Raw genomic sequence first — 57,671 nt, forward strand, 5'->3', positions numbered from 1 at the left:
CCATCAACGTCCCCCCGAAGGGTTCAGATGATTTCCTGCGCTCGACTTGCATGTATTAGGCACGCCGCCAGCGTTCGTCCTGAGCCAGGATCAAACTCTCCAAAGAATTTGATATAGCTCTTTAAAAATGACGAAGCTTGCGCTTCATTCAAAAATTGTAAAACTTTTTTGCCTCATCGTTCAGTTTTCAAAGTTCGTCTGCCGCTCTTAGCGACTCATTAATAATAGCACCTGCTTTATTATTCGTCAACTATAAAAATAAAATATTTTAAAAGAATAAAAAGGTGGTGTGTTCTTCATCGCCACTATATAGAAGAAACACACCACAACTCATTGAAATGCAATGATTCGAACTTCGTCTAGACGCGTCAAATCGTACATTTCTTTCGTCGGTTCGGATACGACAATCGGTTGTTCGACGCTCGTTGTATAGTTACGGATGGTCCCACGGATCCCACTGCTCAACAAAACGCTGCGACCGACTTCATAGAACCCAAGCAATGTGGCCAAGAGGGTAAGTGCTTCCTCATCGTAGGCTTCGTTTTGCCACATATAGAAATAAGCCTCTTCCGGTGTCAACGCGTCTCGAAACGTTCGTGGTGCCGTTAACTGACAAAAGCGATCTGCCACAATGAACAGTGGTGAGGCCGGATGGAGTGATCGCTCTTCTAAACGATGTGGGAATCCAGAGCCATCGAGCCGCTCATGATGTTCCGCAACCAATTTACTGACGCGCTGACGCAACGTTTGGTTTTGAGGCAACATCGCCATTGATACAAGAGGATGTTGATACAATAATTCTCGTTCCATTTTTGTGAAATAACGCATATGTGACCATTTTCGAATTTTTGCATAGCTAGCATCCGCAAAATATGAGGCGATACCATAGTCAAATTGAAGCCGATGTTCATCACCTCGATATTTCGACAACGTCTTCGCCACGAGTGCGCGATAAATCGCATGATGAATCACATGATTTTTACGAAGGGGTTGTTTCGTGAAAAATGCAACGATGGCTGATAACGGATAATCATGACGAAACAGTTGATGAACAAACTCTAGAGCCTCGTATGGGTTCGGAGCAATCCGTTCCTCCCATTGGTTATAGTGACGTTCATACTGAAGGATTTTCTCGCATAAATCACGTTCTTCTTCTTGTGTGAATCGACGGCGTTCCACCGGATCAACTTCAATCGCATCGACTTTTAAAAACCGAAGTAAGCGTAAGTGTTCATTCGTCAGTCTAATGCCGGCTTCTAAGGAAGAGACCGATGTTTTTAAGATCATCCCTACGTGAACGTTAGAAATAGCGAGTCGCATGATCATCCCTCCTGATTATATAAAAACAGGTCGAACGGAAGCTCCGCTCGACCTGTTTCGCCTTATTCGGTCACTTCAGACGACAGGTCGGTCTCTGGTGCTTCACCATCAAACCCATTCTCCATCTCATCTGCTGATTCCTCTTCTAGCTCATCTTTTTTCAATTTAGCGATTGTTGCCAAACGATCGCCGTCCTCGATATTCATCACTTTCACACCGCGTGTGCTACGTCCCATTTGCGAAATCGTCTGGGAATCGATTCGAATGGCGACACCGAGCTCGGTCATGAGCATGATATCATCGTCCTCATCCACGACTCGCATGCCGACGACGGTACCACGGTCGGTCTTGATCCCGATAATTCCAGAACCGCCTCGACCTTGCGTACGGAATTGTTCCATGGCGGTACGTTTTCCGTAACCTTTTTCCGTAATGATCAATACGTCTTGCGTCGGTCGTACGATTTCCATCGAGACGACTTGATCGTCATCCTTCTTCAAACGGATGGCTCGGACTCCTCGGGCGGTACGGCCCATCGAACGTACTTCACCTTCGAGCGGGAAGCGAATCGACATCCCTTCGCGCGTCACAATCAACATCTCATCGTCACTCTTCGCGAGGCGGACCGTGACGAGTTCATCGGTGTCATTCAAGCTGATAGCTCGAAGTCCGTTTTTATTGATGCGGGCATACGCTGAGAGCGGTGAACGTTTGACGAGTCCTTGTTTCGTAATAAATACGAGTGACAATTGCTCATCCGCTACTTCCGCTTCCGAATCTTCACTTCCATCCTCAACGATGGCTTTGTCTGCCAAGTAGCTATTGAAGTCGACCGGGATCATCGTTTCGACTTTCTCGCCTTTATCGACTTGCAATAAGTTGATAATCGGCATCCCTTTCGCTGTCCGGCTCATCTCTGGGATTTCATAGCCTTTCAAGCGGAAGACGCGACCGAAGTTCGTAAAGAACAAGATCGTATCATGCGTCGAAGCTGACAAGAGACGTAACACGAAATCTTCATCGTTCGTGCCCATTCCTTGCTTCCCTCGTCCACCACGACGTTGTGTACGATATGAATCGCTCGGGATCGACTTGATGTACCCTTCGCTTGTAAGTGTGATCATCATGTCGCGAACCGGAATCAAGTCTTCATCTTCGAGCTCGATGATGTCCGTACGGATTACTGTCCGACGTGCATCGCCATAACGCTCTTTGATTTCTGTCAACTCGTTGCGAATGATTTGAAGCAAGAGTTCTTCATCCCCTAAAATGGCACGAAGTTCTTCGATCAAGGCACGAATCTCGCGATACTCGCCTTCAATTTTCTCACGTTCAAGTCCAGTCAATCGTTGAAGACGCATATCGAGAATCGCCTGCGTCTGCTCGGTCGACAATCCGAAGCGAGCAATCAATTTCTCACGAGCCTCGTCACCGGTCCGCGTGCTGCGGATGATGGCGATGACTTCGTCCAAGTGATCGAGTGCGACACGTAATCCTTCGAGGATATGCGCGCGCGCCTCGGCCTTGTCGAGGTCGAACTGTGTCCGACGACGGACGACTTCTTTTTGGTGCTCGATGTAGTAATAGATCGCCTGTTTCAAGTTGAGCGTCTTCGGTCGACCTCCGACGAGGGCAAGCATGTTGACCCCAAACGTCGTTTGCATCGGCGTTTGTTTATACAAGTTGTTCAAAATAACGCTAGCATTCGCATCGCGGCGTACTTCGATGACGACACGCATCCCGTTACGATCTGACTCATCACGAAGGTCAGTAATCCCTTCGATTTTCTTATCACGTACTAAGTCGGCAATCTTTTCGACAAGACGTGCTTTGTTCACTTGATATGGGATTTCATGAACGAGAATCCGTTCACGACCATTTTTCAACACTTCGATTTCAGCTTTGGCACGCATCGTGATCGATCCACGACCCGTCTCATAGGCGCGGCGAATTCCGCTACGTCCTAAAATTTCACCAGCTGTCGGGAAGTCAGGACCCGGGATGTGCTGCATCAACTCAGAAATCGTGATATCCGGGTTATGCGTCAACGCAAGCACCCCGTCAATGACTTCGTTCAAGTTGTGCGGCGGCACGTTCGTGGCCATCCCGACCGCAATCCCGCTCGTCCCGTTGACCAAGAAGTTCGGGAACCGGGCTGGCATGACGACCGGCTCTTTTTCTTCTCCGTCAAAGTTAGCTTGATAATCGATCGTGTTTTTGCCGATATCACGGACGAGTTCCATCGCGATTTTCGACATACGTGCTTCCGTATAACGCATCGCTGCCGCCGAGTCACCGTCGACCGAACCAAAGTTTCCGTGTCCGTCGACAAGCTCGTAACGATAACTGAAATCTTGCGCCATCCGAACCATCGTCTCGTAAACGGCAGAGTCACCGTGCGGGTGATACTTACCGATAACGTCGCCGACTACACGTGCCGACTTCTTATGGGGCTTGTCGGCACGAATCCCAAGTTCGTTCATCGCATACAGGATCCGGCGGTGAACTGGCTTCAGACCGTCTCGTACGTCGGGGAGGGCACGTGACACGATTACGCTCATCGCATAGTCCATGAACGAGGTGCGCATCTCTTGGCTAATATTTATATCCTTGATATTTTCTTGTTCTGCCATTCGTTATTGCCTACCCTTCTTTTTAAATATCGAGGTTTTTCACGTAATGCGCATGTGATTGGATGAAATCACGTCGCGGCTCGACATTGTCACCCATGAGCGTCTCAAAGATCTCATCCGCCTCAATGGCGTCTTGAAGGTCGACACGAAGCATCGAGCGTGTCTCTGGATTCATCGTCGTACTCCACAACTGTTCAGGGTCCATCTCACCGAGACCTTTGTAACGCTGTACACTATACCGTGCATTTTCTGGAAGCTGTTTAATCGCTTCTTGAAGTTCACGGTCATTCTGGACATAAGTGACGTCTTTCCCGTGCTTCACCCCGTAAAGCGGCGGTTGCGCGATATACACATAGCCACTTTCGACGAGCGGACGCATGTAACGGTAGAAGAACGTCAAGAGCAACGTACGAATGTGGGCGCCATCGACGTCGGCATCGGTCATGATAATCAATTTATGGTAGCGTGCCTTCGCGAGATCAAACTCTTCCGCGATCCCAGTCCCGAGCGCCGTAATGATTGTGCGCACTTCTTGGTTGGCTAAAATTTTATCAAGTCTCGCTTTTTCGACGTTGATGATTTTACCTCGGATTGGCAAGATCGCTTGGAAATGACGATCACGACCTGATTTCGCTGATCCACCGGCCGAGTCACCCTCGACGATGTACAGTTCAGATTTCGAGGCATCTTTCGATGAACAGTCAGCCAGTTTCCCAGGTAATGAACTGACCTCAAGAATCCCTTTACGGCGTGTCATCTCACGAGCACGTTTTGCCGCTAGGCGGGCCCGGGCCGCCATCAAGCCTTTATCGACGATGAGTCGACCGACAGATGGGTTCTCGAGCAAGAATTGTTCGAACGTATCCGTGAAGAGCGAGTCTGTCGCTGTACGCGCATCGGCGTTACCGAGTTTCGTCTTCGTCTGTCCCTCGAACTGTGGCGACGGGTGTTTGACCGAGACAATCGCCGTCAATCCTTCGCGGACATCATCCCCTGAGAGGCTACCGTCGGCTTCTTTCATGAGACCGAAGCGTTTTGCATAGTCGTTGATTGAACGTGTGAGCGCCGTTTTAAACCCGGTCTCGTGCGTCCCACCTTCATGCGTCGGGATGTTGTTCGTGAACGAATAGATGTTGCTCGCGAATCCTTCGTTGTACTGAAGCGCAATCTCGACTTCAATCCCATCCTTCGTGCCATGTACATACACAGGCTCATCGTGGATTGAGGCTTTCGAACGGTTCAAGTGTTCAACGTATGACTTGATTCCGCCCTCGTAATGATAGTTACGTTCAATCGTCTCATCACTACGCTCGTCTTTGGCGACGATACGAAGTCCTTTATTCAAGAACGCAAGTTCGCGCAGACGTGTAGCGAGCAAATCGAAGTCGTATTCGAGCGTCTCTTCAAAGATATCTCCGTCTGGGAAGAAACGGACAGTCGTACCCGTCGTATCGGTCGTTCCGACGATTTCAAGCTCACCTTGCGGTACACCGCGTTTGAATGACTGGTAGTAGACGTTGCCGTTACGACGGACGAATACTTCAAGTTTCGTCGACAAAGCGTTGACGACCGAAGCACCGACGCCGTGCAGACCACCTGAAACTTTATATCCGCCACCGCCGAACTTACCTCCGGCGTGAAGGACGGTGAAGATGACTTCGACGGCAGGACGTCCAGTTTTCTTTTGAACGTCGACCGGAATGCCTCGTCCGTTGTCTTCAACGACGACTGAATTGCCTGGTTCGACCGTGACCGTGATCGTGTCACAGTGTCCGGCGAGTGCTTCGTCAATTGAGTTGTCGACGATTTCCCATACCAAGTGGTGGAGTCCTCGCGAGCTCGTTGAACCGATATACATCCCCGGGCGTTTACGAACAGCTTCTAACCCTTCAAGCACTTGAATCTGATCGGCACCATAATCTTGCATTTGTTTTTCGTTTTCGTTACTCATCGGTTTTGTTCACCTACTATACATGAATTGGTGTTCATATGGATTGGTCTTACGTTATACAGATTCCGTTTCAACTTCGCCTTGTTTCACGTGAAACACCTTTGCTTGTTGAATCGTTTCGTGAGCGATTCCATCGATATTTGTCGTCGTGATGATGGTTTGGACTTTCTGGCCCATCGTATCGAGCAGATGGGTTTGGCGATGGTCGTCTAATTCAGATAACACGTCATCTAACAACAGCAGCGGATATTCCCCGACCTCTTCATGGATCAGTTCAATCTCCGCTAGCTTTAAAGACAAAGCAGCTGTGCGTTGCTGACCTTGCGAACCGAACGTTTGGACGTTGCGATTGTTCACATACAACTCAAAATCATCCCGATGCGGACCAAATAACGTCACGCCTCGTCTTCGTTCGTTCTCTCTTATTTTATCAAACTTTTGACGATACGTTTCAAACATCGCATCTTTTGGGTAACGTTCTTTTTGGAACGTATCCGATACGTATTGAATCGTCAGTGTCTCCAAGTCACGTGTGATGCCGGCGTGGATTGGGCCCGCCCATTTTTCAAGCTGATCGATAAAATGATGCCGGCGTGAAACGATTTTCACGGCAAGTTCAATCATTTGATCGGTAAGCACCTCGAGTAATGTCTCGTCCCCGCCTTTGATGGACAGCTGTTTCAACAAGGCGTTCCGTTGCTTCAGTATCTTCAAGTACTGATTCAATTCATGTAAATAGACAGGACTTACTTGTCCGATTTCCATATCTAAAAACCGTCGTCTTCCTTGCGGGCTGCCTTTGACGATGGCGAGGTCTTCCGGTGCGAACAACACGACGTTAAAGGCGCCGACATAGTCGCTGAGGCGACGTTGTTCGAGGTGGTTCAATTTCGCTTTCTTCCCTTTCGGTGAAAACGTCAGCGACTGGACCGTTTCACCGGTCCGCTTATGAATCCGTCCCTCGACCATCGCCGCATCTGCCTCCCAGCCAATCAGTTCACGGTCTTGCGTCGTCCGATGTGACTTTGCGAGCGCAAGTACGTAAATCGATTCGAGCAGATTCGTTTTCCCTTGGGCATTTTCACCGATGAGAACGTTCGTCTGTTCTGAAAAATCTAGCTCGAGGGTTTCGTAGTTGCGGTAATTTTGCAATCGGATCGACTTTAAATGCACGTTAGTTACCCTCGATTTGGAAGTCTCCGAAACCTTCGACCTCAATCGTGTCCCCATCGCGTAGTTTGCGTCCACGACGTTGATCAACCTCACCGTTCACTTTCACTTGAACGTCCTCTAAGAAGAACTTCGCCTGGCCTCCACTTGAAATAATATCAGCCAACTTCAAAAATTGTCCGAGTGTTACATACTCGGTTGTAATCGACACTTTTCCCATGTCGTCACTTCCTTTCCTTCATACTTAGTACAAAAAATCGCCATACTTATTAGTTTATCGAAAAACGTCGAATAAGGCAAAAATGGGGATGACAAGGTGAAACACCTCATCATCCCCGAATCCGCTCAGTCTGACTTAAGACGTGCGGACTGGCAAGATCAACTGTAGGACGCTATCCTGTTCGACCGGACGCAAGATGAACGGACGCATCGAACCTGTGAACTGGATTTCGATCTCTGAAGCGTCAAGCGCCCGAAGCGCATCCATGACAAATTTCGAGTTGAATGAAATTTTTAACTCTTCTCCTTCAAGTGACAGGATGCTGACGCGCTCTGACACTTTCCCGACTTCTGGAGAATGAGATGAGACTTCTACCGTCGTCGCTTCTTCCGCGACAAACTTGATCACGTTGTTCCGATCAGCACGTGCAAGCAGTGACGCACGATCGATCGCTTGAAGGAAGTCCTTCGCGTTCATGCGGACCGCCGTACGGTATTCTTCCGGAATCAAGCGCGATGTGTCTGGGTATGCCCCGTCGAGTAAACGCGAGAAGAACGAGATGTTTTTCAAACGGAACAAAATTTGTTGGTCCGTCAACACGATTTCGACTGGTAATTCTTCACGATCCAACAATTTTGCAAGTTCGTTCAATGAGCGGCCCGGGACGACAACATTTTGGAACGTCAAATCGTTGTCTGTCTCAAATCGTGCCCGGCGAAGTGCCAGACGGTGGCTATCCGTAGCGACACACGTCAAGAATCCTTTTTCAGCAGAGAAGTTGACCCCTGTCAACACAGGACGTGTCTCTTGCGCTGAAACAGCAAAGCTAGTTTGACGAATGATTGTCTTTAACAGATCGGCTGGCAAGTAGAAACGACGCTCGCTCGAAAGTTCAGGTAGACGTGGATATTCATCCGGGTCGAGTCCGTTCAAATGGAATTCGGCTTGTCCCGACTCAATCCGCGTCATGAAGTTTGGCGATACTTCGAGTGTCACTTCATTCGTCGGCAACTTTTTAACGATTTCACCAAGGAAGCGTGCATTGAGCACGACACTGCCTGCCCGTTGAATTTGAATGAGTTCGATCCCGCCTTCTTCAATCGGGATTAAGCGTTCGATTGAAATCTCGGTGTCACTTCCTGTGAGCGTCAAGCCATCGGCATGAGCCTCAAGCTTTAATCCTGTGAGAATTGGAATCGTCGTTCTAGAAGCAACGGCTTTCGATACATCTTGTACGGCTTGCATGAATACATCTCGCTGAATCGTTAAATGCATGTGGATAATTCCTCCTAAGTGAACTGAGTCATATAGTTAATAATAATAGTATTATTTAAGTCATAATAGTAATAAGGGCTGTGGATACTGGGGATAAGTCACTTAAACCACTCGTATTGAGCCATTCTGCCTGTGAATAACTTGTGGATAACTAGGTGGGTTTATCCACAGGATATCCACAACGAAATCGATGCTGTTATGACAAAGCTTTCTTTAACGTTTGAATCGTCTCTTGCATCTCTGCATCGTGCTTGAGTAACGTACTAATTTTCTCATGGGCGTGGATGACCGTCGTGTGATCGCGTCCTCCAAACTCCTCCCCGATTTTAGGAAGTGAGCTCTCCGTCATCTCACGGGACAAGTACATTGCGATTTGACGAGGGAATGCGAGCGTCTTCGTCCGCTTTTTCGCCTTCAGCTCGTCGACTTCAATATTAAAGTGTCGGCCAACGATTTCTTGAATGTCACGGATGACGATCTTCTTCGCTTCTTGAACAGGCATGATGTTGTGTAACGCTTCGGCAGCGACATCCGGGTCAATCGGACGACCGACGAGCTTGGCGTACGCCACGACGCGCGTCAACGCCCCTTCGAGTTCACGAATGTTCGTGTCGATTTGATTGGCAATGTATAGCATGACGTCGTTTGCGATATCAAGCCCTTCCGCCGTCGCCTTCTTACGCAAGATGGCAATTCGTGTTTCAAGGTCAGGTGGTGTGATGTCTGTGATCAGTCCCCATTCGAATCGTGAACGAAGACGGTCTTCTAGCGTCGGGATCTCTTTTGGAGGTCGATCACTCGAGATGACGATTTGCTTTTGGTCGTTATGGAGCGCATTGAACGTATGGAAAAATTCTTCCTGTGTCTGTTCTTTACCCGCCAAAAACTGAATATCATCAATCAAGAGGACATCGATGTTCCGATAACGGTTGCGGAATTCTTCGGTCTTATTGTCACGAATGGAGTTGATGAACTCATTTGTGAACTTTTCTGAAGATACGTAAGCGATTCGCGCACCAGGCTTTTGCCCTTTCACGTAATGCCCAATCGCATGCATCAAATGCGTCTTGCCGAGTCCGACTCCTCCATAAATGAAGAGCGGGTTATAGGCGCGTGCCGGCGCTTCCGCCACGGCGAGTGAGGCAGCGTGAGCAAATCGGTTCCCCGAGCCGATGACAAACGTCTCAAAAATGTACTTGTCATTCAACTGCCCGAGGTTCCCTTCCTCTTTCGGCAGTACTGGAAGCGGTTGTTCTTTCATTTCTGTGGCAGCAATCGTTTCTTTCGATCCCTCCACAGGTGCATACTTGTGTGCTTGTGATTCCTCGATAAAATGAATCTCAAGCTTGTTGTTCGTCACTTCTTCGATCGTATCTTGTAACAATGACAAGTACTGACGTTCGAGCCAAGTCACAATGAAACTGGCTGGTGCGGACACGACGAGCGTCGTCCCCATCAACGAAATTCCTTCTGTTGATTTCAACCACATATCAAAGCTGGCTTTTGGTGTTCGTTCCTCTTCTTCAATCAGAGATAAAACATTTCTCCAAATCTCGCGAGCATTCTTCAATGAAAGACCTCCTTTACTCACATGTTGGCGAAACTTATTCACACGATATACACATACACTATTTTATAGTAGATACTAGGGTTATCCCCAGAGAACAAAAACTGTGGATAAAGTTATCCACATGGTGTTAATGTTGGGGATAACAGTTATCCACAGCCTGTGTATATCTTGGAATTGCTAAAAGTTCATCCACAAGTTTGTGCACATTCAGTTTATCAAAATAAAATAGACGTGGCAACGGTTTTCGATATTTATCCACAGACCACAAAAAGAATCCACAGGCAGTTATCCACATGCTGTGTATAGTGTGGATAAACTGTGGATATGTTGTGGATAATTAAAAGTAAGGAAACATAGAGTGGGAAAGTTATACACAAAAGAGGAAGAAGGAATTGGGGAGAATATTTTTTTAAGAGAAGAAAATGAAAAATTAAAAATCGGAATCGTAAAATTGTTGAAAGAAGAGGAGTTATTCACATATAAGTGTGGATAACTATCAGAATATGTGGATAAAATGGCTTTAGACAGCTGTTTGTAAAAAAGTCACTGTAAGAGTGTTAATTTTCAATGTTACTGATCGTTTCCGTTTCTTCTAGATCATGCCATCATGAGGCGTTGTCCCCTTCCCGCCTGATGGATTTCCCCCTAACGGAAAACCTGGCGAAAACTCATTGACATTCTAGACAACAGTTTATATAATCTTAAAGACTGCCTTAAATGAAACTATAACTTGCTAATAGAGCGTTAACCTTGAGGAGGTGCTTTAACAATGAAACCAACTTTCAACCCTAACAACCGTAAGCGTAAGAAAGTCCACGGATTCCGTGCACGCATGGCGACTAAAAACGGCCGCAACATTCTTGCAGCTCGCCGTCGTAAAGGCCGCAAAGCCTTGACTGTCTAATACAGATCATGAGATTGCCCGAGGAATTCTCCTTGGGCAATTTTTTTATATCGTCACAGAAGTCACACAAACGAACGGAAAAAACTGATTCGCTCTCGTTGAAATCTATGGGATATGGTATGATGTTAGTTGACGATTTTTGAAGCGAAGGATGGAGTGAGAATTTTGAAAAAAGAATACCGCCTGCAAAAGAATGAAGAGTTCCAAGCGGTGTTTCGTGAAGGACGCTCCGTGGCCAATCGTCAGTTTGTCGTCTACACACAGAAAGCGGATCAAGCGCACTTCCGGGTCGGACTTTCGGTCAGCAAAAAGCTTGGGAATGCCGTGGAACGAAACCGGATGAAACGATTGATGCGTGAATCACTCCGCTTGCTCGAACCAAACGTGGCGCCGCACAATTACGTCATCATTGCGCGCAAGCCTGCGACGTCACTGACGCAAGATGAAGTGACGGAAAGCTTGAAACACGTCTTTAAACGGGCTAAAGTTTGGAAGCAGAGACAAGTCGATCGATCGTAACAATCCGAGCTCGTTCTTTCATATATAACGCGAACTAATTAGGATTGACCGATAGACGTGTGATGAAACAAAAGAATCAATAAAGAAAGCGTAGGAGGAACTATGAGCAAAAAGCTAAAATTAGGATTGTTGGCCGTCATGACCGGCGTCATCATGTTGATGGCCGGCTGTGTCGACCCATCGACGATCCAAGGAGAGCCGATCACGGCTGAGACGGAAGGCTTCTGGTCACAATACTTTGTTTGGCCACTAGCATGGTTGTTGAAAGAAGCGGCTTACTTAATCGGTGGGACGTGGCAGTACGGTTACTCGATCATCGTTGCGACGATTATCGTCCGCCTCTTGATTTTACCGCTTATGATCAAGCAAACGAAGAGCATGGGTGCGATGCAAGTGTTGCAGCCAGAGATGCTCAAGTTGCGTGAGAAATACAGCTCGAAAGACCAAGAGACACAACGTAAACTGCAAGAAGAAATGATGAAAATGTATCAAGAGTATCAAATCAACCCGCTCGCGGGCTGCTTGCCAATCTTGATTCAAATGCCGATCCTCTTCGCGTTCTACGATGCGATTCGTCGGACACCTGAAATCTTTGAAGCGCAGTTCCTCTGGTTCGACCTCGGGGCGCCAGATCCAACGTTTATCTTACCGATTCTCGCGGCGATCTTGACGTATGCACAACAAAAAATCTCAATGGCGGGCCAAGAACAGAACCCGCAATTGAAAATGATGCTCTACATCTTCCCTGTGATGATCTTCGTCATGTCGATCACGCTTCCGGCAGCCCTCTCTATGTACTGGGTCGTCGGTTACATCATCTCAATCATCGTGACGATGGCAATCATGCTCCCGATGCGTGAGAAGATGAAAGTTCAAGCTGAAGCGAAAATCGCGGCGAAAGAAGCAGAACGTGCCGTACTCGCAGAAGAAGATAAGAAGACGAAAAAGAAAAAACGTAAATAACTGTTAAGGCTGTGGATAACCAATCCACAGCCTTTTTTTGTCGTTTCGGATGGATCAAGGCAGAATACGGGAATAAAGGAAGAAGTGGTCTATTTCGTTACATGGGAAAGGGGTCTTTCATATGGAGACACTCGTCAAACGGTTAGAACGGTCGACATTCATTCAGGCGGCGCTTTATGTCATCATCGGCTTACTCATCATCTTGTATCCACGCTTCTTTTTTGACGCGATCGTCTATTTGGTCGCTGCTTATTTTGCCATCATCGGTTTAGTTGCCATCGTTCAAGGGTTACGTCATAAACGAGACGGTCTCCCCCCTGGCTTCTTTATGGGAATCATCTATTTATTGATCGCTTTGATCGTCTTTTTCTTCGCTGAAACATTAGCGAGCCTGCTTCCGATTTTTATCGGTGTGCTGTTCTTGTTCGGCGGTATCATCCGATTGATTCAAGCCGTTGGGTTTCGCCGGACCATCGCCAATCGGTGGATGTACTTCATGCTGAGCAGTCTACTATGGATCGGAATCGGGCTCCTCATGTTGGCGAACCCGTTCGACAGCCTGCTCGTCTTGTTCCAACTGTTCGGTGGTTTTCTCATCGTCGTCGGAGTGATCGAATGGGTACTATACTTCACGCTGCGCTCCTCGAGACGTCAGCAAGGATAACGAAAAGCCGCTCACATCAGGAGCGGCTTTTTTCGCGTGCCATGAGACTGTCGAAAAAGGGGCCGATTTGTTCGAACGCATCGGTCGTCTCAAAAAAAGGACGTTCGGCTTCGAGGCGAGCGACATACCAACGCGCGGCCGTGGCATGATGGTCGGGTGTCAACGCTTCATAAAAACTCCGGAGTTCAATCCGCTGTCTGGCGGCGACGTCCTTCAATCCGAGTGCGGCCCGTTCAGCTTCATGATGAGCGGCGAGCGCGTAAGCGAAATGACTCATCCCTTGCCGGAGCATCTCGACGGCCCAAATGTCATTGCCGCGGTCACGGGCTTTCGTATATTGGAAAAAGAACCAAATCGCATCGAATACGTGTCCACTTAAGTCCTCATCCGACAAAGCGAGCGAACTCGGATGCTGCCTTAGTCGGTGTTCCGGATCATACAGCACCGTGATTGTGTCTTGATGGTTCAACGTATCCGCCGTCACCGTGAAGAAGTCGAGATGCAAGAAATCATCGTAGACGACGATCAGTTGGGGAGCCACGATATCGATTTCGTCCTCGAGCAGCAACGGGCGATATGTGGCCAGATGGTCGCGGCGGCGCGACAAGAACTCATTCAGGCTGTCAGGGGCGACCATAACGTACAAGTCGACATCGGAATGTTCGTCCGCTTCACCACGTCCGAACGATCCTTTCAAGAAAATGGCCTGCACGTCCGCATCGAAGATGAGGCTGTCGGTCAATGTGGCGATGGCATCTTGCTGTCGCATTTCATCACGTCCTCCATGGAAATATATTCCTTTATTGTACTAAAGTAATTCCCTGAAATGCAAGCATCGCTCGAGAGGTCGGACTCTTTCGTTCGAGACAAATATCGTGTATAGTAGGTGCGTTATGCATAAGATAAAGGAAGTAGTAAGAAGTATGGGAGGGAAAGATGATGCTAGAGTTTGACACGATTACGGCGATTTCGACGCCGATGGGTGAAGGGGCAATCGGAATCGTCCGCTTGTCCGGTGACCGCGCCGTCGAGACGGTGGCCCGTGTGTTTTCTGGAAAAGATTTGACTGAAGTGGAGTCACATACGATCCATTACGGAAAATTGAAACGTCCTGGCACGGACGAGGTCGTCGATGAAGTCATGGTGAGCATCATGCGCGCACCGAAGACGTTCACGCGAGAAGACGTCGTCGAAATCAATTGCCACGGAGGAATCGTCGCGGTCAATCGTGTCCTCGAACTGATTCTTGAACAACCGGACATCCGCTTGGCAGAACCTGGCGAGTTCACGAAACGCGCCTTTTTGAATGGACGCATCGATTTATCGCAAGCAGAGGCCGTCATGGATTTGATTCGTGCCAAAACGGATCGGGCCATGAACGTCGCCATGTCACAGATGGAAGGACGTTTGTCACGGCTCGTCCGCGACTTGCGCCAACTGTTGCTTGAGACGATTGCGGCGGTCGAGGTCAACATCGACTATCCGGAATACGACGCTGAAGAAATGACCCAAGCTATTGTCGAAGACAAGGCGGGCGAAGTGAAACGTGTCCTTGAGCAACTGCTCGAGACGGCGCGACAAGGGAAGATTTTACGCGAAGGGCTCGCGACAGCGATTATCGGTCGCCCGAACGTCGGGAAGTCATCGCTCATGAACACACTCGTTCAAGAGACGAAAGCGATTGTCACGGAAATTGCCGGTACGACACGTGATACGATTGAAGAGTATGTGAACGTCAAAGGCGTTCCGCTCAAATTGATCGATACGGCCGGGATTCGGGAGACAGAAGATATCGTCGAGCGGATCGGTGTCGAGAAGTCGCGCAAGGCGCTCGAGGGCGCAGATTTGATTTTGCTCGTCTTGAACGGGCACGAAGGACTGACCGTCGAAGATGAGGCGCTGTTTGAGGCGATTGCTGGGATGAATGCCATCATCATTATCAATAAGACGGACTTGCCACAAAATATGGATGCTTCTAAGCTGGAGAAACTAGCGGCGGGTCGCCCGATCGTGGCGACGTCCCTCTTATTAGAAGAGGGCATCGACGCATTGGAGAAGGCGATCTCGAACTTGTTCTTCGCCAAAGGCGTCGAATCACAGGATATGACATATATCTCGAATGCACGACACATTCAACTCATCAAACGGACGATCGACCAAATCGATGAGGCACTCGGAAGTGCCGTCATGAACATGCCGATCGATATGGTCCAAATCGATTTACGACGGGCGTGGGATACGCTTGGCGAAATCAATGGGGATACCGTTCAAGAAAGTTTGATTGATCAACTTTTTTCACAGTTTTGTCTTGGGAAATAATAAGGAGGAACAACTATGGCTTACACGGCAGGAGAGTTTGATGTCATCGTCATCGGAGCCGGTCATGCAGGGATCGAGGCGGCGCTCGCGTCGGCGCGCATGGGCGCGAAAACGGCGATGCTCACGATGAATCCGGACATGGTCGGATTCATGTACTGCAACCCGTCAATCGGTGGTCCCGCAAAAGGGATCGTCGTTCGCGAAATCGATGCCCTTGGCGGCGAGATGGCGAAGGCGATTGATGCGACGTACATCCAGATGAAGATGCTCAACACATCGAAAGGTCCAGCGGTTCGCGCATTGCGGGCGCAAGCGGACAAATTCCAATATCAAAATCATATGAAGAAAGTGCTTGAAGACGAACCAAACTTGTTGCTTCGTCAAGCACTCGTCGAACGACTCCTCATTGAAGATGGGAAAGTCGCCGGCGTCGTCACGAATACCGGGTCGGAGTACCGCTCGAAGGCGGTCATCGTCACGACGGGGACGTTTATGCGCGGTCAAATCATCATCGGTGAATTGTCGTATGAGAGCGGTCCGAACAACCAGATGCCTTCGGTCGAATTATCGAAGCATTTAGAAGAGCTCGGACTCGAACTCGTTCGTTTCAAAACAGGGACACCGCCACGTATCGACGGCAAGACGATCGATTACTCGAAGACAGAGATTCAACCAGGGGACGACAATCCGTCGCTCTTCTCGTACACATCGACAGATCTCGATCCAATCGAACAGATTCCATGCTGGCTCACGTATACGAGCGAGCGGACACATCAATTGATCGATGAGAACTTGCATCGTTCGCCGATGTACTCAGGTGCGATCAAAGGGACGGGCCCACGTTATTGTCCATCGATTGAAGACAAAGTTGTCCGGTTCAACGACAAACCGCGTCACCAAATCTTCCTCGAGCCGGAAGGCCGCGACACGGAAGAAATTTACGTTCAAGGCTTCTCGACGAGCATGCCGGAAGACGTCCAACATCAAATGCTCCGGACGATCCCGGGACTTGAGAACTCAGAGATGATGCGCCCTGGATACGCGATTGAATATGATGCGGTCGTGCCGACACAACTTTGGCCGACGCTTGAGACAAAGACGGTCGGTGGACTGTTCACAGCGGGTCAAATCAACGGGACGAGCGGCTACGAAGAAGCGGCTGGACAAGGCATCATGGCCGGAATCAACGCCGCATGCCAAGTGCTCGGCAAAGAGCCGGTCATCTTGGACCGCTCGCAAGCGTATATTGGCGTCTTGATTGACGACCTCGTGACGAAAGGCACGAACGAGCCGTACCGCTTGCTCACATCACGTGCCGAGTATCGCTTGCTCCTTCGCCACGACAATGCCGATCTTCGCTTGAGCGATATCGGCCATGAGGTCGGTCTATTGTCTCCAGCGCGTCATGCCCACCTTGAAGACAAACGAGCTGCCATCGCGGCAGAAGTGAAGCGTCTCAATGGACTCGTCATCAAACCGTCGGCAGAAGTGAACGCGGTGCTCGAAGAAGTCGGCGCGAACCCGCTCAAGGAAGCGACCCATGCCAGCATCTTGTTGAAGCGGCCTGAAGTGACGTACGCGACACTCACGCGCTTTGCACCGGCTCCGATCGAAGTACCGTTCGAAGTGGCGGAACAAGTCGAGATTCAAGTGAAATACGAAGGATACATCTCGAAGCAACTCGAACAAGTCGAGAAGATGCGTCGGATGGAAGAAAAACGGATTCCGGAGAAGCTCGACTACGATGCAATCGGTGGGCTTGCGACGGAAGCGAAACAAAAACTAAAACAAGTTCGTCCGCTCTCGATTGGACAAGCGTCACGTATTTCCGGGGTAAACCCGGCAGACGTCTCGATCCTTCTTGTCTATATCGAGCAAGGACAATACGCGACAGTGGAGTGAAACGATGAACCAATCCCAATTTATTGAGGCGTTGCAGGCAGAAGGATTCGAATTGAGTGAGAAACAACTCGCTCAATTCGAGCGTTATTTCGAGATGCTCGTCGAATGGAACGAGAAGATGAATTTGACGGCGATTACAGACAAAGAAGAAGTATACTTGAAGCATTTCTATGATTCGCTCAGTGCAGCGTTCCATTTTGACTTCTCGAACGTCGAGACCGTATGTGATGTCGGCGCAGGGGCCGGTTTCCCGAGCTTGCCGCTGAAAATTTTATACCCCCACCTTCATGTGACGATTATCGACTCATTGAACAAGCGCATCACGTTCTTAAACGAACTCGCGCTTGCACTCGGAGTAGACGGTGTCGCGTTCCATCATGGTCGGGCTGAAGAGTTCGGGAAAAATAAAAAATTTCGGGAGCAGTTTGATGTTGTGACCGCCCGTGCGGTTGCCCGGATGACGGTGCTCGCCGAGTACTGTTTACCGCTCACAAAAGTTGGAGGAACGTTCGTAGCGCTCAAGGCGGCGAAAGTTTCGGATGAACTCGTCGATGCGAAAAATGCTTTGGCCGTGCTCGGTGGGAAAGTAAAAACGACACACCAGTTCCTATTGCCAGGAGAGATGAGTGAGCGTAATATCGTAATTGTAGATAAATTACGAAAAACGCCTGGGAAATATCCTCGTAAAGCGGGGACCCCGGCGAAAGAGCCGCTAATCTGAGCAATAGTGTTTCACGTGAAACTAAAAGCAGATTCCGGTAGTGGAATCTGCTTATTTTTTTACATAGAGGGGTGCCGACGTTGAAGAAAACATTTGCTAAACTGTTCGGAAGTCGTCCGGAAGTAGCCGTCACGGAACTGGCAGAAGTCAAACCGAATGACGCTGTCCAAGAAATCGCCTTATCGTTGCTTCTACCGAACCGTTATCAACCGCGTAAAGTATTCGAGCCGGCTAAGATTGAAGAATTGGCCGTCACGATTGACGAGCACGGTCTGTTGCAGCCGATCGTCGTTCGCAAGGCGGACGGGGAGCGCTACGAGATTATCGCTGGAGAGCGTCGCTTCCGTGCCGTCAAGTCGCTCGGTTGGTCTGTCATTCCGGCCATCGTCCGTGATATGGATGACGATACGACAGCTGCTTTGGCATTGATTGAAAACTTGCAACGGGAACAGCTCAGTCCAATCGAGGAAGCGGAAGCGTATGACCGTCTGCTCGCGATGAACGGGCTGACACAAGCCGCACTTGCGAAGAGTCTCGGAAAGAGTCAGTCGACAATCGCCAATAAATTGCGTCTGTTGAAACTACCAGAAGACGTGAAGCAATGTTTGCGTGACCGCCAAATCAATGAACGTCATGCCCGGGCGCTTTTACCGCTCAAAGAGTCCGGCCTTCAAATCCAAGTGCTCATGGAGATTTTAGAGCAAGACTTCAACGTCAAAGAGACGGAGGAACGCGTCGAATTTTTGACGACACCGATTGAAGAAGAGAAACGGAAACCGAAAAAACAGCGCCGTCGGACGAAAAGTTTTGCTAGAGATACGCGAATCGCTATCAACACCATCCGTGACTCGGTCAGCTTGATCGGTAAAACCGGCATCGAAGTCCAAACCGAGGAAGTCGAAGAGGATGAATTTGTTGAAATTCGGATTCGAATCCCGAAAGCACGGCCACAAAAGTGAGCCCGTGCTTTTTTTGTAGCAATTAGATGGAATGGAGGAATCAGGATGGAACGGTTACCAATCAATCATATTCGCCCGAACCCGAACCAGCCCCGCAAACAGTTTGAGCCGGAAAAGTTAGACGAACTCAGACAGTCGATTGAGCGTTACGGTGTGTTGCAACCAATCGTCGTCCGTAAAGCGAGCGGATTTTATGAGATCATTGCCGGGGAACGCCGATTTCAAGCTGCGAAGTTAGCCGGCAAAGCGGACATCCCGGCGCTGATCGTGACAGCCGACTCGGACCGCGTCATGGAACTGGCCTTGATTGAGAACATTCAACGAGCCGACTTGAATGCGATTGAAGAGGCGCTTGCCTACGAGCAGTTGATGCAAACGCTCGGGTTGACGCAGCAACAACTTGCCGAACGCGTTGGGAAAAGTCGGAGCCGCGTGACGAACAGTCTCAGACTGCTCCGGTTGCCGAGTGCGGTCCAACATGCGGTCATGGTCGGCGAATTGACGATGGGACACGCACGTGCCATCACAGGCATGAAATCGGCTCAGGCCATGGAACAGATCGCTCGTCGCGTCATCGCCGAGCAGTGGACGGTTCGACGGCTCGAGCGCTACTTACAAAAAGAACGCATCGAAAAAAAGACGCTCAAGCGCTCGGACGCCGACGTGGAAGCCGTCGAGGCGGTACTAGCGGAACGTCTTCAAATGGATGTGTCGATTCGCCCGCGTCGAAAAGGGGGCGTGCTTGAACTGAAGTATTTCTCACAAGATGATTTGGAGCATCTGTTGACACTTTTATCGCCTCAAGATTTCGATTCGTCGCGGGATTGACGTAGCCGAGTAATGGCCGCTTCTTCTTGAGGGAGCCGTCCGATTCGTGAGTCGAATTCGGCGAAGCCATCGGTGATGAAACGGGCCAACTCATAGACGAGATGTAAGCGCGTGTTTTGCAAAATCATCATTTCCATGAAGCCGCTCACATTGACGACAGCTTTAATATTGTACTCACCGACCGAAGGGAGTTCTTTTTGGACACCGGCGCCGGGAGCGAGCGGTCCTTCCGAAAAGAAAATATACCCGACACTCGACAATCGGCCCAGACAGGCGTCGATCGCGATGATGAGGGGACGGTGGAAGCGTGTCTGCACCTCGTGGAGCGTCTCGACGAGGTTCAGGGCATGGACCGGTTTCGTCAGTGTGCCGTAAACATGGATATTGCGAACGGACCGTTCTTCGAGGAACGTTCCGACAAGCGGTCCGAGGGAATCACCGGTTGAACGGTCGGAGCCGATACAAACGAGGACAATCGGACGATGCGTCTCTTTTGCCAACTGGTCGTGCAGTTGATCGGCAAAGAGCTTGGATCCACTCCGTTCGGTATGTTCGATGAAGAAAGAGTATGGTTTATGAGGTTTTAGGCGAAACGGCATGAATCTCATCCTCTCTTCTAAGCTGTCTGCGTCTAGTTGCAATTGCGGAATGACATCGTATTATCCCATTCCCGGAACATCAAAACTTATAACGTCCGGATGTAGCGTTTGAGAAAAGTCGTCAATTATGGTTTGATGAGTGAGAATCTATAACTTTAGAGGTGACAACATGGCTTCACAAAATACAGATACAGACTTAAGTACGGTGGCAGACGAGACGATTGATAACGTCAATCGGTTCGTCGCCTATTTCCAAGACACGGAGATGTGGATCGGCCTTGGCATTAAATTGACGGGTGTCGCACTCATCATCTTGGCGCTTTATGTGGCGTCACGCATTTTGACATCGATGGTCCAGCGCGTGTTCGCATTACGTAAAATCAAAGAAGATAATATCGTCGCCCAACGTCAAAATGAGACGTTGTCGAAACTGGCTCAAAACACGATTCGTTACGTGCTTGGCCTGATTATGATTTTGACGGTGCTCGGTCAGTTCGGTGTCAATATCGCCGGGTTGATCGCATCGGCCGGGGTTGCTGGTCTCGCCATCTCGTTCGGGGCACAGAACTTGGTGAAAGACGTCATTACGGGCGCCTTCATCATTTTTGAGAATCAGTACAAAAACGGGGATTACGTCAATTTGAATCAACAAGTCGACGGGACCGTCATCGAAGTCGGGATTCGGACGACGAAGTTGAAAGGGTTGAACGGACAAGTGACGATCATCCCGAACGGACAGATCATGCAAGTGACGAACTACTCGCTCGAGAATAGCGTCGCGGTCGTCGACATCGGTGTCGCCTATGAAGAAGATATGGGCAAAGTCGAGAAGGCGTTGAAAGAGATTGCGAAGACGGTCGAAGAGAAGTATCACGATTTGTTCATCGAGCCGATCACGCTCGCCGGCGTCCAGTCGCTCGGACCATCAGAAGTCGTTTATCGTCTTATGGCTGAAGTTCCACCGACGCAACATTTCGCGGCCGGGAGAATTTTGCATAAAGAGTTGAAGGCCGGATTGGATGAGCGCGGAATCGAGATTCCGTATCCGCGGACCGTCATGATGCCGCCAACTACATCGACTAAAGGAGCGCCCGAAAATGCAGGCTAAATCGTATGAATTAAACGATTTTGTAGAAATGAAGAAACCGCATGCGTGTCAGACGAACCGTTGGCAGGTGACTCGGGTCGGGATGGATATTCGCATCAAGTGTCAAGGCTGCGGGGCAAGCGTACTCATGCCACGCCGAGACTTCGATAAGCGATTGAAAAAAGTGCTTCCACAAGAGAACGCCGCTGACTAAGTGGCGTTCTTCTCTATGTTACAACCGTGAGTTGCGGTTTAATCGAGGACTAACTATAATTGTGAAGGATGTGACGGTGTGGTGTACTGAACGTACCCACTCCACAGACGGATCAACATTTCCCGGGAAAGCCGGATGAGGAGGAAATACAAGTGGGATTAACAGCAGGAATCGTCGGATTACCGAACGTCGGGAAATCGACATTATTTAACGCCATCACGCAAGCCGGTGTAGAAGCAGCCAACTATCCGTTCGCCACGATCGACCCGAACGTTGGGGTCGTTGAAGTACCGGATGCGCGTCTTGACCGATTGACGGAACTCGTCAAACCGAAGAAAACCGTACCGACCGCTTTTGAATTTACAGATATCGCCGGAATCGTGAAAGGCGCGTCAAAAGGAGAAGGACTCGGAAACAAGTTCTTGGCCAACATCCGCGAAGTCGATGCAATTTGCCAAGTCGTCCGTTGCTTTGAAGATGACAACATCACGCACGTGGCAGGTAAAGTCTCACCAATCGATGACATCACGACAATTAACCTCGAGTTGATTTTGGCTGACCTCGAATTGGTCGAGAAACGCATCACGCGTGTCCAAAAAATGGTCAAATCGAAAGATAAAGGGGCGGCCCAAGAACTTGAGGCGCTCGAAATCGTTCAAGCGATTCTTGAATCGGAGCGTCCGGCCCGTGTCGCTGAATTGACAGAAGACCAACTCGCCATCGTCAAACACTTCCAGTTGCTCACGATGAAGCCGATGCTTTACGTCGCGAACGTCAGCGAAGACGAAGTGGCGGATGCCGATCAAAACCCATACGTCCAAGCGGTTCGTGAACACGCGGCGACAGAAGGGGCGAAAGTGATTGTCATCTGTGCCCGTATCGAAGAGGAAATCTCGGAGCTTGAACCAGAAGAACGCCTTGAGTTCTTGCAAGATCTCGGCATCGAGGAGTCTGGACTCGATCAATTGATCCGTGCCGCTTACTCGACGCTCGGTCTCGCGACATACTTCACGGCGGGCGAGAAAGAAGTACGTGCTTGGACGTTCAAGCAAGGCATGAAAGCTCCACAATGTGCGGGCGTCATTCACTCTGACTTCGAACGTGGATTCATCCGTGCCGAAGTCGTCGCGTATGAAGATTTGTCTGCTGCCGGCAACATGACGGCCGTCAAAGAACAAGGGAAGCTTCGCTCGGAAGGGAAAGAGTACGTCTTCCAAGATGGCGACGTGGTCACGTTCCGTTTCAACGTTTAAGCCATTTTACGGAAACGTATTGTAAAATGAACAGAAGTTTGATAGTATATTATGACGTGAGTAAAACAATTGTTTGCTCCTTGCTCCTACAACCGGTAGGAGCCGTTAGTCCAAGAGGAGGTGAAAGATAATGCGTAAATACGAACTTCTTTACATTATCCGTCCATCAGTTGATGAGGAAGCGAAGAAAGCTTTGATCGAACGCTTCAACAACGTCATCACTGAAAACGGTGGTACTGTTGACAAAACAACAGACATGGGTAAACGTCGTCTCGCTTACGAAATCAACAAGATGCGCGAAGGACACTACGTTCTTCTCAACATCACTGCTGAGCCTAAAGCGATTCAAGAAACAGAGCGTCTCATGAAGATCTCTGATGACGTTGTCCGTCAAATGACAACTAAAGACGAGCGTTAATTCTTAACGCTTCATATTGCGAAAGGGGAGCTTTGAGATGATTAACCGAGTTGTGTTAGTTGGTCGATTGACACGTGATCCAGAAATGCGTTATACGCAGAGCGGGATTGCCGTAACTCGCTTCACTCTCGCTTGCGATCGTCCATTCACTGGACAAGATGGGAAGCGCGAGGCGGACTTTATTGATTGTGTCGTTTGGCGCAAACAAGCAGAGAACGTAGCACAATATTTGAAAAAAGGCAGCATGGCCGGCGTAGACGGTCGCCTTCAAATCAGTAGTTACGAAGGTCAAGATGGCCAACGTCGTTACCGGGCAGAAGTCGTAGCCGATAGCGTACGCTTCCTTGAACCACGCGGTGCTTCAACGCAACGTGATACAGCACCGGCTGGAGATGTCTTCGGTGGTGGTGAGTCAAGTGGGTCAGGATGGGGCGCAGCCGCTTCTTCGACTTCATCTCAGTCCTCGAACTCAAACAAAGGTTTTGAAGCCGATCCGTTCTCGGGCGGCGGAAAAATCGACTTATCGGATGACGATCTGCCATTTTGATCGCATCGATTCGAAACTAAACTAAAAAGGAGGTCTTCACATGGCACGTCGTCCAGGAGGTCGTCGTCGTCGTAAAGTATGTTTCTTTACGTCGAACAACATCACTCATATCGATTATAAAGACGTAGAATTGCTCAAACGCTTCGTTTCGGAGCGTGGTAAAATTCTTCCACGTCGTGTGACTGGTACTTCAGCGAAATACCAACGTCCACTTACTGTCGCTATCAAGCGCTCACGTCAAATGGCTTTGCTTCCATACGTTGCAGAGTAATTTTTGACACACGGCTTATCCCTCGGGATAGGTCGTTTTTTGTTTTCTGAGCCGATGTTGGAGTGTAAGTGAAACGGGCGGATATGGTATGATAGAGCAGAAACCATTTAGACATCATGGGTGGAATATCACTCATTTTAGGAGGCACACATGCACAGTGGTGAAGCAATAACATCAGTGAAGAACCAGTACGCGCGTCACGCCGTCCCATATGTGATTGGACTGCTCGTCGCGTTAGGATTGGCGTTCTACAGCATTGTGGCGGCAATCACCCTGTTCGTGGGCACGCTGATTTATTTCATCTATCAGCAAGTGACGATTCGACGAGAGCGTAAGGCATGGGAACAATACGTCCATTCTTTGTCGCATCGAATCGAAGACGTCGGGAAAGAGGCGCTCACCAGCATGCCGATCGGGATTCTCGTCTTCGACGAAGCGCGTCGCATCAGCTGGTTCAATGAACAGTCTCGGCTCATCTTCGAGCTCGAGATGGAACTTGGGATCTCGATCGACTCGATTCACTCGGCGTTCACCGAGTTGATTGAGGAAGAAGAGGATGAAGCGACCATCGAAGTCGGGGACCGCGTCTATCGAGTCCTCTATAACAAGGAATATCAAACCCTTTACTTGTTCGATATGACGGATGAAGCAGAGATTGAACAAAAATACTCGGAAACACAGACGGTGATCGGGGTTTTATACTTAGATAACTACGATGAGATGTCGACCGCCGTCGATGAACAGGTGCGGAGTGAAATCAATCGACGGGTGACCGTCCTATTGAACCAATGGGCTCAAAAATACTACGTTTATATGCGCCGAACGGCAGCCGACCGTTTCTTCCTCGTCATGAACGAACGGACGCTCTCTGAACTTGAGAACAATCGCTTCTCGATTCTCGATGAGGTCCGCGAGGCGACGAAAGAACATAAAATTCCACTTACACTCTCCATCGGCATCGGTTGTGGAGAAACGACGTTGACGGAACTTGGGAATTTATCGCAATCGAGCCTCGATTTAGGGCTCGGTCGCGGCGGGGACCAAGTCGTCGTCAAACGTCATAACGGAAAAGTTCGCTTTTTCGGCGGTAAGACGAACCCGACCGAGAAACGGACTCGGGTTCGGGCCCGCGTCATCTCGAACTCGATGCGCGATTTGATTCGTGAGTCGAGCCGTGTCCTGATCATGGGGCATAAAAATCCGGATATGGACTCACTTGGAGCCTCGATTGGGATCATGAAACTGGCCGAATTTGTCGGACGCGAGGCGTATGTCGTCATCCCCGCCGGTGAGACGAGCGTGGGGATTCAGCGGCTCGTCCATGAAGTCGAGAACGACGAAGAGCTATATAGCCGCTTCTTGACCGAGTTCGAGGCCCAACCGCTTATCGATGAACAGACGTTGCTCGTCGTCGTCGATACACACCGGCCGTCCCTCGTCATCTCGCGGGATATTTTAGACCGTGCGGAACGGGTCGTCGTCATCGACCACCATCGCCGCGGTGAAGAGTTCATCGAAGACCCGGTCCTCGTCTACATGGAACCGTACGCGTCCTCGACGTGCGAACTCGTGACGGAGTTGATTGAGTATCAGGCTGGTACGCGCAAGCTATCGATTTTAGAGGCGACGTCACTCCTCGCTGGTATGGTGGTCGACACGAAAGGATTTACTTTACGGACAGGGTCGCGGACGTTTGATGCTGCTTCTTTCCTCCGGATTCAAGGGGCCGACACCGTGCTCGTTCAGCACTTCATGCGCCAAGACCTCGATTCGTATATCGAGCAGTCCCATATTCTCGAAAATACGGACATCTATTCCGGAGGTATGGCGATTGCCGTCGCCTCAGACGACGAGGCGCATCATCAAGTATTGATCGCCCAATCGGCCGATCAACTCCTCAACATGGAGGGTGTCAAAGCGTCGTTCGTCATCGCCGTCTTGCCAGACGGTCGGACCGGAATCAGTGCGCGTTCGCTCGGCGATGTCAACGTCCAAGTCATCATGGAGATGCTGGACGGGGGCGGTCATTTGACGAACGCGGCGACGCAATTGAACGTGAGCCGGGAACAGGCGAAAACGTTGTTACAAGAAGCGATTGATCATTATATGACAGATGAAACAGAGGGAGAGGATTCTGAATGAAAGTCATTTTAAAAGTAGATGTAAAAGGTCAAGGTAAAGCGGGTGACGTCAAGGACGTCGCGGACGCTTATGCGAAGAACGTACTCTTTAAAAAGAACTTGGCGGTCGAAGCGACACCAGGTAACTTGAAGGCGTTCGCCGCGAAAGAGCGACGTGCTGAAGAAGCGGCCGAAGAGGAATTGAAGCAAGCCCAGCAGTTGAAAGACAAGCTTGAAAAAGAGACGATCGTCGTCAAGACGAAGTCAGGTGAGGGCGGTCGCGTCTTCGGATCGGTCACGAGCAAGCAAATCGGTGAAGCGTTGAAAGGGATGGGCTACAAGATCGACAAGCGTAAAATCGAGCTTGAGCACCCAATCAAAGCGCTTGGGTTCACGAAAGTGCCGGTGAAGTTGCATCATGACGTCACGGCTTCGTTAAACGTTCATGTTCAAGAAGCGTGAAGGTGAGGTAGACAACGTATGAGTGATGCGATTCAAGTCAACACCCCGCCACATAGCGTCGAAGCGGAACAAGCTGTCCTTGGGGCCGTCATTCTCGATTCCGATCGGCTGATCACGGCCTCGGAGCGGGTCGACCCGGACGACTTTTATCGTGTCAGCCATCAACGGATCTTTGAGGCGATGCTGAAGATTAACGACCGCGGTGAACTTGTCGATTTGGTCACGCTCAGTTCGGAACTTCAAGCTCAAGGCATTCTCGATGAAATCGGTGGATTGAACTACTTGGCGGAAATCGCCGAAGCGGTTCCGGCCATCGGGAACATCGGGTATTATTTGAACGTCGTCGATCAAAAGGCGGCGCTCCGCCGCTTGATTCGGACCGCGACGAATATCGTCTCAGACGGCTATGAACGCCAAGACGAGGTCGATGCCGTCCTGTCAGACGCCGAGCGGAATATTTTAAAAGTTTCGCAACGCAAAGGGCAGTCGAGCTTCCATCCGATTGGCTCGGTCTTATCGGACGCCTACTCGACGATTGAAAAACTGCACCAATCGAGCGGGGAGATCACCGGTATCGCGACCGGGTTCAGCGATCTAGACAAGATGACGGCCGGTTTCCAACGTAACGACCTCATCATCGTCGCGGCCCGTCCTTCCGTCGGGAAGACGGCCTTCGCCTTGAACATCTCGCAAAACGTGGCCGTCCGTACCGGTGAGAACGTCGCCATCTTCAGTTTGGAGATGGGTGCCGAGCAACTCGTCATGCGGATGCTCTGTGCGGAAGGCAATATCGACGCCCAGCGTCTACGGACGGGACGGCTCGAGGCCGAGGACTGGGGTCGGCTCTCGCTCGCCATGTCATCGCTGTCGCAAGCCGGTATTTATATCGATGATACACCGGGTCTTCGCGTCAACGAGATCCGGGCCAAGTGCCGCCGCTTGAAACAAGAGCATGGCCTCGGCATGATCATGATTGACTACTTGCAGCTCATCGTCGGGAACGGCAAGCCAGGCGAGAACCGGCAACAAGAAGTCTCAGAGATCTCGCGGACGCTCAAAGCGATCGCGCGTGAGCTCCAAGTACCGGTCATCGCTTTGTCGCAGCTTTCACGTGGTGTTGAGAGCCGTCAAGACAAGCGTCCGATGATGTCAGATATCCGGGAATCCGGGGCGATCGAGCAAGATGCCGATATCGTCGCGTTCTTGTACCGGGATGACTATTACGACAAAGAGAGTGAAGATGCCAACACGATCGAGATCATCATCGCCAAACAGCGTAACGGTCCGACGGGGACGGTCAAACTCTCGTTCCGAAAAGAATACAACAAATTCGTCAACATGGAGACGCAAGCTTTTGCGCCGCCGATGTAGGGCGAGTCATTCCGCTAAAGGCGACGTCATGAGACGTCGTCTTTTTTGTCGGTCTTTAGACCTAAACGTACTCAAATTTTGAAGAATCCAATCATTGAATGAAAAATGACACGTCAATAACGAACGAAAGGTTACAACTTAAAAATATCGTTCGGTATTAGGTTGACTTTCGAGAAAAGCAAGTGTACACTTACGGATGGTTTGAATAGAACGTTTATCTACAAGGAGGATTCATTATGTCATCAGTAGTCGTAGTGGGAACGCAGTGGGGCGATGAAGGTAAAGGGAAAATCACGGACTTCTTATCGAAGCAGGCCGAGGTCGTCGCGCGTTATCAAGGGGGAGACAACGCTGGTCATACGATCGTCTTCAACGATACGAAGTATAAACTTCACTTGATTCCATCGGGGATCTTCTACTCGGACAAAACTTGTGTCATCGGGAACGGGATGGTCGTCAATCCGAAATCGCTCGTCACGGAGCTCGCATACTTGCACGAGCGTGGCGTGAGTACGGATAACCTCCGCATCTCGAACCGGGCCCACGTCATCTTGCCGTACCACCAGTTGCAAGACAAGCTCGAAGAGGACGCGAAAGGCGACGCCAAAGTCGGGACGACGCTCAAAGGGATCGGTCCTTGCTACATGGACAAAGCGTCGCGTATCGGGATTCGCATCGCTGACCTTCTCGACAAAGAAGTGTTCGCCGAGAAGCTCAAGACCGTCCTCGCGATTAAAAACCGCATGTTCGTGAAGATGTACGAAGTCGATGCGATCGAATTCGATGACATCTTCGAAGAATACTACGCGTACGGCCAACAGTTCGCCAAGTACGTGTGTGATACATCAGTCGTGTTGAACAACGCGCTCGACGAAGAACAGAAAGTACTGTTCGAAGGCGCGCAAGGTGTGTTGTTAGACATCGACCACGGAACGTACCCGTTCGTCACATCATCGAACGCAGCTTCAGGCGGCGTATCGAGCGGTGCCGGTATCGGCCCATCGAAAATCCATCACGTCGTCGGCGTCTGTAAGGCGTACACGTCACGTGTCGGAGACGGCCCGTTCCCGACCCAACTTGACGATGAGATCGGTCACACGATCCGTGAAGTCGGAAAAGAGTACGGTACGACGACAGGACGTCCGCGTCGCGTCGGTTGGTTCGACTCGGTCGTCGTCCGTCACTCACGCCGCGTCAGCGGAATCACAGACCTTTGCCTCAACTCGATCGACGTGTTGACAGGTCTTGAGACGCTCAAGATTTGTACGGCATACGAGTTCGAAGGCAAGCTCCTCGACGAGTACCCACCGAACTTCCGCGTGCTCGAACAGTGCAAGCCTGTGTTCGAAGAGCTCCCAGGCTGGACAGAAGACATCACAGGCATCCGCAAGTTCGAAGACTTGCCGGTGAACGCGCAGAACTATGTCAAGCGCATCGAAGCGTTGACAGGCATCGAATTGTTGACGTTCTCGGTCGGACCGGCACGTGAGCAGACGGTCATCTTGCGTGACATTTACGAAGCATAAGATAGAGAGCCCTCGTGGCTCTCTTTTCATTTCCGCGGAAATGGACCACGCTTTCTAACCTATAGAAAAAGAGTTACAATGTAGACATGTACGTTTAACGATAAGAGGAGGACTCACTGAATGGATCGTACGATTTTAGTGGTAGATGACGAGCAACCAATCGCAGATATATTGAAGTTTAAGCTTGAAAAAGAAGGATACCAAGTCCACGTCGCGTATGACGGGGAAGAGGCGCTCGTGAAAGTCGAAGAAGTCAAACCGGATTTGATTTTGCTCGACATCATGTTGCCGCTCAAAGACGGCATGGAAGTGTGCCGTGAAGTCCGGAAGAAGTACGACATGCCGATCATCATGTTGACGGCGAAAGACTCTGAGATCGATAAAGTGCTCGGGCTCGAGCTCGGTGCCGACGATTACGTCACGAAACCGTTCAGCTCACGCGAGCTTTTGGCCCGCGTCAAGGCGAATATGCGCCGTCACGCAACGGCCCCGGCTCCGGAGACGAAAGGTGCCAACGACAATGATATCGTGATCGGTGATTTGACGATTCATCCGGATTCGTACATGGTCACGAAACGGGAAGAGAAAATCGAACTGACGCACCGCGAGTTCGAGCTGATCCATTACCTCGCCCAAAACATCGGGCAAGTCATGACACGCGAGCACTTGCTCCAGACCGTATGGGGCTATGATTACTTCGGTGACGTCCGCACGGTCGACGTGACCGTCCGCCGTTTGCGCGAGAAAGTCGAAGACAACCCATCGACGCCGACGTATATCATCACGCGCCGTGGTGTCGGGTACTATTTAAAAGCAGGAGAAGAAGACTAAACGATGAAACGGACGAACTTCTTTAAATCTATCCAGTGGAAGCTCGTCGTCATCTATGCGCTGCTCATTCTTGTTGCGATGCAAGTCATCGGAGTGTACTTCGTACGCTCCCTCGAACGACAATACATCAACAACTTCTCGCAGTCGCTCGTTGATCGGGCCAACCTTCTGAGCTATAACGTCAGTGAAGGGATCGCATCGAACGGCGGTGACTCGACTTCAGACCAGCAGTTGAACCAGGTACTGGATCAACTGCTGTCTGAATTTACGGAGAGCACGACGCTAGCTGACGACATTCGCGAAGTCCAGATTATCGACACGAACAGTGTCGTCCGGGCGACGTCGAATCCGAACAACCAGAGTCTCGTCGGACAACGGACGGCGAACTCGTTCATTCAAAAATCATTCGCGACGAGCGGGGCGCAAGAGACGCTCGTCTATGAAGACTCGAACGAGCGTATGCGTGTCGTCGCCGTTCCAGTGAAATCCGAGGTCGATGGGACGACGACCGGCATGATCTATATCGAGGCGTCGATGCAGTCCATCTATAACCAGATGGAGCAAGTGACGAGGATTCTCGCGACCGGGACGCTCATCGCCCTGATCATCACGTCAATTCTGGGGATCTTGCTGTCACGGACAATCACGCGACCGATTGCGGATATGCGTCGTCAAGCCGTCGAGATGCGAAAAGGGAACTTCTCGCGGAAAGTTAAAGTCTATTCTGATGACGAGGTCGGCCAACTCGCCTACGCCTTCAACGAATTGACCGATGAGCTCATGGAGGCGAACGCGACGACGGAAGCCGAGCGACGCCGCTTGACGAGCGTCCTCGAGAACATGTCGGACGGGGTCGTCGCGACGGATCGCTCGCTCCGGGTCATCTTGATGAACGACCAAGCCCGCGATATGATCGGGCTCGCCGAGGAGGAGGCGATGGGGGCGAACCTTCAGAATCTGCTCGAGTTCGACGACGAGATCGTCATCCCGGAAGACGGGACGATGCCACCGAAACTGATCGACCTCAGTACGGACGAAGAACTATTCCTCGTCCGCGCCTATTTCTCGCCGATTCAAAAGCATAGCGGACCAATTACCGGTCTGATTGTCGTTCTGCACGACGTGACCGAGCAAGAACAGGTCGAGCAAGACCGTCGTGAGTTCGTCGCGAACGTCAGCCACGAGCTACGGACGCCGCTCACGACGATGCGGAGTTACCTCGAAGTACTCGCCGAAGGCGCATATAAGGACGACGAGCTCGCCCCGCGCTTCCTCGAGACGACACAGAACGAGACGGAGCGGATGATTCGCCTCGTCAACGACTTGTTGCAACTGTCGAAGATGGACAGCAAAGAGTATACGATGCAAAAAGTGAAGTTCGACTTTATCCAGTTCTTCAACGACATCATCGAGCGACATGAGATGACGAAAGGCGAGACGATCCAATTCCGCCGCAAGCTCATGAAACGCCGCGTGTATGTCCATGCCGATCAAGACAAGATGACGCAGGTCATCGACAACATCATCACGAACGCGATCAAGTTCTCGCCGGAAGGCGGGACGATCACGTTCCGGACGATGCTCCGTGCCAAGCGGCTCGTCATCGGTATTAAAGATGAAGGGGTCGGCATCCCGAAATCGAACTTGAAAAAAATCTTTGAACGGTTCTATCGGGTCGACAAGGCCCGGGCCCGCAATATCGGCGGAACCGGACTCGGTCTATCGATTGCCAAAGAAGTCGTTTCGGCCCATGGCGGTGACATCTGGGCTGAAAGTGAGTTCGGACGCGGGACGACGATTTACTTTACCATCCCGTTCGATACGATCGTGGAGGTGAATGACTGATGGAACGACCACGCTTCTTGGCGAAGCCAGAACTAGTGAAATCGCTCGTCTTGCTCACCTTGATCGTCACGTCCATCGTCCAAACGGTCATCCTGTGGGACTACCATCCGAAGTATCAGTCGGTCCAGTCAGAGACGCAAGTCGCGACGGTGGATGAGTCGCTTCAGCGGCAGCCACGACAAATCATCGTACCGGCCCAAACGGTCGTTCACGAGAACAACGCCGTCTTTGCCACGAAGAATACACCGAAACAGATTATGCGTGTCATTCGGGAGTCGTTCGAGGCGAGTGAGTTCAAACCGCTCGCCGTCAAGAGCGTCCCGAATTTATATGCGGGTGTCGATGAGGCCGTCGAACTGATTTTACCGGAGCCGTATTACACGGACACGCTCAGCTATATGCTCCCGGGTTCGTACAGCCTGTCTGGCAAAGTGCCGCAACGGGCCCTCATCTTCATGAAGGACGACACGTGGCGCATCCGCACGATCATGAGCGACCAATCGCTTTGGGAAGGGCGGTTGTCGAAAGTCGGTCAAGGGGACGTCAACAGCCTGTTCTTGAAAGACTCGGACCGCTCGATGCGTCGCGTCACGTATACGGATGAACGCGTCAACTACATCCCGGTCGTCGGACCGGAGATGAACGAGCTGTTCGCTTACGACGTGTCGCAGATTCAAATTTCGGCTCGCCTCGATTGGATGCGGGATACGTTCTTCCCCGGGGACCCGAACGTGCAAGAAGTCGACCCGGCTAGTTCGGTCGGCGCACTCACGAACGGGATTAGCGTCGCCGAATATGATGCGAACTTGAACGCGAGCCGTTATCGCAACTTATCACGTAACAGTTCGGAACAGGAGTCGGTCATCGGCCTCGACACGATTGTCGAGTTCGTCAACTTCCATGGAGGTTGGGTCGATGAGACGTCGGAGAGCCAAGGATTGTCGCTTCGATTCGATGCGATCACGCCGGCCAATAAAGGCTTTGAAACGACCGTGTTCCGGTTTCACGTGAACGGGTTCCCCGTGTTCAGTCAACGGGAGGCGTTCATCAATAATGATGCCGTCGACTTGTCGACGTTGCGCGTTGAGAACGATGGGACGCAAGTCCGGTCGATCACGCGGCATCATCTCGAGATCGATCGCCTGATCTCGGTCGGGACGACACGGCTCGCGGACGGACAAGACGTCGTCGACACGCTCGTTAACGCGGGACGATTTGAAAACGTGACCGAGATTCGTCTCGGCTATGAGATCGAATACAATGAAGACACGAGCCGTTACGTCACATTCTCGCCGAACTGGTTCGTTCGGGAGGCGGGACGTTGGATCCCATTCGATCAACCGGAAGACTGGACAGAAAGGATGATGTATCGTGGATTGGAGTAAAGCGAAAACGATTCTTCTCTTCGCCTTCCTCGCGCTGAACATCTACCTGTTGTTCCAGCTCTTGACGGAGACGTGGGCGACAGAGGTCGTGACGAACGACAATACGTCGATTGCACAAATTTTGGATCAACGGAACGTCGATGCGTCGAAGTTACCACGGATGGGACGGGATATCGGCTATTTGACAGGATCGTCCGAGCAGATGTCATCCTCGATGATCACGAAAAACCGAGAAGTTCAGCTGGCGACGACGGTTGATAACATGCAGCTCGAAGTCGAGCTCAAGCAGCCCGTCCCGCTCGACAAAGAAGATTTACGGACGACCGCCTCGACGTTCGTCTCGGAGTACGTCCCCTTCGGTTCGGAGTATGCGTACTGGCGCTATGACGCCGGGACACGTCAAGTCGCCTTCGTGCAGACGTATGAGAATAATAAAATTTTCTCAAATCCTGAAATCGATGGGGAGACCGAGCAGTATATCGGTCCGTCGCTCCTGCTACTTCAATTGAATGAATCACTCGAAGTGACCGACTATAAACAACGTCATTTGACGAACTTATCCTCAAAGTCGCAAGACGATCTCGTCTTGACGGCGAGCGAGGCCATCTCGCAACTCGCGGCCCGGAAGTACTTCCAACCGAACCAAGAGATGCGAGCCATCAACACAGGTTTCTATAGCCTGCCGCTCGACAGTTCCGGCAGCTTGATCATCATGCCGCCGCTCTGGTCGATCACAATCGACGGGGACGTGTACTTCGTCAATGCAATCGACGGGACCGTCGAACGGGTCGAATTTGACTCAGAAGAATGAAAGGAGTGATCGAGTGACTTTACGCTATAGTGTGCTTGCGAGCGGTTCGACCGGGAACTCCCTCTACATTGAGACGGAACGGGCGAAATTGCTCGTCGACGCCGGGTTGACCGGGAAGGCGATGCAACAACGCATCACCGAGATCGGCCGATCGTTTGACGGTATCGATGCACTGCTCGTCACGCATGAGCACTCCGACCATATTAAAGGTGTCGGGATTCTCGCTCGAAAGTATAACTTACCGATTTACGCGAACGCGAAGACGTGGGCCGCGATGGAATCCTTGATCGGGAAAGTCGATCCGGCCTTGAAGTTTCACTTCGAGGTAGGCGAGGTCAAACAGTTCGGGGATATCGAAATCGAATCGTTCAACGTCAGCCATGACGCGGCCGACCCGATGTTTTACCAGTTCGCCCATGACGGCAGACGCCTCGCCCATATCACCGACACGGGCTATGTGTCCGACCGGATGAAAGGCGTCATCCGCGGGGCTGATGATTTTATTTTCGAATCGAACCATGACGTCTCGATGCTTCAAATGGGACGTTATCCGTGGAGCGTCAAGCGTCGTATTCTCGGGGACTACGGCCACGTCTCGAACGAAGACGCGGCCATCGCGATGAGCGAGGTCATCGGAGCCCAGACGAAACGCATCTATTTGGCTCACCTCAGTAAAGATAACAACATGAAAGAACTCGCTCAAATGAGCGTCTCGCAAACACTCGGGATGCGCGATGTCGACCTTGGTCGCATCAAATTGTGCGATACCGACCCATCAACCCCCACTTCGCTCGTTTCTTTATAAGCGAACTTGGGAAAAGACAGATAACACACTGTCTTGAAGGGGGGACGCGTCGTGAACGAAGAGAGACACCATGAGTATGAACCTCAAGACGTCGAACCTTTAGAGCACGAAGCAGATACAATGAACGATGAAAAACCGACGTACCCATCTCGCAGCGAGTGGCGCCCGAAACAAGAAGAACATGTGCGCCACAAGCCGCGAATGAACTTAAAACCGTTGTTACTCGGAGGGGTTGGCGGATTCTTAGGAGCGGCTTTGTTCTTTTTGGCGATGATGCTCTGGGATTCGCCAACCTCTCGTTTTGTGACAAATGAACTCATTCGGACGGAACAAGCCGTCACTGTTACAGAATCCGATATTACGGGCGCTGTAACGGGCGCTAAGACGTCCGTCGTCAGCATTACGAACATCCAGCGGGCCTTCACCTCGGAATCGCAGTGGGAGGCTGGAGCAGGCTCTGGTGTCATCTATAAAGTCGAGGGGGATACGGCGTATATCGTCACGAACTTCCACGTCATCGAAGAAGCGGACGAAATCAACGTGGCGTTTTCAGACGGACAAGTTGCTTCGGCGACGATTCTCGGAGAAGACCCACTCAATGATTTGGCCGTCGCATCGGTCGAACTGCCGGCCAATATTGATGTCGCCCCGATCACGCTCGGGGACTCGACCGTGCTGCAGGCAGGCGAGACCGTCATGGCGATCGGCAATCCGCTCGGCGTCTTTTCAAACTCGGTCACCCGTGGTATCGTCAGTGGTGTCGAACGCACCGTACCGGTCGACACGAACAGTGACGGACTCATGGATTATAACGCTGAGGTCATTCAGACCGATGCCGCCATCAACCCAGGAAACTCGGGCGGGGCACTGATCAACATCCGCGGCGAGCTCGTCGGCATCAATTCGATGAAAATCGCTGAGGCGAGTGTCGAAGGGGTCGGCTTCTCGATTCCCGTCAACGTCGCGCTGCCGGTCATCGACATGCTTGAACGCGATGGGAAAGTGACGCGGCCTCAACTCGGCGTCACGATTCAAGAAGTCATCGCCGTACCAGGTAACGTCCGGGAAGAGTATGGGATTAGTTTTGACAATGAGGACGGCGTATTCGTCGAGGCGATCACCCCCGGCAGTCCAGCCGAAGAGGCGGGTCTTCGTGTCGGTGACGTCATTACCAAAATCGGTGACCGCGACATCAAACGTTACGTCGATTTAAGGGACGCGCTGTACCGAGACGCTACGGTTGGGGATAACATCACGATCGAATATACGCGACGCGGCAAGGCAGGCGAGACCGAAGCCACATTAACTGAAGCAACCTAAAGGAGCGGCGACGCTTCTTTTTTAAGGAGGAAATATTGTGGAAAAAAAAGTATGCAAGGAACATGTTGAAATCGCTTTAGATATCATTGTCGATGAGACGGGAGAATACCCGTTGCTCGAAGAACTATCCACAAGTGGACAAGTGACATGTGAGTTCTGCGATGCCGACGCAACATATGTTGTGTCAAGCAAAAAATGATTATCAACATGTGGATTTGTGGATAACTCTGTGGATAACCCTATGGATAACTCCAAAAAAACTGTGGAAAAAGGAAGAATTGGATGAATATTTCAATTATCACGGTCGGCAAACTAAAAGAGAAGTATTTGAAACTAGGGATTGCCGAGTATACAAAACGCCTATCGGCCTATGCAAAAGTGCAGGAAATCGAGGTCGCGGACGAGAAAGCGCCCGAGCATTTAAGTGAAGCGGACATGATTCTAGTAAAACAAAAAGAAGGCGAGCGAATTTTGGCGAAAATCAGTCCGGACACGCATGTGATTGCTTTGGCCATCGACGCCAAACAACGGACGAGCGAAGAGTTCGCCCGAGAACTCGATAATTTGGCAACGTACGGCAAGAGCAAAATCGCGTTCGTCATCGGTGGCTCGCTCGGCTTATCGGATGATGTCATGAAGCGTTCGGACGACACGATCTCATTCTCAAAAATGACGTTTCCGCATCAGTTAATGAAGCTCGTCTTGTGTGAGCAGATTTATCGGGCGTATCGGATTAACCGGAATGAACCGTATCATAAGTAACCGCGTATACATTCTTTTAGCGTCAGAGGCAGCTCACTGTCTTTGACGCTTTTTTTTGCAGGTAAATGTTTTTAACTACCGAATGCTAATCATATTGAAAAGATTTTATAGCGTTGAAAATCAAGCACTTATTTTAATTAAAATTCACAGAGATTGAATATTTGAAAGGAGGCTTCACTTTGAAAAAAACAGTTTTAATCAATGCATCTTTTTTGGTGGAAGTAGAGGAAATTGAAGTGCACAAAGATTTTGGAATGATTGATCAAGTCACAAACGAGTTGTGTCAGGACCAAACAATCCAAATCGGTACGAATGCAGTGAATGTGGAATGGGAAAGTTGCTCCACGGTTGTCTTAGACCCAGGTTCAATGAATTGTGGACTATGTTCAACTTGTGGACGATGGACAAAAGACAGAGAAAAAAGGGATCCATTGTTACAGTTGTGTAATGGAGCAACTTTTGAAGGGAAACTGCTGTGTGATGACTGTTTACCAGAAGATCACAGGTGGTCTTTTTAACAACATCATTAGACCCTTGAATATTTATTGGTCCTCAAAAATACGAATGTTTTTGAGTTGTTCAATCAAGTGTTCTTTCGTTACCGCACCATCGAGTTGGAATTGCTTTGGATAATATTCAGGCATGAAGATCGGAGTCCCTTTTGCAATCCATGCTTGGCGATACATGGCGTGGGTCTCTTCTCGTTGCATAAATAAACCTTCTTCAATTTCGACGTCATCATCATCTCCGAATTGGAATCGACAACACGAACAAATTTCAAATGAAGGATCATTAAATTCGTTGTAAGCAGGTTCGTCTAATTCATCAAATCCACAGACAGGGCAGGTATAGGTCATTGACTCATCTCCATCTCCATCTCCATTTCCATTTCCATTATAATCATACATAGATAAACAACTAACGTCTAAATTACAAAGGAGATCTCTTTAATGCATGCAATGATCCAGCAAAAACTAATAGAAATTGAAGCGAAGTACGGTGTAAAAATTCTATATGCGGTTGAGTCTGGCAGCCGAGCCTGGGGATTCCCTTCAAAAGATAGCGATTATGATGTTAGATTTATCTACATTCATCTTCCTGAGTGGTATTTAGCCATCGATCCCCAAGGCATTGGACAAAAGCGTGATGTAATTGAAGAGCCAATTAACGATTTATTAGACATCAGTGGTTGGGAAGTCACGAAAGCATTGCGTCTATTTAGAAAGAACAATCCCCCTCTCTTGGAATGGCTCAGAAGTGAGATTGTTTACTATCAACAGTATACGCTTATAGATAATATGCGAGCGCTAGAATCAGAGGTGTTTTATCCGAACTCGATGTTACATCATTACTTAAATATGGCTAAAAACAACTACCGTGAATATTTGCAAGGACGAGAAGTCCGCATCAAAAAATATTTTTACGTGCTTCGTCCGATTTTGGCTTGCCAGTGGATTGAAAAATATAATACGGCACCACCGATTAGTTTTCATGTCCTTTTAGAGGATTCATTAAAAGATGGTGAATTAAAGCATTCGATTGATCGATTATTAGAGCGAAAGTTGGCCGGAGATGAGTTTGATTTAGAACCTCGGATTACCGTCATTAACAAATTTGTAGAACGAGAAATTCAACGTTTTGAAGTATATGTGGAATCGCTGGACGTTGAAGTAAATGATCCAACGGCACAACTGAATGATTTATTTCGATATACGTTGAAAGAAGTTTGGGGATGAGTAATCTATTCCATGTAGGACGAGACATGTAAATTATAGGTTAAATCTATTCAGCATGATTCTTCGAATATGAAGGTTTGGATATGTAGATGACTCGAAATCCTAAAATATATGGGTGGATGATATTGCGTAGCCGACTAACATTTACTTGGATCATCAAGCTGGTCTCGACCAACGTGAAAACAGTTCGAGTGCAAGAGCAAGAAAATACATGACACTTGGCCCCTTGGTCCATTGATACTGATCTAGAGAGTTTATATAAAGACTGGCTATCGAATAACGATAGCCGGTTTTTCTCGATGATCTGCGCCAATTATCTGATGCTGTATTGCCGTCAAAAATCCGATGTGATAAAATCACTTAGCAAATGATTATCATTATCAATTATACGCATATAAACGTTACACATAAAACGGGGGAGAATTTAAACCAATGAACAATATCGAATTATATAAAACCGCATTTATCAACGGACTGGATGTCGAGCCAGACGCGTCATTCGAAGAAATGAAGCTTGGTGTCACGAAAGAATGGGATTCGATCGGCCACATGACGTTGATTGCTGAGCTTGAAGATGCGTTTGACGTCGATCTCGATTCCGATGTGATCACGGACTTCAACACGTATCAATCCGGCATCGACTTATTGAAACGCTTGGGTGTGGATTTCGGACAATGAAGCGCTTCGATACGATCGAGCGGTATGGAGAACGTAGCGCCATCTACGCGGATCGCGCGTATTCCTACGACGAGATGATCGAGACGGCCGACGCGATTGGGGATGAGATCGGTCATCGAACACTCGTCTTTATTTTGTGCGCCAACAACAAAGAGTCACTGTTTGGCTACGTCGGATGTCTCCGCGGACGCATCGTGCCGCTCCTGTTGGATGCAGCGATTCATTCGGAACAGCTGCAGCACTTAATTGACCGCTATCGACCGACGCACATTTGGGCGAATCGGGAGCATCATCAATTAGCGCAGGAGATGGACACGACTTATGAATATGGGGACTATGCGTTATTTGAATGTCCTCATGCAATCGAACATGAACTGCATGACGAGCTCGCGCTCTTGTTGACGACGTCCGGCAGCACGGGCAGTCCGAAGCTGGTACGGCTTAGCTATGACAACTTGTTCCGCAACGCGGCATCGATCGTGTCTTATCTAGACATCAGCGAAGACGATCGTCCGATCACGACGCTGCCGATGAACTACTCATATGGCTTATCCATCATCAACAGCCACCTCGTGTCTGGGGCGACGATCGTGATGACGGAGTCATCGATCATGCAGAAGGACTTTTGGCAGTTGTGTCGCGACCAACACGTCACGACGTTCGGTGGCGTCCCATTCATCTACGAGATGCTCAATCGGCTCAAATTCGAGAAGCTGGAGCTACCGAGTTTGACGAAACTGACCCAAGCCGGAGGGAAATTGAATCTGGATTTAGCGAGTACGTTTACCGACATCTGCGAACGAAAAGGGATTCAGTTTTTCACGATGTATGGGCAAACGGAAGCGACGGCACGCATGTCGTATTTGCCTCCTGACCAGAGTCGTGAGAAGGCAGGCAGCATCGGCATCGCCATCCCAGGCGGTGAATTGACGTTACGCAATGAAACGGGCGAACTCATCACCGCGCCCAACGTCGTCGGCGAATTGATATATCGTGGCGCAAACGTGTCGCTCGGTTATGCCGAGGCATTGTCCGATCTCGCAAACGGAGATGAGAACGAGGGCGTCCTGCAGACAGGCGATTTGGCGTATATGGACGAAGACGGCTATTTCTTTATCGTCGGCCGCATCAAGCGCATGATCAAGATGCACGGGAACCGGATCAGCCTCGATGAAGTGGAACATCTGCTACGAGCACACGGACATGAGTGTGTCTGTACAGGGACGGATGACGAGCTGTACGTCTACACGTTGCACGACGACCGTGTCGCTATCAAACAAGTCATCAAAGACATGATGCATACGAGAGGGGTTACGATTCTACAAATCGATGCCATTCCCCGGAACGAATCCGGAAAAATTCTGTATGGCGCGTTACCGAAACGAGAGCTCGTCACCAACTGAAAACGTAAACTGGTGCAAGTGAAGCCTTTGTTGAAAGCAATATAAGTTTAGAATAATCAGGTGAAGCTATGACGTTTATTTCAATCGAGTTTTTACTCTTTCTCGCCATTTTAGTGGCGATATATTATGTGGTGCCGCATCGCTTCCGATGGGTGCTGTTACTGACGGCGAGCTATTTGTTTTATGCGACGGTCAGTATCCAATTCATTCCGTTGTTGCTCGTGAGCACGGCCTTTACGTTTGTCACGGGGCTCCTCATTGAACGACAAGATGAGAAGCAACAGAAAAAGCGGCTGATGCTTCTTGGTGTCTTCGTCTTGGTGTTGTTCCTCGGCTGGTTCAAATACTTTAACTTCGTGAACGACTCGTTACACACGCTGGCGACATCGATGGGGTGGAACTATGACATCCCATATCGCGACATCGTCTTGCCGCTGGCGATTTCGTTTTATACGTTCCAGGCCATCAGCTATCTCGTCGATCTGTATCGCGGGAAACTGAAGGCCGAGCGCCATTATGGATACTTCTCGATTTACTTCGCCTTCTTCCCGCAGCTAGTGGCGGGTCCAATCGAGCGGGCCAAGAAGTTGCTGCCTCAATTCAAAGCGGAGCAACGGTTCGATTACGAGCATGTCAGCTATGGGATGAAGCGGATTGCTTGGGGCTTCTTTAAGAAGACGCTCATCGCTGACCGATTGGCCCCGATGGTCGCGAGCGTGTTCAGTCAGCCAAACCCGACCGGTTCTGAAATCGTGCTCGGCACGATGTTGTTCTCGATTCAATTGTACGCCGACTTTTCAGCCTGCAGTGACATCGCCATCGGGACAGCGAGACTATTCGGCATCAAGTTGACGGAGAATTTTCGACAGCCTCATTTCGCGGTATCGATTGCCGACTTTTGGAACCGGTGGCACATCTCGCTGTCGACGTGGCTCCGGGATTATATCTTTATCCCGCTCTGCAAAGGGAAAAAGAAGCGGCATCAGATCTATGTCGCTATCGTCATCACATTTTTGGTGAGCGGCATCTGGCATGGGGCCGCCTGGAGTTTCGTCTTGTGGGGTCTGATTCATGGCCTGTACCGTGTGTTCGGGGATGCGACGAAACATCAGCGGGAACAGATGGCGTCCTTCATTCGACTCGACCGGGCGCCCGAGCTTCATAAATGGCTGAAAATCGCCATCACGTTCCAGTTGGTCTGTTTCTCACGTGTCTTCTTCGTTTCCGACTCGGTCGCACAAGCGTTTCACCATGCCCGGTTGTATGTGACACCTTCGTCATGGGCACCGGTCGACATGCTACAGGCACTTGAATTATTCTCGTTACTCGATTTACTTGTGTTCCTCTTCTTCTTTACGACCGTCCACGTGTTTCAGTACATCGAACGGACGAAAGGTTCGGCCTGGGACTGGTTGGCTGAGCGCTCCGCCTTCACGAACGTGGCGATTCAACTGTTCGTGATCGTATCGGTCTTGGTGTTCGGTGTTTCGAGTGAAGGGTTCATTTATGGTGGGTTCTAAGTGAAAGGAATGGCTATGAGAAGTGTATGGATGAAAATAGCGGTGGTCATCGGGATTGTTGTCATCTTGTTGATTCCGCTCAACAATTTTGTCAAAGAGTCGTGGGCGTACAATAACAACCGCGGTGTGTTAGCGTTTCGAGAAGACCCGGCTCCTTTGGATATTATCAACCTGGGGACATCGCACGCGATGTTCGGCTATGCGTTCAAACCGCTCGGCCTGTCGCATCTCGATTTGGCGTTGCCGAGCCAAACGATTGAGTACGACTTGAAGATGTTGAAGCAGTACGACGAGCATCTGCGTCCGGGAGGCGTCGTCATCGTCTCGCTCTCGCAAATCACGTTCAGTAACGCGGAGATTGGCCGGAAAGAAAACTATTATCAGGTGTTGGACCGGGAAGACATCGAACCGGTCAGTACGTTTGATTACTATACGTACACGTCGATTCCTGCATTGAACAGTGGGAGCGTCTATACGGCGCTATCACGAGAGATCCGGGATTTCAGATGGGAGTCGCACAAACCGTGGGTGAACAACGGCAAGAATTATTCGGAACGAAAATACGAGATGGTCGAAGCGCAATATAAACAGGCTGTGAAGAATCGTGACATCGAGCAGAATATGGAACGATTGAAAGACATCGTCGAGTATTGTCAGGCAAAAGGTTATCGTGTCGTGTTGGCGATGGAGCCGGTCCATGAATCATACCTGGCCTACTTTAATGAGACAGCGATGGATCGACTTGTCCATCAACATCTGGAACCACTCGATTTAGATGTCCCGTTCCTGGATTATATGGAAGACGAACGGTTCATCCATCAGCGTGAGTACTTTCATAATCCAGACCATTTGAACGGGAAAGGGAGAACGCTCCTATCTTCTCTCGTCTATGAGGATTTGAAACGACTCGGCTATCTATAAGACAAGGAAATCTACAGCGCGTAGATTTCCTTTTTCAGTCTGTCGCCTGCTGGCTTTGCGAAAGTTTTTCTTCCATTTCCGTATGTAATTTGGTCACGATCCCATCCGGATGCGGAGAAATCGCGAGTTGAACATGGACCGGGAACAGGGTCCATAGGTCGGTCGGATAATACGAACCATCACGAGGTGAGCGATGGGCTTGAACGGTACATGATTCATCATCTTCATCAATGTATAATACAAGGGGGACCGACATGCCGGATCCCTGCTTGAAGCGGTCACCTTCTTGCACATACTCTTGAATGAGCGCCCAGACGTACACCTCGTTCTTCGTCGTATTCGTGTCGAGGATTTGATACGTGGTCCATACATCGCCGCCGAAGTTCGGTTCCATCACTTCGGTCGTCAAATAGCGTTCGATCTCCTTGTGATCAACGGAAACGGACTGGCTCATTGAGACGAATGATTCGCCTGTCGCCGTCTGATAGGCGCCTGAGACGAGCGTGATGGTACAAAATGTGGTTAACATGAGTTTTTTCAAAGTAAGTCCCCCGTATCTGTTCACCGATAAAAGATGTGATTGTATCGTAGCGTATTTATTCCGAGTTGTGGGATTGATTGACTAAAATTTTAAGGAGGTCATTGCATGCAGACTGTATATTTAGCGGGAGGTTGCCTCTGGGGCGTTCAAGCGTTCATCAAGACGTTACCAGGCGTCATCGAGACAGAAGCCGGACGAGCCAACGGGACGACGGATACGCTTGACGGAAACTATGACGGCTATACGGAATGCGTCAAAACGACGTTTGATCCGAACATCGTCACGATTCACGATTTGATGGACTACTTGTTCGAAATCATCGATCCGTACAGCGTCAATCGCCAAGGCGAGGACATCGGCGAAAAGTATCGGACTGGCGTCTATAGTACAGATCCACGCCATTTGGAAACTGCACGCACATTTATCGACAGTCGAAGCGACGCGGACCGGATCGCGGTCGAAGTGCTGTCGCTCACGAATTACGTCCGAAGCGCGGACGAGCATCAAGACCGGCTCGCGCGATGCCCGGACGATTATTGTCATATCCCGAAAGCGTTATTAGAGAAATACAAACAATAAGCCGACACGATGCCGTGTCGGCTTATTTGTTACGCCCGCTCGAGGACGTTCACGAGCAAACGGTGCACGACCTCGTGGTCACGCACGTCATGCAGTTTGTACGCTTTCCCCGGCAATGTATACCACTCGGCCGCCCCGACATACGTAATGGCGAGTTCGAGCGTGCCGTCTTCCTGGCACGTCGTCCGTAATTCAAGTTCGCCGCTGATGACGCCGACTTCTTCAGTCATAACGCCATGTGAGGCTTTAAATGTAGAGGAATGTTGATTCATAGCGGACTCCTTTCTGAATCAGTAAATGCAAGCGTTGATGGCGGTTTGAAGGGCAGCTTTCTCCGACGACTGCAGGCTTAGTCCCCAACGGCTCTTCGTCTCGACCCACATCTTTGCGTAGGCACAACGGGCTCCGGTGCGTGGTGGCTGCCATGTTGACGGATCTTGGTCACCCTTTGAGCGGTTTGAGCTAGCTGAGACGGCGATGAGTTGCGGGCCCGTCAAATCGTTGGCGAAACTTTGGCGCTTTGTCGTCGTCCAGCTGTTTGCGCCTGAACGCCATGCTTCAGCCAATGGGACGACATGGTCGACATCGAGGCTAGATGGCGACGTGAATGTGACTCCATCATAGTAACTGTACCATGACCCTGATGTGACCGGGCAGTCGCCGACGTATGAGTCCGCGTCGCGTTTCAAGACGATTTGACGTGTGTCACAACCGTTGCCTTGACTGCTCCAATGCGGGAACAAGTCACGGCTATAGCCGGTCATCGTTCCTTCAGACTTGACCGTTAACGCGTTCAACTTTGTGAGGGCGCTTGACTTCGATGGGATGCCTGGCGGGAGCGCCGAGGCGGTCAGTGTGGTCAAGTGGAGAGACGTGACGATTAAGACGATGGCAAACAACGAACTGATGCATTTTTTGAACATGTTTGTGCCTCCTATTATGTATGACGGTTGAATGATGCACATCGAATATACATGGCCAAAGTGTGGGAAATACGCAAATTTACCAAAAATGAATCGAAAGATTATAAAACTTGAGGTCAGGGACATGATACATGACATCAGACGTCCCGGCTTTAGCACTACTGACATACGCGCAAGCAACAACTATTGGTATAATGAAGGCGGTTTGTAGTAAAGGACGAAGGAGTGGGAATGAATGAATCAAAAAGACATCGCGGCGATCCGCAAGCATTTCAAGTTGAATGCGGAAGCGATCAAAATCGCTGACATTTATAATATTTATATTCGCCAAGACAGCAACGAGATTTTCCACGAGGAATTGCGCTCGTTCCCGTTCGTCGAGCAGGAACATCAAGAGCTGTTCCTCGCCAACTTCAAGAAAGTGCTAGGCGGCAAGATTGACGAGAAGCTATTCGAAGTGAAGTTTCAACATCCAGAAGCCGGTCAGACCGATCATACACAGACGTTGTTGTATGAGGCACTCCGGACCGATGACATTGAAGAATGGGCCGGCATGATGCAGCGGGTTGCGTTGAAGATGGTTCAGGACGCGCCGTTTGAGAAAGACATGGTGATCACGTTCATCCGCTTCAAATACAATAAGCCGACGCGTCGCCATTCTGAGGAGACAGAAATCGATATGCGCGACGAAGTGTGGACATCACGGTTCATTCTCGGCAGCATCAACCAGACCGAGCTCCCAAAACAGTCGCTCGTGTTCGACTATATCGAGCGAGAGTTCAAATCGAATATCTTTATCAACCCGGTCATCAAGCTTGACGCGCCAATCGGCGGTTTCTTGTTCCCGTGCTTCACGGATAACGCGGCTGACGTCAACCATATCTTGTATGCGGCCCAGAAGGCACATCAACCGGACTTTGGATTTATCGAGAACGTCTTGAACGGGACCGAGATCGTGACGGCGGTCGAGGAGAAGGCGATGTTCGAGGAAGTCGTCAAGACCGTCATCGGCGAAGAAGTGAACGTCGGGACGCTCGCAACCGTCTATGACGAGATCAACCAGATGATCCTCGCCGAAGCGGAGCGTGAGGACGAGGACGAGAGCGTACCGATGATTGATGCCCGCACCGTGGAAATCGTATTAAAGGCGAGTGGGGTCGAGGACGTGACGACGGAGAAGGTGGAGCAGGCGTTCCAACAAGTCGTCGACGACCGTCAATATGAGATGAAGGCGAGCAGTGTCGTCCCGAAATACACGTCGAAGTCGATTAAAATCAATACGAAAGTCGCGAATATCTCAATCAGTCCGCAAGACTTGAAGTACGTGAGACAAGTGAACGTGAAAGGAAAGCGGTGCCTGTTGATCGAATTAGAAGAGGATACGGAAATCGAAGGGTTCAAACTGATCTCGGAAGAACTGCTCGACTAATCTATTCCGACTGGAGGACATCGAGTGCATCCGATAGAGCTGATTGAACATTTGCTGGTAGCTGTTGTCGTATTTTTGATGTTTGCTGCGTCTTATGGATTTCGTGGGAAATGGCGTAAGATGATTCGTCTGTTGGCTGTACTCTGCATCATCGCGTATGCGGTGTTCTATGCAATCCGTCCGTCTTTAATCGAGGAACGGGTTGCTGCGGACGTCGTCATCCTCGAAGACGAACTCGAAGAACGATATCCGAATGAAACGTTCACCGTCACGACGATTCCATTTCGGACAGAGGGGTACGAGAGTACGGATCCATACACGATATATGTGACGTTTTCGAGTGAGCCGGACGCGGAGTATTACTATCAGGTGACAGACCAAGGCGAAATCGAGCAACGAGGATTCAGTTCGACGATTGAAGGGAAAATGGACTTTCAACATTTCGGAAAGTAAGCTCAGGCGCAACGCCTGAGCTATTTTTATGACAATCCGGTGAGGAAGGTTGAATTCATGACGTGTTATCGGTATGATGCTCTTGAAAGCGTTCTCTCGGTAAGACTTATTTTTTTGACGTTTATCGAAAGCGCTTTCGATAATGGCTGAGAAGACAAAAACCTCAACCCTTCTCCGCATGGAGAGGCATTGAGGTTGGAAGGATGTTTATTTTTTAGCCTTGCTCACTTTCAACTTCTTCCCTTTGATCGGTGTCGATTCCATCGCCTGAAGGACGAGTGAGCCTTTGCCGTTCAAAATGTCGACGTACGTCATCTGGTCGTTGATGGTGATGATGCCGATGTCGTCTGCCGTCACACCAGGGATTTTGGCGATCGTACCGACGAAGTCGACGGCGCGGAGTTTTTTCTTCTTCCCGCCGCTGAAGTGAAGCTTCATGATGTCTTGGTTGATGCGGGCCGTCTTGTTGTTGCGAACGACGCGTCGTCCACTCAACTTCTCTTCGAACGCGGCTTGGTTGCGCGCGACTTGTGTTTCGGTCGGGGCATCCATCTCCGGGATTTCGAACTTGATGAACGCTTCGATGGCGCGAACGAACTTGCCTTCATGAGGCGTCGCGAGCGTGATCGCTTTCCCGGCGTTGCCGGCACGGCCTGTGCGCCCGGTCCGGTGCACGTAGCTCTCTTTTTCCATCGGCACGTCATAGTTGATAACGAGGTTGACGTTATCGACGTCAATCCCACGTGCCGCGACATCGGTCGCGACGAGATAACGGAAGTTACCCATCTTGAAGCCTTCCATGACGGCGAAGCGGTCTTCTTGCTCGAGGCCACCGTGGAGTCGTTCGCACGAGTAACCGGCTTGATCGAGTTCGCTGTACACCGTGTCGACGTGTTCTTTCGTCCGGCAGAAGATGAGACAGCTGTCCGGATTTTCAACAACCGTCACATCTTGAAGCACGGCGAGCTTGTCTTCGCGACGCACTTCAATCAAGCCGTGTTCGATCGTCGAGGCGGTAACCCCACTCGATTCGATCGCGACACGGACTGGTTCGTTCATGTGCTTTTGACACAAACGCTCGATGTCGTTCGGGAACGTCGCCGAGAATACCATCGTCACGCGGTCGCGCGGCAATTCTTGAAGAATCGCTTCGACGTCAGCGAGGAAGCCGCGGTTCAACATCTCGTCGGCCTCATCGATAATCAAGTAATCGATTTTATCGAGGACGAGCGTCTCCCGTTCGATGTGGTCCATGACGCGTCCCGGTGTTCCGACGACGACGTGCGTCTTCTGTTTCAATTCATCACGCTGCTTCGAGAAAGGCTCTTTGCCGTAAACGGCAGTCGCCTTGATACGCTTGAAACGACCGATGTTCGTCATATCCTCACGGACTTGGACGGCGAGTTCGCGCGTCGGTGTGAGAATCAACACTTGTGGCTTGTTCTCTTCCCATTCGATGAGTTCCGTGACAGGGATGCCGAACGCAGCCGTCTTCCCGCTCCCGGTTTGAGCTTTGACGACCAAGTCTTGACGCTCGAGTGCGAGCGGGATGACTTTCTGTTGGACTTCGGTCGGTGATTCGTATTTCATGATGCCGAGTGCGCGTTGGATATCTTCGCTTAGGCGATAGTCTGAAAAGCTTGGTTGATTCATAGGTTTACCTCATTTTCGTGTAAGAAACTTCTATTCGAGAAATTTTCATTAGCAATTTGGATTACGCTTCATTATACACGAAACGAAGCGGTTCGTCGTTCATGCCGAAAATCGGTCGAGTGCGAAGCGGGACAAGTCGAACGGACTCTTCGTAGCTAACGTTCGTTCAGCAGGAGCTTGTGCATGTCATGCCTCATGGAGCAACCGTTGCATATACGGTTCAAGTTTGAACTGCGGATGGTCTTCCAAACAAGTTGCAAACAATGCGTGAAGTGATTGTTTGGCGCGTCGGATTGACACCGGGTCGACGGAAGCGGGATACGTCTGTAAATAGTCCTCGATGAACGAATGGTTCAACGTATGATACGCCTTGAATTGATGGACCTTTCTTCCTTCTTTCAGCGCCTGAGCCGTCAACGTTAACTCGCGCAACGTCTCGAGCATTTTCAAGGCATAAATAGGATTGTTTCGCTTCAACTCTTTCTCAAGCGCCAGCGAAGCATAGATGAACTCGAAGGGAACGTCGCTAGTCTCGTACCGGATTGAGCTGGCGATGAACCTTTCATGTTCGGTTTTCATGTGTTGGAGAAGTTGCCCGTCCCGATCGACCACCACGTTCCAAAGCGTGGAACGAACCGGGAGTATTTCAAGCGGCGCGATGGAGACGTTAAACTCTAAGCGGTTCTCAAGCAGGACAATCAATAAATAGATATCTGGTCCGAACTGCTTTTCTTTAATGAAAACCGGGGATAACTGTAGAAAGTAGTCGGCCAAACGTCGCTTGATTGATTGGGGGTCAACGTCAGTGCGGGCAGCCACCATTAAATCGATATCGGAATAACGGTCCTGATATCCTGCGACACCGGAGCCGAGCTGAACAACACCTTGAACGCCTGTGTTGGTTTGTAGGTGATTAAGAACGTGCTGGAAGTGTGTATCTCTTTCAACTGTACTGTACATAGAATGACCTCGTTTTCGTAGATGATAAATCCTTATTCTACCAATCGAGGGCAAACCCTTTAATCACATAAGGAGGATGCCGTGATGAAACAAACTTATGCACAACTGGTGAGGCTCTTGAGCCAGTCTCAAAACATGAATCATGAGGACGGTGTCGAAACAATCATCAAACCGATTCCAGACGCTGATGTGACCGGAGACCTCGACCCGCGGGTGTTAGCCGTCATCAAAGGGTATGCCGCATCCGAGCCAGAAATGTCATTCGACTTGGCGTCCGCCCGTGCCAGTATGGGTTGGCCGAACCGTGACGTGACGACGATGGACATCGCGACAGACCACGTTATGATTCCGAGCACTGACGGCGACATCCCGGTGCGCCTGTATCGGCCGCGAACGGAAGAGACGTTACCGGCCATTCTGTTCTTTCACGGCGGTGGCTTCTTCGGAGGGACGCTCGATACGGTCGAGAACCCGTGTAAACTGCTCGCCGAGAAAGTGAACGCCCTCGTCGTCTCGGTTGATTACCGGCTCGCGCCGGAGCATCCGTTTCCAGCCGGACTGAACGACTGTTACCGAGCGCTCGAATGGGTGCACGAGCGTGCCGATGCGCTCAGGGTGTCACGGGACGACATCGCGGTCGCCGGCGACAGTGCCGGCGGCAACTTGGCGACCGCTTGTTGCTTACTCGACCGATCGAACGAGACGAACATGATTCGTTTCCAGGCGCTCATTTATCCGGTCGTCAATCTGGGATCGATTCCGACAGACGATTACGAATGGACGCTCGACCGCTATGAAATCAAACATCATCACGACTTGATCCGTGGCGTCGTGATGGCACTCGGAGATTCAGAAGACCTCTTGAACCAACTCTATCTACAAGGCAAGGCCGAGCTGACCGACCCGCTCGTGTCGCCATTGTTCGCGGATGATGTGAACGGTTTGCCGCCCGCTTTGATCATCACAGCCGAATACGATTACCTTCGTCTCGAAGGCGAGGCGTACGCGCGTAAACTCGCACGCGACGGCGTACCGACGCGACTGATTCGATACCGCGGGATGGACCACGCCTTTATGGACAAGCTCGGTGACTATCCGCAAGCCGAAGACTGTTTGATTGAAATCGCAAATGGAATGAAGGAGATGACACGATGAAGACTTACACATTGAACTGGGATACATATAAACAATTGGCGCGGACAGCCGTCGCCGAAGGGGCCGTCCTCTTGAAGAACGAGGACGCGACGCTTCCGATTCAAGCGGGGACGACCGTTTCCGTGTTCGGGCGCAGTCAATTCAACTACTACAAGAGCGGTACAGGGTCAGGTGGGATGGTCAACGTCTCGCATGTGACGAGTCCGCTCGAGGCGCTTCAGTCGACCGAAGGAATCCAATTGAATACATCGCTTCTTGAGACGTATGAGACGTGGGTCGAGGCGAACCCGTTCGACCAGGGTGTCGGCTGGGCCGGTGAGCCGTGGTCGCAGCCAGAGATGGAGGTGACGAACGAACTCGTCGCGGCAGCGGCCGAAGCTTCTGATTTGGCGCTCATCTTTATCGGGCGCACAGCTGGGGAAGACCGTGACAACACGGCCGACCCGGGCAGCTATTTGTTGACGGACATCGAGCAGGCGTTGATTGAGAAGGTGTCAAAAACATTCGCGAAGACGGCCGTCGTCTTGAACGTCGGCAATATCATCGACATGGACTGGGCGCATCAACCGAGCGCGATCCTTTACACGTGGCAGGGTGGCATGGAAGGTGGGACCGGACTCGTCGACGTCTTGACGGGTGCTGTCACGCCATCGGGTAAGCTGACCGATACGATCGCTAAATCGATTGAGGACTACCCATCGACGAAAAACTTCGGACACGCGGACAAAGGCATCTATCAAGAAGACATCTACGTCGGGTACCGCTATTTCGAGACGTTCGCCAAGGACTCAGTGCTCTATCCGTTCGGGTTCGGGTTGTCGTATACGACATTCACGACGGATGTTGTGAGCGCGATTGAACAGGATGGCGTGATCACGGTGACCGTCGATGTGATGAACGCAGGCATGGTCGACGGAAAAGAAGTCGTCCAGCTGTACGTCGAGAAACCGCAAGGCACGCTCGGGAACCCGGCCCGGTCGCTCGTCGCCTTCGATAAAACGGACACACTCGCGCCGGGGGAACGGACGACGCTCACGCTCAGTGTCCCGGTCACGGACTTCGCGAGCTATGACGATAACGGCGCGACAGGGCACGCCTCAAGCTTCGTTCTCGAGGCCGGGACATACGAGCTTCACCTTGGGACCGACGTTCGCTCGGCGCAACCGGTGTTCACGTATGAAGTGGCATCTCTTCAAGTCGTCGAGACGCTCAGCGAGAATATGGCCCCGGTCACCCCGTTCGACCGCATCAAACCGGTCGCGGGTGAGAACGGCTATCTCGTCGAATACGTGCCGACGCCGCTCCGTTCGGTCGATGTCGAGGCACGTTACATCGCCGAACGTCCGGTCTCGCGCGACTACGCCGGTGACCACGGTTTGAAGTTGTCGGATGTGTATGCAGGCAAAGCCGAACTCGAAACGTTCCTCAATCAATTGACGGATGAGGATCTCGCCTGCATCGTACGTGGGCAAGGGATGAACTCGCCGCGCGTGACGCCGGGGACGGCCGCCGCGTTCGGTGGGGTGTCGGACCGCTTGAACGAACTCGGTATCCCAGCGGCATGTTGCGCGGACGGTCCGTCCGGCATCCGGATGGATATCGGAACGAAGGCGTTCGCCCTTCCGAACGGGACGCTGCTCGCCTCGACATTCAACGTCCAATTAGTGGAAGACCTGTTCGAGATGACCGGACTTGAGATGCGGAAAAATCGCGTCGATACGCTCCTCGGACCGGGGATGAATATCCACCGCAACCCGCTGAACGGCCGGAACTTCGAGTACTTCTCGGAAGACCCGCACGTGACCGGCAAGATGGCAATCGCTCAATTGAACGGGATGCATCGCGTTGGTGTGACAGGAACGCTCAAACACTTCAGCGCCAACAACCAGGAGGCGCACCGTCACGATATCGATTCGATCGTCTCGGAGCGGGCGTTACGTGAGATTTACTTGAAAGGGTTCGAGATGGCCGTCAAAGAAGGCAAAGCGACATCGATTATGACGACGTACGGCGCCGTCAACGGGGTGTGGACGGCCGGGCTCTATGATCAGAACACACGTATCCTCCGTGACGAGTGGGGCTTTGACGGCATCGTCATGACCGACTGGTGGGCGAAAGTGAACCATCATGAAGACGAGTCGGCGAACCGTCAGAACACAGCGGCGATGGTCCAGTCGCAAAACGACTTGTATATGGTCGTCGACCGTCCGGACACGAACTCGTTCGATGACAACACGGGCGCGGCGCTCGCTGATGGGACGTTGACGCGCGGTGAACTGCTCCGGAGTGCGGCGAACATCTGCCGCTTCGTCTTGCAGTCTCCGGCGATGGAACGCGAGCTTGGCATTCATGACGGCACGGTCGAGGTGATCGGGCTCGACGAGGAAGCCGGACAAGCGATCGATTTCGATGTGACGTATCGCCACCTCGAAAACGGGGAGAGCGTCAGCTTAAGTGACGCCGACACGTCGACAGGGAACACGCACGTCTTCGCCGTCTCGGTCGATGAGACGGGCACATACGACGTGACGATCACGGCAAAATCGGACGCGGGCGAACTCGCCCAGATGCCGGTCACGCTGTTCGCCAACAACATCCCAGGCCCGACGTTCACGTTCAACGGCACGGACGGAGAATGGGTGACGCAGACGAAGCAAGTGTTCTTCTTGAACCAACACAACTATTTGCAGCTCTACTTTGCACTTGGCGGTCTCGACGTGAAAGACATCACGTTCACGCTCGTCGACTCGTTCAGCATGAAAAATGGATAATGAAAGAGCCGCCTCGTTTTCGAGGCGGCGTTTTAGTATGTCAGAAGCGTTTTGACGGCGTGACGGAGCTGTTCAATCTCCTCGTTTTGCCACCCGTTTCGGTCCACGGCGTTGATTAACTGATGACTGGCTTGGATGATTGCATGTTTCAGTTCCTCAAGCGATACAGTCCCCATACGCGTCTTTGGATGACCATCTTCTACAAATGTGAGCTCGACGTCTGTGGCGGTCACTTTTTTAGCGGCTATCTGGATTGGGCCGTCCATGAACTGAAACGAATACGTCTCGTTGAGCGGGGCGAATACAAGGGCACGGCAATTGTCGACCCACCAATTCAAGACGACGGCGACAAAATCAGACCAATTTTGTCCCGGGAAATAATCATGGAAATCGATGACGAAGGCAAGATTGCCGATGATATGGGTCTCGTAAGTTAAAGAGTCGAGATCTACCTCGATTGAAAGATGATTCTTCATAAAGACTCCTCCCGATGATTACATCAGAAAAATATAGTGAACTGAATCATAGTTGGGTAAATACTCGTATACAGAGTATCACAACTAAATCGGAGGGATGACGATGAACACGCTCTACATGAAACAAAAGGTTTTAAGCTTACGCGGACGTTTCACGATTAAGGATGCGGATGAGAACGATCAGTATTTCGTCGAAGGGAGCTTCATGAAGCTGCCGAAGTCGTTCACCATCTCAGACAAAGAAGGACATGAGATTACGACCATCACGAAAAAGACGTTTAGTTTCTTGCCGAAGTTCTATGTCGATGTCGAAGGCCAGGATACAGTCACAATCTCGAAAGAGTTTACGTTGTTCAAACCGCGTTATACGATTGATTCGGCCGGAATCGATGTGCAAGGCAACTGGTGGGACATGGACTTCCAAGTGACGCAGAACGGTCAAGTCATCGGCAGTGTCCAAAAGAAATGGCTGTCATGGGGCGATAGTTACGAGATTCAAGTGGTGGATGAGACGATGGAGCACATGCTCATCTCAATCGTCGTCGCCATCGATTGTGCGAAGGCAGACCAAGCTGCAGGTGCGAGTGCGGCGACATAAAGGGGATGGAACGATGGAGTTTTGGGATGTGTATGATGTGGACCGCAAGAAGACAGGGCGGACGTGGCAACGGGGCAACCGTCTCGAGAACGGCGATTATCATCTCGTCATCCACGTCTGCATTTTCAACAAAGATGGACAGATGTTAATTCAGCAGCGCCAACCGTTCAAAGACGGTTGGTCGAACATGTGGGACATCACGGTCGGTGGCAGCGCAACGGTCGGCGATACGAGCCAACAAGCGGCGATGCGCGAGCTCGAAGAAGAAATTGGGCTGAAACTCGATTTATCGAACACGCGACCGCATTTGACGGTTAACTTTGACGAGGGGTTCGACGACATCTATCTAGTTGAGACGGACGTCGATCTCGACGAGTTGACGCTTCAGGAATCGGAAGTGCAGGCCGTGCAGTGGGCGGATGAGGCGATGATTCTCGACATGATCCGTTCAGGTGAATTCATTCCGTATCACGAACCGATGATTCCATTGTTGTTCGCGATGCGAGGCCAGTGGGGAGGAATCAATCATGTGGCAGAAGTACACGTGGATCAATAAACCTAATGAAGTGAACGCAGGTGAGCACCTGACGTTCCAGACGGCACCAGACACGGATTTTTGGCGGAACACCCATTACGGCTTCAACCGGATGACGGCGCACGCTTTGGTGACGGACGTGGCGGCCAAGCGGTTTACGTGCCGGGCGACGATTGAGATGGAGCCGAGCCATACATATGATCAGGCCGGCATCCTGCTATACGTTAACGACGAGCATTGGCTCAAGACGTCCGTCGAATATATCCCGGACGGACCGTCACACCTCGGGGCCGTCGTCACATCCTTTGGTTATTCGGATTGGTCGACGCGGGATTTCCCGAACAAGGACATTCACGGTCGGTTGACGTTCGAACTCGTCTATACCGATGGCGATATTGAGGTGTTCTTCGAATACGAGGACGGTACGCGTGAACAGTTACGGATTGCTCATCTCCATGACGTCTCGACGTTGCGCGTCGGACCGTACGCCTGTAGTCCAGATACGGAGGCGCCTGGATTCAAAGTCACAATTTCAGATTGGACAGTTACGGAAGCATCGACTTGAGTCATCGGTCGATGCTTTTTTATATATCATTTTCATTTCACTTCAAGAAAATGGTTGAATCGAGGCATGGAAAAAATTTATAATGCAATTAACGAAAGCGCTTTCGGAAAGTGTTTTCAATCTGTACGTCACTAGAAAAGGCAAGGTCGATTGCGTCGTCCCTGCCTTCATTCATGCCAAGGGAGGAAATGTAATGAAGAAATGGGTCGCACTTGCACTCGGGACTGGTCTTGTCTTATCTGCCGCACAAGGCGCATCTGCCGAAAAGTCGGAGAAAAAAGACAACACGAAATGGAAGCTCGTCTGGTCAGATGAGTTTGACCAACCAGAAATCGACCAGACGAAATGGAACTTTGATACGGGGAACTGGTTGAAGGACCAAGACGGTACGCCGGTCACGCCGGGTTGGGGAAACAATGAGAAGCAATTTTACACGGACAAAAACGAAAACGCTTTCGTAGAAGACGGGAGCCTCGTCATCCGTGCGAAAAAAGAACAAGTGACAGACGAACTCGGGTCATACGATTTCACGTCGGCGAAGTTGACGACGAAAGGCAAATTTAGTCAAACGTACGGCCGTTATGAGATGCGTGCGAAGCTTCCGACCGGCAAAGGGCTATGGCCGGCGTTCTGGATGTTGCCGGAACAGGACCGCTACGGTGCCTGGGCCGCGTCTGGTGAAATCGACATCATGGAATCATGGGGCAGCCAGCCTGACAAGGTCGCCGGAACGATTCATTACGGCGAGAATTGGCCGAACAATAAATATACCGGCAAAGACTACCACTTCGAAGAAGGCGACGGCATCGACAAATGGCATACATATGCGGTTGAGTGGGAGCCAGGCGAATTGCGTTGGTACGTTGACGGGAAATTGTATCAGACTCAAAACGATTGGTACTCGAAAGGATTGAACCAAGCGACGAAATACAGTTATCCGGCACCGTTCGACCAAAACTTCTATTTGATTATGAACTTGGCCGTCGGCGGTTGGTTTGATGGAGACGTCGATGCGACGACGCCATTCCCGGCTGATATGAAAGTCGATTACGTTCGCGTCTTCGATTTGAAGAACCGCGACTATCGCGAAGCAATCGAACCGGTGTATACGGATGAAACGATCGTGCTTCCGGATGGAGCGAAACAACCGTCTGAAGACGGGAACCTCGTCTACGATCAAGACTATACAGAGCCAATCACGACCGTGACGAACGGTTCGCAGGCGCTCGA

Annotated in this window: 59 protein-coding genes and 1 rRNA gene (1 of these 60 running past the window's edge); 43 read left to right on the top strand and 17 right to left on the bottom strand. The window is 50.6% G+C overall.

The features are described 5' to 3' along the window. The 8 genes from EVJ33_RS02950 to dnaA all read right to left on the bottom strand — a co-directional run. A 16S ribosomal RNA gene (locus tag EVJ33_RS02950) occupies window positions 1-106 on the bottom strand; the annotation flags it as partial. A gap of 224 nt (window positions 107-330) precedes the next feature. Beyond that, the gene (locus tag EVJ33_RS02955) at window positions 331-1,320 is read right to left on the bottom strand and encodes an HD-GYP domain-containing protein (protein WP_131434323.1); all 990 of its coding nucleotides are present in this window, start codon (window positions 1,318-1,320) and stop codon (window positions 331-333) included. A gap of 62 nt (window positions 1,321-1,382) precedes the next feature. Continuing rightward, window positions 1,383-3,953: a DNA gyrase subunit A gene (gene gyrA / locus EVJ33_RS02960; protein WP_131434326.1), complete on the bottom strand. Its 2,571-nt coding sequence runs from the start codon at window positions 3,951-3,953 to the stop codon at window positions 1,383-1,385. A gap of 22 nt (window positions 3,954-3,975) precedes the next feature. Beyond that, window positions 3,976-5,904, bottom strand: coding sequence for a DNA topoisomerase (ATP-hydrolyzing) subunit B (gene gyrB / locus EVJ33_RS02965; protein WP_131434328.1), 1,929 nt, complete (start codon window positions 5,902-5,904; stop codon window positions 3,976-3,978). A gap of 54 nt (window positions 5,905-5,958) precedes the next feature. Beyond that, window positions 5,959-7,077 (bottom strand): DNA replication/repair protein RecF, encoded by a 1,119-nt coding sequence (recF, locus tag EVJ33_RS02970; protein WP_131434329.1) that lies wholly within the window; start codon window positions 7,075-7,077, stop codon window positions 5,959-5,961. Between the two features lies 1 nt (window position 7,078). Beyond that, complete coding sequence (yaaA, locus tag EVJ33_RS02975) at window positions 7,079-7,294, bottom strand: S4 domain-containing protein YaaA (RefSeq protein ID WP_131434331.1); 216 nt, start codon at window positions 7,292-7,294, stop codon at window positions 7,079-7,081. Between the two features lie 135 nt (window positions 7,295-7,429). Continuing rightward, window positions 7,430-8,569 (bottom strand): DNA polymerase III subunit beta, encoded by a 1,140-nt coding sequence (dnaN, locus tag EVJ33_RS02980; protein ID WP_131434333.1) that lies wholly within the window; start codon window positions 8,567-8,569, stop codon window positions 7,430-7,432. 196 nt (window positions 8,570-8,765) lie between these two features. Then, window positions 8,766-10,139 (bottom strand): chromosomal replication initiator protein DnaA, encoded by a 1,374-nt coding sequence (gene dnaA, locus EVJ33_RS02985; RefSeq protein WP_131434334.1) that lies wholly within the window; start codon window positions 10,137-10,139, stop codon window positions 8,766-8,768. Between the two features lie 358 nt (window positions 10,140-10,497). Between dnaA and EVJ33_RS15695 the strand changes: the two genes are divergently transcribed. The 5 genes from EVJ33_RS15695 (at window position 10,498) to EVJ33_RS03005 (ending at window position 13,189) form a co-directional block, all read left to right on the top strand. Further along, window positions 10,498-10,632 (top strand): hypothetical protein, encoded by a 135-nt coding sequence (locus EVJ33_RS15695; RefSeq protein WP_255417526.1) that lies wholly within the window; start codon window positions 10,498-10,500, stop codon window positions 10,630-10,632. A gap of 276 nt (window positions 10,633-10,908) precedes the next feature. Beyond that, complete coding sequence (rpmH, locus tag EVJ33_RS02990; protein WP_015880216.1) at window positions 10,909-11,043, top strand: 50S ribosomal protein L34; 135 nt, start codon at window positions 10,909-10,911, stop codon at window positions 11,041-11,043. Window positions 11,044-11,208: 165 nt separating this feature from the next. Next, a complete protein-coding gene (gene rnpA / locus EVJ33_RS02995; RefSeq protein ID WP_034780297.1) occupies window positions 11,209-11,562 on the top strand; it encodes a ribonuclease P protein component in 354 nt (117 codons plus the stop codon). A 102-nt stretch (window positions 11,563-11,664) separates the two neighbouring features. Next, window positions 11,665-12,525 (top strand): membrane protein insertase YidC, encoded by an 861-nt coding sequence (gene yidC / locus EVJ33_RS03000; RefSeq protein WP_131434336.1) that lies wholly within the window; start codon window positions 11,665-11,667, stop codon window positions 12,523-12,525. A 121-nt stretch (window positions 12,526-12,646) separates the two neighbouring features. After that, window positions 12,647-13,189: an HdeD family acid-resistance protein gene (locus EVJ33_RS03005; RefSeq protein ID WP_131434338.1), complete on the top strand. Its 543-nt coding sequence runs from the start codon at window positions 12,647-12,649 to the stop codon at window positions 13,187-13,189. Between the two features lie 16 nt (window positions 13,190-13,205). On the opposite strand, the gene EVJ33_RS03010 is transcribed toward EVJ33_RS03005, so the two are convergent. After that, a complete protein-coding gene (locus EVJ33_RS03010; protein WP_131434340.1) occupies window positions 13,206-13,958 on the bottom strand; it encodes a nucleotidyltransferase domain-containing protein in 753 nt (250 codons plus the stop codon). A 170-nt stretch (window positions 13,959-14,128) separates the two neighbouring features. On the opposite strand from EVJ33_RS03010, the gene mnmE reads away from it, so the two are divergent. The 5 genes from mnmE (at window position 14,129) to EVJ33_RS03035 (ending at window position 19,918) form a co-directional block, all read left to right on the top strand. Then, complete coding sequence (mnmE, locus tag EVJ33_RS03015) at window positions 14,129-15,508, top strand: tRNA uridine-5-carboxymethylaminomethyl(34) synthesis GTPase MnmE (RefSeq protein ID WP_131434342.1); 1,380 nt, start codon at window positions 14,129-14,131, stop codon at window positions 15,506-15,508. Window positions 15,509-15,523: 15 nt separating this feature from the next. Continuing rightward, window positions 15,524-17,410 carry a tRNA uridine-5-carboxymethylaminomethyl(34) synthesis enzyme MnmG gene (mnmG, locus tag EVJ33_RS03020; RefSeq protein WP_131434344.1) on the top strand — a complete coding sequence of 629 codons (1,887 nt, stop codon included), beginning with the start codon at window positions 15,524-15,526 and terminating at the stop codon, window positions 17,408-17,410. Window positions 17,411-17,414: 4 nt separating this feature from the next. Beyond that, window positions 17,415-18,131, top strand: coding sequence for a 16S rRNA (guanine(527)-N(7))-methyltransferase RsmG (rsmG, locus tag EVJ33_RS03025; RefSeq protein ID WP_131434347.1), 717 nt, complete (start codon window positions 17,415-17,417; stop codon window positions 18,129-18,131). Window positions 18,132-18,211: 80 nt separating this feature from the next. After that, complete coding sequence (gene noc, locus EVJ33_RS03030) at window positions 18,212-19,090, top strand: nucleoid occlusion protein (protein ID WP_131434349.1); 879 nt, start codon at window positions 18,212-18,214, stop codon at window positions 19,088-19,090. 45 nt (window positions 19,091-19,135) lie between these two features. After that, on the top strand, window positions 19,136-19,918 hold the full coding sequence (locus EVJ33_RS03035) for a ParB/RepB/Spo0J family partition protein (protein ID WP_131434351.1): 783 nt from the start codon (window positions 19,136-19,138) through the stop codon (window positions 19,916-19,918). On the opposite strand, the gene yyaC is transcribed toward EVJ33_RS03035, so the two are convergent. After that, the gene (gene yyaC, locus EVJ33_RS03040; protein WP_131434353.1) at window positions 19,891-20,517 is read right to left on the bottom strand and encodes a spore protease YyaC; all 627 of its coding nucleotides are present in this window, start codon (window positions 20,515-20,517) and stop codon (window positions 19,891-19,893) included. The two genes, EVJ33_RS03035 and yyaC, sit on opposite strands and share 28 nt — an antisense overlap. A 169-nt stretch (window positions 20,518-20,686) precedes the next feature. Between yyaC and EVJ33_RS03045 the strand changes: the two genes are divergently transcribed. The 19 genes from EVJ33_RS03045 (at window position 20,687) to EVJ33_RS03135 (ending at window position 38,063) form a co-directional block, all read left to right on the top strand. Next, on the top strand, window positions 20,687-21,625 hold the full coding sequence (locus tag EVJ33_RS03045; protein WP_131434354.1) for a mechanosensitive ion channel family protein: 939 nt from the start codon (window positions 20,687-20,689) through the stop codon (window positions 21,623-21,625). After that, entirely contained in the window at window positions 21,615-21,818 is a 204-nt protein-coding gene (locus tag EVJ33_RS03050; protein WP_131434356.1) for a DUF951 domain-containing protein, read from the top strand. The genes EVJ33_RS03045 and EVJ33_RS03050 overlap by 11 nt, the downstream gene beginning before the upstream one ends. A gap of 152 nt (window positions 21,819-21,970) precedes the next feature. Beyond that, a complete protein-coding gene (ychF, locus tag EVJ33_RS03055) occupies window positions 21,971-23,071 on the top strand; it encodes a redox-regulated ATPase YchF (protein WP_131434358.1) in 1,101 nt (366 codons plus the stop codon). A gap of 130 nt (window positions 23,072-23,201) precedes the next feature. Next, the gene (gene rpsF, locus EVJ33_RS03060; RefSeq protein ID WP_021067861.1) at window positions 23,202-23,489 is read left to right on the top strand and encodes a 30S ribosomal protein S6; all 288 of its coding nucleotides are present in this window, start codon (window positions 23,202-23,204) and stop codon (window positions 23,487-23,489) included. 37 nt (window positions 23,490-23,526) lie between these two features. Next, window positions 23,527-24,036: a single-stranded DNA-binding protein gene (gene ssb, locus EVJ33_RS03065; RefSeq protein ID WP_024371077.1), complete on the top strand. Its 510-nt coding sequence runs from the start codon at window positions 23,527-23,529 to the stop codon at window positions 24,034-24,036. A 40-nt stretch (window positions 24,037-24,076) separates the two neighbouring features. Further along, a complete protein-coding gene (gene rpsR, locus EVJ33_RS03070; protein ID WP_015880232.1) occupies window positions 24,077-24,307 on the top strand; it encodes a 30S ribosomal protein S18 in 231 nt (76 codons plus the stop codon). A gap of 150 nt (window positions 24,308-24,457) precedes the next feature. Then, a complete protein-coding gene (locus EVJ33_RS03075) occupies window positions 24,458-26,449 on the top strand; it encodes a DHH family phosphoesterase (protein ID WP_131434360.1) in 1,992 nt (663 codons plus the stop codon). Next, a complete protein-coding gene (gene rplI, locus EVJ33_RS03080) occupies window positions 26,446-26,889 on the top strand; it encodes a 50S ribosomal protein L9 (RefSeq protein ID WP_021067864.1) in 444 nt (147 codons plus the stop codon). Before EVJ33_RS03075 ends, rplI begins: the two co-directional genes overlap by 4 nt. An 18-nt stretch (window positions 26,890-26,907) precedes the next feature. After that, window positions 26,908-28,260 carry a replicative DNA helicase gene (gene dnaB / locus EVJ33_RS03085; RefSeq protein WP_021067865.1) on the top strand — a complete coding sequence of 451 codons (1,353 nt, stop codon included), beginning with the start codon at window positions 26,908-26,910 and terminating at the stop codon, window positions 28,258-28,260. Between the two features lie 236 nt (window positions 28,261-28,496). After that, on the top strand, window positions 28,497-29,786 hold the full coding sequence (locus EVJ33_RS03090) for an adenylosuccinate synthase (protein WP_131434362.1): 1,290 nt from the start codon (window positions 28,497-28,499) through the stop codon (window positions 29,784-29,786). Window positions 29,787-29,906: 120 nt separating this feature from the next. Continuing rightward, the gene (gene yycF, locus EVJ33_RS03095; RefSeq protein ID WP_021067867.1) at window positions 29,907-30,617 is read left to right on the top strand and encodes a response regulator YycF; all 711 of its coding nucleotides are present in this window, start codon (window positions 29,907-29,909) and stop codon (window positions 30,615-30,617) included. A gap of 3 nt (window positions 30,618-30,620) precedes the next feature. Next, window positions 30,621-32,462, top strand: a complete 1,842-nt coding sequence (walK, locus tag EVJ33_RS03100) for a cell wall metabolism sensor histidine kinase WalK (protein WP_131434363.1) — start codon at window positions 30,621-30,623, stop codon at window positions 32,460-32,462. After that, window positions 32,462-33,847, top strand: a complete 1,386-nt coding sequence (gene yycH, locus EVJ33_RS03105) for a two-component system activity regulator YycH (protein WP_131434365.1) — start codon at window positions 32,462-32,464, stop codon at window positions 33,845-33,847. Before walK ends, yycH begins: the two co-directional genes overlap by 1 nt. Further along, entirely contained in the window at window positions 33,834-34,658 is an 825-nt protein-coding gene (locus tag EVJ33_RS03110; RefSeq protein ID WP_131434367.1) for a two-component system regulatory protein YycI, read from the top strand. Before yycH ends, EVJ33_RS03110 begins: the two co-directional genes overlap by 14 nt. A gap of 13 nt (window positions 34,659-34,671) precedes the next feature. Then, complete coding sequence (locus EVJ33_RS03115) at window positions 34,672-35,463, top strand: MBL fold metallo-hydrolase (protein ID WP_131434369.1); 792 nt, start codon at window positions 34,672-34,674, stop codon at window positions 35,461-35,463. 51 nt (window positions 35,464-35,514) lie between these two features. Next, a complete protein-coding gene (locus EVJ33_RS03120; protein WP_131434370.1) occupies window positions 35,515-36,783 on the top strand; it encodes a S1C family serine protease in 1,269 nt (422 codons plus the stop codon). Between the two features lie 37 nt (window positions 36,784-36,820). Further along, window positions 36,821-36,982 (top strand): CxxH/CxxC protein, encoded by a 162-nt coding sequence (locus tag EVJ33_RS03125; RefSeq protein WP_021067873.1) that lies wholly within the window; start codon window positions 36,821-36,823, stop codon window positions 36,980-36,982. 83 nt (window positions 36,983-37,065) lie between these two features. Beyond that, on the top strand, window positions 37,066-37,545 hold the full coding sequence (gene rlmH / locus EVJ33_RS03130; protein ID WP_058765186.1) for a 23S rRNA (pseudouridine(1915)-N(3))-methyltransferase RlmH: 480 nt from the start codon (window positions 37,066-37,068) through the stop codon (window positions 37,543-37,545). A 179-nt stretch (window positions 37,546-37,724) separates the two neighbouring features. Then, window positions 37,725-38,063, top strand: coding sequence for a hypothetical protein (locus tag EVJ33_RS03135; RefSeq protein ID WP_131434372.1), 339 nt, complete (start codon window positions 37,725-37,727; stop codon window positions 38,061-38,063). A gap of 24 nt (window positions 38,064-38,087) precedes the next feature. On the opposite strand, the gene EVJ33_RS03140 is transcribed toward EVJ33_RS03135, so the two are convergent. Next, the gene (locus EVJ33_RS03140) at window positions 38,088-38,453 is read right to left on the bottom strand and encodes a hypothetical protein (protein WP_236634516.1); all 366 of its coding nucleotides are present in this window, start codon (window positions 38,451-38,453) and stop codon (window positions 38,088-38,090) included. Window positions 38,454-38,495: 42 nt separating this feature from the next. Here EVJ33_RS03140 and EVJ33_RS03145 point away from each other — a divergent pair, with 42 nt between their 5' ends. The 5 genes from EVJ33_RS03145 (at window position 38,496) to EVJ33_RS03165 (ending at window position 43,803) form a co-directional block, all read left to right on the top strand. Then, the gene (locus tag EVJ33_RS03145) at window positions 38,496-39,281 is read left to right on the top strand and encodes a nucleotidyltransferase domain-containing protein (RefSeq protein ID WP_131434374.1); all 786 of its coding nucleotides are present in this window, start codon (window positions 38,496-38,498) and stop codon (window positions 39,279-39,281) included. A 432-nt stretch (window positions 39,282-39,713) separates the two neighbouring features. Further along, the gene (locus tag EVJ33_RS03150; protein WP_131434376.1) at window positions 39,714-39,959 is read left to right on the top strand and encodes an acyl carrier protein; all 246 of its coding nucleotides are present in this window, start codon (window positions 39,714-39,716) and stop codon (window positions 39,957-39,959) included. Beyond that, a complete protein-coding gene (locus tag EVJ33_RS03155) occupies window positions 39,956-41,362 on the top strand; it encodes an AMP-binding protein (RefSeq protein ID WP_131434378.1) in 1,407 nt (468 codons plus the stop codon). Before EVJ33_RS03150 ends, EVJ33_RS03155 begins: the two co-directional genes overlap by 4 nt. Window positions 41,363-41,430: 68 nt before the next feature. Then, entirely contained in the window at window positions 41,431-42,882 is a 1,452-nt protein-coding gene (locus tag EVJ33_RS03160; protein WP_131434379.1) for an MBOAT family O-acyltransferase, read from the top strand. A 30-nt stretch (window positions 42,883-42,912) separates the two neighbouring features. Next, window positions 42,913-43,803 carry a hypothetical protein gene (locus EVJ33_RS03165; RefSeq protein ID WP_236634517.1) on the top strand — a complete coding sequence of 297 codons (891 nt, stop codon included), beginning with the start codon at window positions 42,913-42,915 and terminating at the stop codon, window positions 43,801-43,803. Window positions 43,804-43,837: 34 nt separating this feature from the next. Here the strand turns inward: EVJ33_RS03165 and EVJ33_RS03170 are convergent, their stop codons facing one another. Beyond that, a complete protein-coding gene (locus EVJ33_RS03170; protein WP_236634518.1) occupies window positions 43,838-44,344 on the bottom strand; it encodes a hypothetical protein in 507 nt (168 codons plus the stop codon). Between the two features lie 105 nt (window positions 44,345-44,449). On the opposite strand from EVJ33_RS03170, the gene EVJ33_RS03175 reads away from it, so the two are divergent. Next, a complete protein-coding gene (locus tag EVJ33_RS03175) occupies window positions 44,450-44,923 on the top strand; it encodes a peptide-methionine (S)-S-oxide reductase (RefSeq protein WP_131434382.1) in 474 nt (157 codons plus the stop codon). A 29-nt stretch (window positions 44,924-44,952) separates the two neighbouring features. Here EVJ33_RS03175 and EVJ33_RS03180 read toward each other — a convergent pair whose 3' ends face one another. Both EVJ33_RS03180 and EVJ33_RS03185 read right to left on the bottom strand, forming a co-directional pair. Then, window positions 44,953-45,195, bottom strand: a complete 243-nt coding sequence (locus EVJ33_RS03180; protein ID WP_131434384.1) for a hypothetical protein — start codon at window positions 45,193-45,195, stop codon at window positions 44,953-44,955. A gap of 18 nt (window positions 45,196-45,213) precedes the next feature. After that, window positions 45,214-45,846 (bottom strand): HNH endonuclease family protein, encoded by a 633-nt coding sequence (locus EVJ33_RS03185; protein WP_131434385.1) that lies wholly within the window; start codon window positions 45,844-45,846, stop codon window positions 45,214-45,216. A gap of 235 nt (window positions 45,847-46,081) precedes the next feature. On the opposite strand from EVJ33_RS03185, the gene EVJ33_RS03190 reads away from it, so the two are divergent. Both EVJ33_RS03190 and EVJ33_RS03195 read left to right on the top strand, forming a co-directional pair. Further along, on the top strand, window positions 46,082-47,275 hold the full coding sequence (locus tag EVJ33_RS03190; RefSeq protein ID WP_131434387.1) for a DUF4317 domain-containing protein: 1,194 nt from the start codon (window positions 46,082-46,084) through the stop codon (window positions 47,273-47,275). 24 nt (window positions 47,276-47,299) lie between these two features. Then, a complete protein-coding gene (locus EVJ33_RS03195) occupies window positions 47,300-47,728 on the top strand; it encodes a hypothetical protein (RefSeq protein ID WP_131434389.1) in 429 nt (142 codons plus the stop codon). 207 nt (window positions 47,729-47,935) lie between these two features. Here EVJ33_RS03195 and EVJ33_RS03200 read toward each other — a convergent pair whose 3' ends face one another. Further along, complete coding sequence (locus EVJ33_RS03200; RefSeq protein WP_131434391.1) at window positions 47,936-49,381, bottom strand: DEAD/DEAH box helicase; 1,446 nt, start codon at window positions 49,379-49,381, stop codon at window positions 47,936-47,938. Between the two features lie 186 nt (window positions 49,382-49,567). Continuing rightward, window positions 49,568-50,341 carry an aminoglycoside 6-adenylyltransferase gene (locus EVJ33_RS03205; protein ID WP_131434393.1) on the bottom strand — a complete coding sequence of 258 codons (774 nt, stop codon included), beginning with the start codon at window positions 50,339-50,341 and terminating at the stop codon, window positions 49,568-49,570. An 84-nt stretch (window positions 50,342-50,425) separates the two neighbouring features. On the opposite strand from EVJ33_RS03205, the gene EVJ33_RS03210 reads away from it, so the two are divergent. Together EVJ33_RS03210 and EVJ33_RS03215 are read left to right on the top strand one after the other, a co-directional pair. Then, entirely contained in the window at window positions 50,426-51,496 is a 1,071-nt protein-coding gene (locus tag EVJ33_RS03210; RefSeq protein ID WP_131434395.1) for an alpha/beta hydrolase, read from the top strand. Beyond that, complete coding sequence (locus tag EVJ33_RS03215) at window positions 51,493-54,267, top strand: glycoside hydrolase family 3 C-terminal domain-containing protein (protein WP_131434397.1); 2,775 nt, start codon at window positions 51,493-51,495, stop codon at window positions 54,265-54,267. The genes EVJ33_RS03210 and EVJ33_RS03215 overlap by 4 nt, the downstream gene beginning before the upstream one ends. 32 nt (window positions 54,268-54,299) lie before the next feature. Here the strand turns inward: EVJ33_RS03215 and EVJ33_RS03220 are convergent, their stop codons facing one another. Further along, window positions 54,300-54,743 carry a hypothetical protein gene (locus EVJ33_RS03220; protein ID WP_131434398.1) on the bottom strand — a complete coding sequence of 148 codons (444 nt, stop codon included), beginning with the start codon at window positions 54,741-54,743 and terminating at the stop codon, window positions 54,300-54,302. A 103-nt stretch (window positions 54,744-54,846) separates the two neighbouring features. Between EVJ33_RS03220 and EVJ33_RS03225 the strand changes: the two genes are divergently transcribed. The 4 genes from EVJ33_RS03225 to EVJ33_RS03240 all read left to right on the top strand — a co-directional run. Then, window positions 54,847-55,341, top strand: coding sequence for an LURP-one-related/scramblase family protein (locus EVJ33_RS03225; protein ID WP_131434400.1), 495 nt, complete (start codon window positions 54,847-54,849; stop codon window positions 55,339-55,341). A gap of 13 nt (window positions 55,342-55,354) precedes the next feature. Continuing rightward, entirely contained in the window at window positions 55,355-55,897 is a 543-nt protein-coding gene (locus EVJ33_RS03230) for an NUDIX hydrolase (protein WP_131434402.1), read from the top strand. Continuing rightward, window positions 55,869-56,441: a DUF1349 domain-containing protein gene (locus EVJ33_RS03235; protein WP_131434404.1), complete on the top strand. Its 573-nt coding sequence runs from the start codon at window positions 55,869-55,871 to the stop codon at window positions 56,439-56,441. Before EVJ33_RS03230 ends, EVJ33_RS03235 begins: the two co-directional genes overlap by 29 nt. A gap of 193 nt (window positions 56,442-56,634) precedes the next feature. Beyond that, on the top strand, window positions 56,635-57,671 hold the start of the coding sequence (locus EVJ33_RS03240; protein ID WP_131434406.1) for a carbohydrate binding domain-containing protein. Its footprint extends 1,354 nt past the window's final position; 1,037 of the gene's 2,391 nt are visible here — the first part of the coding sequence; it begins with the start codon at window positions 56,635-56,637; its stop codon lies off the right edge, out of view.

The organism is Exiguobacterium sp. SL-10 (assembly GCF_004337025.1).
GTDB lineage: Bacteria > Bacillota > Bacilli > Exiguobacteriales > Exiguobacteriaceae > Exiguobacterium.

What these genes read in the sequence shown, in the direction of transcription:
- EVJ33_RS02955 (WP_131434323.1), bottom strand. Translation starts at nt 1,320, where the DNA reads ATGCGACTCGCTATTTCTAACGTTCACGTAGGGATGATCTTAAAAACA.
- gyrA (WP_131434326.1), bottom strand. Translation starts at nt 3,953, where the DNA reads ATGGCAGAACAAGAAAATATCAAGGATATAAATATTAGCCAAGAGATG.
- gyrB (WP_131434328.1), bottom strand. Translation starts at nt 5,904, where the DNA reads ATGAGTAACGAAAACGAAAAACAAATGCAAGATTATGGTGCCGATCAG.
- yaaA (WP_131434331.1), bottom strand. Translation starts at nt 7,294, where the DNA reads ATGGGAAAAGTGTCGATTACAACCGAGTATGTAACACTCGGACAATTT.
- dnaN (WP_131434333.1), bottom strand. Translation starts at nt 8,569, where the DNA reads ATGCATTTAACGATTCAGCGAGATGTATTCATGCAAGCCGTACAAGAT.
- rpmH (WP_015880216.1), top strand. Translation starts at nt 10,909, where the DNA reads ATGAAACCAACTTTCAACCCTAACAACCGTAAGCGTAAGAAAGTCCAC.
- yidC (WP_131434336.1), top strand. Translation starts at nt 11,665, where the DNA reads ATGAGCAAAAAGCTAAAATTAGGATTGTTGGCCGTCATGACCGGCGTC.
- EVJ33_RS03005 (WP_131434338.1), top strand. Translation starts at nt 12,647, where the DNA reads ATGGAGACACTCGTCAAACGGTTAGAACGGTCGACATTCATTCAGGCG.
- EVJ33_RS03010 (WP_131434340.1), bottom strand. Translation starts at nt 13,958, where the DNA reads ATGCGACAGCAAGATGCCATCGCCACATTGACCGACAGCCTCATCTTC.
- mnmE (WP_131434342.1), top strand. Translation starts at nt 14,129, where the DNA reads ATGCTAGAGTTTGACACGATTACGGCGATTTCGACGCCGATGGGTGAA.
- mnmG (WP_131434344.1), top strand. Translation starts at nt 15,524, where the DNA reads ATGGCTTACACGGCAGGAGAGTTTGATGTCATCGTCATCGGAGCCGGT.
- rsmG (WP_131434347.1), top strand. Translation starts at nt 17,415, where the DNA reads ATGAACCAATCCCAATTTATTGAGGCGTTGCAGGCAGAAGGATTCGAA.
- EVJ33_RS03035 (WP_131434351.1), top strand. Translation starts at nt 19,136, where the DNA reads ATGGAACGGTTACCAATCAATCATATTCGCCCGAACCCGAACCAGCCC.
- yyaC (WP_131434353.1), bottom strand. Translation starts at nt 20,517, where the DNA reads ATGCCGTTTCGCCTAAAACCTCATAAACCATACTCTTTCTTCATCGAA.
- EVJ33_RS03045 (WP_131434354.1), top strand. Translation starts at nt 20,687, where the DNA reads ATGGCTTCACAAAATACAGATACAGACTTAAGTACGGTGGCAGACGAG.
- EVJ33_RS03050 (WP_131434356.1), top strand. Translation starts at nt 21,615, where the DNA reads ATGCAGGCTAAATCGTATGAATTAAACGATTTTGTAGAAATGAAGAAA.
- rpsF (WP_021067861.1), top strand. Translation starts at nt 23,202, where the DNA reads ATGCGTAAATACGAACTTCTTTACATTATCCGTCCATCAGTTGATGAG.
- ssb (WP_024371077.1), top strand. Translation starts at nt 23,527, where the DNA reads ATGATTAACCGAGTTGTGTTAGTTGGTCGATTGACACGTGATCCAGAA.
- rpsR (WP_015880232.1), top strand. Translation starts at nt 24,077, where the DNA reads ATGGCACGTCGTCCAGGAGGTCGTCGTCGTCGTAAAGTATGTTTCTTT.
- EVJ33_RS03075 (WP_131434360.1), top strand. Translation starts at nt 24,458, where the DNA reads ATGCACAGTGGTGAAGCAATAACATCAGTGAAGAACCAGTACGCGCGT.
- rplI (WP_021067864.1), top strand. Translation starts at nt 26,446, where the DNA reads ATGAAAGTCATTTTAAAAGTAGATGTAAAAGGTCAAGGTAAAGCGGGT.
- dnaB (WP_021067865.1), top strand. Translation starts at nt 26,908, where the DNA reads ATGAGTGATGCGATTCAAGTCAACACCCCGCCACATAGCGTCGAAGCG.
- EVJ33_RS03090 (WP_131434362.1), top strand. Translation starts at nt 28,497, where the DNA reads ATGTCATCAGTAGTCGTAGTGGGAACGCAGTGGGGCGATGAAGGTAAA.
- yycF (WP_021067867.1), top strand. Translation starts at nt 29,907, where the DNA reads ATGGATCGTACGATTTTAGTGGTAGATGACGAGCAACCAATCGCAGAT.
- walK (WP_131434363.1), top strand. Translation starts at nt 30,621, where the DNA reads ATGAAACGGACGAACTTCTTTAAATCTATCCAGTGGAAGCTCGTCGTC.
- yycH (WP_131434365.1), top strand. Translation starts at nt 32,462, where the DNA reads ATGGAACGACCACGCTTCTTGGCGAAGCCAGAACTAGTGAAATCGCTC.
- rlmH (WP_058765186.1), top strand. Translation starts at nt 37,066, where the DNA reads ATGAATATTTCAATTATCACGGTCGGCAAACTAAAAGAGAAGTATTTG.
- EVJ33_RS03140 (WP_236634516.1), bottom strand. Translation starts at nt 38,453, where the DNA reads ATGTATGATTATAATGGAAATGGAAATGGAGATGGAGATGGAGATGAG.
- EVJ33_RS03145 (WP_131434374.1), top strand. Translation starts at nt 38,496, where the DNA reads ATGCATGCAATGATCCAGCAAAAACTAATAGAAATTGAAGCGAAGTAC.
- EVJ33_RS03150 (WP_131434376.1), top strand. Translation starts at nt 39,714, where the DNA reads ATGAACAATATCGAATTATATAAAACCGCATTTATCAACGGACTGGAT.
- EVJ33_RS03155 (WP_131434378.1), top strand. Translation starts at nt 39,956, where the DNA reads ATGAAGCGCTTCGATACGATCGAGCGGTATGGAGAACGTAGCGCCATC.
- EVJ33_RS03160 (WP_131434379.1), top strand. Translation starts at nt 41,431, where the DNA reads ATGACGTTTATTTCAATCGAGTTTTTACTCTTTCTCGCCATTTTAGTG.
- EVJ33_RS03165 (WP_236634517.1), top strand. Translation starts at nt 42,913, where the DNA reads ATGAAAATAGCGGTGGTCATCGGGATTGTTGTCATCTTGTTGATTCCG.
- EVJ33_RS03175 (WP_131434382.1), top strand. Translation starts at nt 44,450, where the DNA reads ATGCAGACTGTATATTTAGCGGGAGGTTGCCTCTGGGGCGTTCAAGCG.
- EVJ33_RS03180 (WP_131434384.1), bottom strand. Translation starts at nt 45,195, where the DNA reads ATGAATCAACATTCCTCTACATTTAAAGCCTCACATGGCGTTATGACT.
- EVJ33_RS03185 (WP_131434385.1), bottom strand. Translation starts at nt 45,846, where the DNA reads ATGTTCAAAAAATGCATCAGTTCGTTGTTTGCCATCGTCTTAATCGTC.
- EVJ33_RS03190 (WP_131434387.1), top strand. Translation starts at nt 46,082, where the DNA reads ATGAATCAAAAAGACATCGCGGCGATCCGCAAGCATTTCAAGTTGAAT.
- EVJ33_RS03200 (WP_131434391.1), bottom strand. Translation starts at nt 49,381, where the DNA reads ATGAATCAACCAAGCTTTTCAGACTATCGCCTAAGCGAAGATATCCAA.
- EVJ33_RS03205 (WP_131434393.1), bottom strand. Translation starts at nt 50,341, where the DNA reads ATGTACAGTACAGTTGAAAGAGATACACACTTCCAGCACGTTCTTAAT.
- EVJ33_RS03210 (WP_131434395.1), top strand. Translation starts at nt 50,426, where the DNA reads ATGAAACAAACTTATGCACAACTGGTGAGGCTCTTGAGCCAGTCTCAA.
- EVJ33_RS03215 (WP_131434397.1), top strand. Translation starts at nt 51,493, where the DNA reads ATGAAGACTTACACATTGAACTGGGATACATATAAACAATTGGCGCGG.
- EVJ33_RS03220 (WP_131434398.1), bottom strand. Translation starts at nt 54,743, where the DNA reads ATGAAGAATCATCTTTCAATCGAGGTAGATCTCGACTCTTTAACTTAC.
- EVJ33_RS03225 (WP_131434400.1), top strand. Translation starts at nt 54,847, where the DNA reads ATGAACACGCTCTACATGAAACAAAAGGTTTTAAGCTTACGCGGACGT.
- EVJ33_RS03230 (WP_131434402.1), top strand. Translation starts at nt 55,355, where the DNA reads ATGGAGTTTTGGGATGTGTATGATGTGGACCGCAAGAAGACAGGGCGG.
- EVJ33_RS03235 (WP_131434404.1), top strand. Translation starts at nt 55,869, where the DNA reads ATGTGGCAGAAGTACACGTGGATCAATAAACCTAATGAAGTGAACGCA.